This window comes from Butyrivibrio sp. DSM 10294, assembly GCF_028539135.1.
GTDB lineage: Bacteria > Bacillota > Clostridia > Lachnospirales > Lachnospiraceae > Butyrivibrio.
This window is the reverse complement of record NZ_JANSWL010000082.1, coordinates 1-56736: the sequence shown is the minus strand read 5'-3', so window position 1 is coordinate 56736 and position 56736 is coordinate 1. Positions and strand designations below refer to the sequence as shown.

General features: G+C 45.6%; 49 protein-coding genes. 48 read left to right on the top strand and 1 reads right to left on the bottom strand.

Annotated elements, in window-relative coordinates:
* Nucleotides 1-261 precede the first annotated feature (261 nt).
* From NXH67_RS13530 to NXH67_RS13450, 17 genes are all read left to right on the top strand, one after another.
* Nucleotides 262-1896: a sirohydrochlorin cobaltochelatase gene (locus NXH67_RS13530; RefSeq protein ID WP_330676709.1), complete on the top strand. Its 1635-nt coding sequence runs from the start codon at nucleotides 262-264 to the stop codon at nucleotides 1894-1896.
* A gap of 5 nt (nucleotides 1897-1901) precedes the next feature.
* Entirely contained in the window at nucleotides 1902-3425 is a 1524-nt protein-coding gene (locus NXH67_RS13525) for an ABC transporter substrate-binding protein (protein WP_272797711.1), read from the top strand.
* A gap of 5 nt (nucleotides 3426-3430) precedes the next feature.
* Nucleotides 3431-4897 carry a cobyric acid synthase gene (locus NXH67_RS13520; protein WP_272797710.1) on the top strand — a complete coding sequence of 489 codons (1467 nt, stop codon included), beginning with the start codon at nucleotides 3431-3433 and terminating at the stop codon, nucleotides 4895-4897.
* Between the two features lie 38 nt (nucleotides 4898-4935).
* Nucleotides 4936-5574, top strand: a complete 639-nt coding sequence (locus NXH67_RS13515; RefSeq protein WP_272797709.1) for a precorrin-8X methylmutase — start codon at nucleotides 4936-4938, stop codon at nucleotides 5572-5574.
* 7 nt (nucleotides 5575-5581) lie between these two features.
* The gene (gene cbiD, locus NXH67_RS13510; protein ID WP_272797708.1) at nucleotides 5582-6736 is read left to right on the top strand and encodes a cobalt-precorrin-5B (C(1))-methyltransferase CbiD; all 1155 of its coding nucleotides are present in this window, start codon (nucleotides 5582-5584) and stop codon (nucleotides 6734-6736) included.
* 3 nt (nucleotides 6737-6739) lie between these two features.
* On the top strand, nucleotides 6740-7507 hold the full coding sequence (cobM, locus tag NXH67_RS13505) for a precorrin-4 C(11)-methyltransferase (RefSeq protein ID WP_272797707.1): 768 nt from the start codon (nucleotides 6740-6742) through the stop codon (nucleotides 7505-7507).
* The gene (locus NXH67_RS13500) at nucleotides 7500-8528 is read left to right on the top strand and encodes a FecCD family ABC transporter permease (protein ID WP_272797706.1); all 1029 of its coding nucleotides are present in this window, start codon (nucleotides 7500-7502) and stop codon (nucleotides 8526-8528) included. The genes cobM and NXH67_RS13500 overlap by 8 nt, the downstream gene beginning before the upstream one ends.
* The gene (locus NXH67_RS13495) at nucleotides 8518-9282 is read left to right on the top strand and encodes an ABC transporter ATP-binding protein (RefSeq protein ID WP_272797705.1); all 765 of its coding nucleotides are present in this window, start codon (nucleotides 8518-8520) and stop codon (nucleotides 9280-9282) included. Before NXH67_RS13500 ends, NXH67_RS13495 begins: the two co-directional genes overlap by 11 nt.
* 43 nt (nucleotides 9283-9325) lie before the next feature.
* Nucleotides 9326-10261 carry a cobalt-precorrin 5A hydrolase gene (locus NXH67_RS13490; protein WP_022779143.1) on the top strand — a complete coding sequence of 312 codons (936 nt, stop codon included), beginning with the start codon at nucleotides 9326-9328 and terminating at the stop codon, nucleotides 10259-10261.
* A gap of 77 nt (nucleotides 10262-10338) precedes the next feature.
* The gene (gene cobJ / locus NXH67_RS13485; protein WP_272797704.1) at nucleotides 10339-11097 is read left to right on the top strand and encodes a precorrin-3B C(17)-methyltransferase; all 759 of its coding nucleotides are present in this window, start codon (nucleotides 10339-10341) and stop codon (nucleotides 11095-11097) included.
* Complete coding sequence (cobK, locus tag NXH67_RS13480) at nucleotides 11087-13171, top strand: precorrin-6A reductase (RefSeq protein WP_272797703.1); 2085 nt, start codon at nucleotides 11087-11089, stop codon at nucleotides 13169-13171. Before cobJ ends, cobK begins: the two co-directional genes overlap by 11 nt.
* On the top strand, nucleotides 13158-14519 hold the full coding sequence (locus NXH67_RS13475) for a cobyrinate a,c-diamide synthase (RefSeq protein WP_272797702.1): 1362 nt from the start codon (nucleotides 13158-13160) through the stop codon (nucleotides 14517-14519). The genes cobK and NXH67_RS13475 overlap by 14 nt, the downstream gene beginning before the upstream one ends.
* Complete coding sequence (locus NXH67_RS13470; protein WP_272797701.1) at nucleotides 14513-15604, top strand: nicotinate-nucleotide--dimethylbenzimidazole phosphoribosyltransferase; 1092 nt, start codon at nucleotides 14513-14515, stop codon at nucleotides 15602-15604. Before NXH67_RS13475 ends, NXH67_RS13470 begins: the two co-directional genes overlap by 7 nt.
* Nucleotides 15601-16113, top strand: coding sequence for a bifunctional adenosylcobinamide kinase/adenosylcobinamide-phosphate guanylyltransferase (locus NXH67_RS13465; RefSeq protein ID WP_272797700.1), 513 nt, complete (start codon nucleotides 15601-15603; stop codon nucleotides 16111-16113). The genes NXH67_RS13470 and NXH67_RS13465 overlap by 4 nt, the downstream gene beginning before the upstream one ends.
* Nucleotides 16100-16885 (top strand): adenosylcobinamide-GDP ribazoletransferase, encoded by a 786-nt coding sequence (locus NXH67_RS13460; protein WP_022779137.1) that lies wholly within the window; start codon nucleotides 16100-16102, stop codon nucleotides 16883-16885. Before NXH67_RS13465 ends, NXH67_RS13460 begins: the two co-directional genes overlap by 14 nt.
* A 10-nt stretch (nucleotides 16886-16895) precedes the next feature.
* Nucleotides 16896-17885, top strand: a complete 990-nt coding sequence (cbiB, locus tag NXH67_RS13455; protein ID WP_272797699.1) for an adenosylcobinamide-phosphate synthase CbiB — start codon at nucleotides 16896-16898, stop codon at nucleotides 17883-17885.
* 48 nt (nucleotides 17886-17933) lie between these two features.
* Nucleotides 17934-18965, top strand: coding sequence for a pyridoxal phosphate-dependent aminotransferase (locus tag NXH67_RS13450; RefSeq protein ID WP_272797698.1), 1032 nt, complete (start codon nucleotides 17934-17936; stop codon nucleotides 18963-18965).
* 10 nt (nucleotides 18966-18975) lie between these two features.
* On the opposite strand, the gene NXH67_RS13445 is transcribed toward NXH67_RS13450, so the two are convergent.
* Nucleotides 18976-19986: a tyrosine-type recombinase/integrase gene (locus NXH67_RS13445; RefSeq protein ID WP_272797697.1), complete on the bottom strand. Its 1011-nt coding sequence runs from the start codon at nucleotides 19984-19986 to the stop codon at nucleotides 18976-18978.
* 274 nt (nucleotides 19987-20260) lie between these two features.
* On the opposite strand from NXH67_RS13445, the gene nudC reads away from it, so the two are divergent.
* From nudC to NXH67_RS13290, 31 genes are all read left to right on the top strand, one after another.
* A complete protein-coding gene (gene nudC / locus NXH67_RS13440) occupies nucleotides 20261-21079 on the top strand; it encodes an NAD(+) diphosphatase (RefSeq protein ID WP_272797696.1) in 819 nt (272 codons plus the stop codon).
* Nucleotides 21080-21102: 23 nt separating this feature from the next.
* On the top strand, nucleotides 21103-22572 hold the full coding sequence (locus tag NXH67_RS13435) for a PrsW family glutamic-type intramembrane protease (protein WP_272797695.1): 1470 nt from the start codon (nucleotides 21103-21105) through the stop codon (nucleotides 22570-22572).
* Nucleotides 22573-22663: 91 nt separating this feature from the next.
* On the top strand, nucleotides 22664-24685 hold the full coding sequence (locus NXH67_RS13430; protein WP_272797694.1) for a hypothetical protein: 2022 nt from the start codon (nucleotides 22664-22666) through the stop codon (nucleotides 24683-24685).
* A 125-nt stretch (nucleotides 24686-24810) separates the two neighbouring features.
* Nucleotides 24811-26304 carry a GH39 family glycosyl hydrolase gene (locus NXH67_RS13425; protein WP_272797693.1) on the top strand — a complete coding sequence of 498 codons (1494 nt, stop codon included), beginning with the start codon at nucleotides 24811-24813 and terminating at the stop codon, nucleotides 26302-26304.
* Between the two features lie 60 nt (nucleotides 26305-26364).
* Nucleotides 26365-28515 (top strand): ATP-dependent helicase, encoded by a 2151-nt coding sequence (locus NXH67_RS13420; RefSeq protein ID WP_272797692.1) that lies wholly within the window; start codon nucleotides 26365-26367, stop codon nucleotides 28513-28515.
* Nucleotides 28516-28548: 33 nt separating this feature from the next.
* A complete protein-coding gene (locus tag NXH67_RS13415; RefSeq protein WP_022779127.1) occupies nucleotides 28549-28794 on the top strand; it encodes a hypothetical protein in 246 nt (81 codons plus the stop codon).
* Between the two features lie 117 nt (nucleotides 28795-28911).
* Nucleotides 28912-30252 carry an MATE family efflux transporter gene (locus tag NXH67_RS13410; protein WP_081644346.1) on the top strand — a complete coding sequence of 447 codons (1341 nt, stop codon included), beginning with the start codon at nucleotides 28912-28914 and terminating at the stop codon, nucleotides 30250-30252.
* A gap of 100 nt (nucleotides 30253-30352) precedes the next feature.
* Complete coding sequence (locus NXH67_RS13405; protein ID WP_272797691.1) at nucleotides 30353-31168, top strand: nitroreductase family protein; 816 nt, start codon at nucleotides 30353-30355, stop codon at nucleotides 31166-31168.
* 126 nt (nucleotides 31169-31294) lie between these two features.
* Nucleotides 31295-32299, top strand: coding sequence for a DUF3089 domain-containing protein (locus NXH67_RS13400; protein ID WP_272797690.1), 1005 nt, complete (start codon nucleotides 31295-31297; stop codon nucleotides 32297-32299).
* A 27-nt stretch (nucleotides 32300-32326) separates the two neighbouring features.
* Nucleotides 32327-35314: a glycoside hydrolase family 3 N-terminal domain-containing protein gene (locus NXH67_RS13395; RefSeq protein ID WP_272797689.1), complete on the top strand. Its 2988-nt coding sequence runs from the start codon at nucleotides 32327-32329 to the stop codon at nucleotides 35312-35314.
* 112 nt (nucleotides 35315-35426) lie between these two features.
* Nucleotides 35427-36605, top strand: coding sequence for a MerR family transcriptional regulator (locus NXH67_RS13390; protein WP_272797688.1), 1179 nt, complete (start codon nucleotides 35427-35429; stop codon nucleotides 36603-36605).
* 143 nt (nucleotides 36606-36748) lie between these two features.
* Nucleotides 36749-38347 carry an alpha-L-arabinofuranosidase C-terminal domain-containing protein gene (locus tag NXH67_RS13385; RefSeq protein WP_272797687.1) on the top strand — a complete coding sequence of 533 codons (1599 nt, stop codon included), beginning with the start codon at nucleotides 36749-36751 and terminating at the stop codon, nucleotides 38345-38347.
* Nucleotides 38348-38477: 130 nt separating this feature from the next.
* A complete protein-coding gene (locus tag NXH67_RS13380) occupies nucleotides 38478-39710 on the top strand; it encodes an ATP-binding protein (RefSeq protein ID WP_272797686.1) in 1233 nt (410 codons plus the stop codon).
* Nucleotides 39711-39887: 177 nt separating this feature from the next.
* Complete coding sequence (locus NXH67_RS13375; protein WP_272797685.1) at nucleotides 39888-41657, top strand: glycoside hydrolase family 13 protein; 1770 nt, start codon at nucleotides 39888-39890, stop codon at nucleotides 41655-41657.
* Between the two features lie 88 nt (nucleotides 41658-41745).
* On the top strand, nucleotides 41746-42249 hold the full coding sequence (locus tag NXH67_RS13370) for a GNAT family N-acetyltransferase (RefSeq protein ID WP_272797684.1): 504 nt from the start codon (nucleotides 41746-41748) through the stop codon (nucleotides 42247-42249).
* Nucleotides 42250-42268: 19 nt separating this feature from the next.
* Nucleotides 42269-43036 carry a ZIP family metal transporter gene (locus NXH67_RS13365; protein ID WP_022779117.1) on the top strand — a complete coding sequence of 256 codons (768 nt, stop codon included), beginning with the start codon at nucleotides 42269-42271 and terminating at the stop codon, nucleotides 43034-43036.
* Nucleotides 43037-43135: 99 nt separating this feature from the next.
* Nucleotides 43136-43546 carry a flavodoxin family protein gene (locus NXH67_RS13360; RefSeq protein ID WP_022779116.1) on the top strand — a complete coding sequence of 137 codons (411 nt, stop codon included), beginning with the start codon at nucleotides 43136-43138 and terminating at the stop codon, nucleotides 43544-43546.
* Nucleotides 43547-43680: 134 nt separating this feature from the next.
* On the top strand, nucleotides 43681-44667 hold the full coding sequence (locus tag NXH67_RS13355; RefSeq protein WP_330676705.1) for a radical SAM protein: 987 nt from the start codon (nucleotides 43681-43683) through the stop codon (nucleotides 44665-44667).
* A 194-nt stretch (nucleotides 44668-44861) separates the two neighbouring features.
* Nucleotides 44862-45677: a GNAT family N-acetyltransferase gene (locus NXH67_RS13350; protein ID WP_272797682.1), complete on the top strand. Its 816-nt coding sequence runs from the start codon at nucleotides 44862-44864 to the stop codon at nucleotides 45675-45677.
* A gap of 136 nt (nucleotides 45678-45813) precedes the next feature.
* On the top strand, nucleotides 45814-46551 hold the full coding sequence (locus NXH67_RS13345; RefSeq protein WP_272797681.1) for a NifB/NifX family molybdenum-iron cluster-binding protein: 738 nt from the start codon (nucleotides 45814-45816) through the stop codon (nucleotides 46549-46551).
* On the top strand, nucleotides 46481-47110 hold the full coding sequence (locus tag NXH67_RS13340; protein ID WP_272797680.1) for a chromate transporter: 630 nt from the start codon (nucleotides 46481-46483) through the stop codon (nucleotides 47108-47110). Before NXH67_RS13345 ends, NXH67_RS13340 begins: the two co-directional genes overlap by 71 nt.
* Nucleotides 47107-47664, top strand: coding sequence for a chromate transporter (locus tag NXH67_RS13335; RefSeq protein WP_272797679.1), 558 nt, complete (start codon nucleotides 47107-47109; stop codon nucleotides 47662-47664). The genes NXH67_RS13340 and NXH67_RS13335 overlap by 4 nt, the downstream gene beginning before the upstream one ends.
* 272 nt (nucleotides 47665-47936) lie before the next feature.
* Nucleotides 47937-48551 carry a TetR/AcrR family transcriptional regulator gene (locus NXH67_RS13330; protein WP_272797678.1) on the top strand — a complete coding sequence of 205 codons (615 nt, stop codon included), beginning with the start codon at nucleotides 47937-47939 and terminating at the stop codon, nucleotides 48549-48551.
* A 105-nt stretch (nucleotides 48552-48656) separates the two neighbouring features.
* Nucleotides 48657-50408, top strand: coding sequence for an ABC transporter ATP-binding protein (locus NXH67_RS13325; protein ID WP_272797677.1), 1752 nt, complete (start codon nucleotides 48657-48659; stop codon nucleotides 50406-50408).
* Nucleotides 50408-52144: an ABC transporter ATP-binding protein gene (locus NXH67_RS13320; RefSeq protein WP_272797676.1), complete on the top strand. Its 1737-nt coding sequence runs from the start codon at nucleotides 50408-50410 to the stop codon at nucleotides 52142-52144. The genes NXH67_RS13325 and NXH67_RS13320 overlap by 1 nt, the downstream gene beginning before the upstream one ends.
* A 26-nt stretch (nucleotides 52145-52170) precedes the next feature.
* On the top strand, nucleotides 52171-52677 hold the full coding sequence (locus NXH67_RS13315) for a hypothetical protein (protein WP_272797675.1): 507 nt from the start codon (nucleotides 52171-52173) through the stop codon (nucleotides 52675-52677).
* Nucleotides 52678-53047: 370 nt separating this feature from the next.
* Nucleotides 53048-53734 carry a DUF6796 family protein gene (locus NXH67_RS13310; protein ID WP_026518379.1) on the top strand — a complete coding sequence of 229 codons (687 nt, stop codon included), beginning with the start codon at nucleotides 53048-53050 and terminating at the stop codon, nucleotides 53732-53734.
* 105 nt (nucleotides 53735-53839) lie between these two features.
* Nucleotides 53840-54619, top strand: a complete 780-nt coding sequence (locus tag NXH67_RS13305; RefSeq protein WP_272797674.1) for a class I SAM-dependent methyltransferase — start codon at nucleotides 53840-53842, stop codon at nucleotides 54617-54619.
* A 19-nt stretch (nucleotides 54620-54638) separates the two neighbouring features.
* On the top strand, nucleotides 54639-55358 hold the full coding sequence (locus tag NXH67_RS13300; RefSeq protein ID WP_272797673.1) for a DUF6796 family protein: 720 nt from the start codon (nucleotides 54639-54641) through the stop codon (nucleotides 55356-55358).
* Nucleotides 55355-55684: a hypothetical protein gene (locus NXH67_RS13295; protein ID WP_022779101.1), complete on the top strand. Its 330-nt coding sequence runs from the start codon at nucleotides 55355-55357 to the stop codon at nucleotides 55682-55684. The genes NXH67_RS13300 and NXH67_RS13295 overlap by 4 nt, the downstream gene beginning before the upstream one ends.
* Nucleotides 55685-55696: 12 nt before the next feature.
* The gene (locus NXH67_RS13290) at nucleotides 55697-56446 is read left to right on the top strand and encodes an alpha/beta fold hydrolase (RefSeq protein ID WP_272797672.1); all 750 of its coding nucleotides are present in this window, start codon (nucleotides 55697-55699) and stop codon (nucleotides 56444-56446) included.
* The last annotated feature ends 290 nt before the right edge of the window (nucleotides 56447-56736 follow it).

The following is a 56736-nucleotide window of genomic DNA, read 5'->3' as shown; positions in this document are numbered from 1 at the left end:
CATACCCTATACCTATAGAAGAGGTAAAGAAAGGGTATGATCATATAATACGAGGAAATTCCTCCGAATTTCCTATTAAACAAAAAACGCTCCGCTATGGATGCGCACTCGCGCGTAAGGTATATGTTGCATAAATGCAACATATACCTTACGCGCGAGCATGAAATGCGGAATGTTCGTGGGCGAAATCAAGTAGGAGTCAGCCTACTCGATTATATATATTTCACATATATATTATATAACATTTAAGGAGACATTATTATGAAAAAGAAAATGCTGGCAGTCCTTATGGCTGCGACAATGGTAGCTGCAGTAACAGCAGGCTGCGGAGAAAAGGCAGTTCAGGAAGCTGAACCCCAGGCCACAGAGGCAGTAAGCGAAGAAGTAAAGGAAGAGAACGTTGAGTCAGTCACAGCTGAAAAGGCTGAGGAATCAGCAGAGGACACAGCAGTTCTTGAGGATGGAACCTACACAGCAACTTTCACAACAGATTCAAGCATGTTCCACATCAATGAAGCCTATGGAGATAAGGGAATTCTTAAGGTGCAGAATGGAGAGATGACCATTCATATCACACTTCCTTCCAAGAATATCGTCAATCTTTTCCCGGGAAGTGCCGAGGATGCCCAGAAGGACGGCGCAGTTCTTCTTGAGCCCACAACAGACATAGTTAAATATGAGGATGGAACCACAGAAGAAGTATACGGCTTTGATGTTCCCGTACCTGCCATTGACGCAGGATTCCCGCTGGCTCTTATAGGAACCAAGGGAAAATGGTACGACCATGAAGTAACAGTATCTGATGTTCAGGCATCTAATGGAGAAGAGGACGAGAAATTGGCTAAGGAAGTAGCAGATCTTATTGATGCAATTTATGTTCAGACCTACAACGACAACACCTACGCGGATTGCGAAAAGGCTAAGGCAGCCTGGGATGCTCTTACAGATGATCAGAAGGAACTTGTAGAGGGCGAAGATGCAGATCCTGACTACTTTGGAAGAGATACAGGAGATGCAAGTAAGGATGATCCCCTTAATGGAGATGATATCGGAGAAAATGAGCTTCTTGTTGTAAGTTTCGGAACATCCTTCAATGACAGCAGAGCCAAGGACATCGGCGGTATCGAGAAGGCCCTTGCAGCAGCTTATCCTGACTGGTCAGTTAGACGAGCTTTTACAGCTCAGATCATTATCAACCACGTATACGCAAGGGATGCTGAGAAAATCGACAACGTGGAGCAGGCCCTTCAGAGAGCTGTTGACAACGGCGTTAAGAACCTTGTTATCCAGCCTACACACCTTATGCATGGCGCTGAGTACGATGAGCTGATGGAAGTTGTTGAGAGCTACAAGGACAAGTTCGAGACAGTAGCCATCGCTGAGCCTTTACTTGGAACTGTGGGAAAAGATGCTTCCGAGATCAACGAGGATAAGGAAAAGGTAGCAGTTGCTGTAACAGAGGCAGCAGTAAAAGAGGCCGGTTTTGCCGATCTTGCAGCAGCAAAGGATGAAGGAGTAGCCTTCGTATTCATGGGCCACGGAACTTCACATACAGCAAAGGTTACCTACAGTCAGATGCAGACTCAGATGCAGAAGCTTGGTTATGAGAACGTATTTATCGGAACCGTTGAGGGCGAGCCCGAGGAGACCGAGCTGACAAATGTTATTGCAGCAGTAAAAGAGGCAGGCTACAAGAAGGTTGTGTTAAGACCCCTCATGGTTGTTGCAGGAGACCACGCCAACAACGATATGGCAGGAGATGATGAGGATTCCTGGAAGAGCGGCTTTGAAGCAGACGGAAGCTTCGAGAGCGTAGACTGCCAGATCTCAGGTCTTGGCGGAATTGAAGCAGTTCAGGATATCTATGTTAAGCACACAGGTGATATGATCAAATAATAGGTATGGAGCAAAAAAGAGAGGTTGTTCAGTATATAAAAAGCCTTATTCTTCTGCTTACAATATTCTTATGTATTACGGGATGCGGCGGTGTTTCCGATGGGGAATACACCGCATCCGTGGTGCTTAAGGGAGGAAGCGGTAAGGCATATCTAGAGAGCCCATGCCGCGTCACCGTAAGGGACGGGAAGGCTGTGGCAACACTGATATGGAGCAGCTCCAATTATGATTATATGGTGGTTGACGGACAGACTTTTTACCCTGTCAGCACCGAGGGCGGCTCTGTATTTGAAGTTCCTGTTGTTCTGGGAAAAGAGTTCGTAGTTCAGGCGGATACCACTGCCATGAGCAAGCCTCACCTTATTGAATATACGCTGCTTCTTACTATTGGAGGCGGTGACGGTGCCGAAGAGACTGCAGCTGCTGATAATCAGGCAGAGAGTAGTGATGTTACTAAGAATCCATCAAATGGGGCTGCGCTACAGCCGCCTGCAATATCGGGCCTTACCTATATTTCTACAGACGAAAATGCCTATGCGCAGTGTTACCGCATTCACCGTTACAGCGATGAATACGTTGTAATAAGCGTGGATGATGGCAGTAACTACCTTCTCATTCCGGAAGGAGGAGAAATTCCACAGGTTTCATCCGATATCACTGTACTTATGAGACCGCTGGACTCAGTATATATGGCGGCTTCAAGTGTCATGTGCCATTTCGACAGCCTTGGAAGCGTTGGAGACATCGCTTTATCAGGCACCATGCAGGATGACTGGTACATTGATTCGGCAAAAGAGGCCATGGAGAGTGGAACCCTTGCCTATGGCGGTAAATACAGCGCTCCCGACTATGAGCAGATAGTCATGAAGGACGTGGATCTTGCCATTGAAAACACTATGATCCTGCATGTTCCCAAGGTTCGGGAGAAATTGGAACAGCTGGGAATTCCGGTTTTTATCGACAGGTCAAGCTATGAGCAAGAACCCCTTGGAAGATGCGAATGGGTTAAAGTATACGGCGTTATAGCCGGCAAAGAAGAGGCTGCCAGTGAGATTTTTTCTGAGCAGGAGCAGCATGTTGAGTCGCTGGATTTAAGTGATGTTTCAGGCAAAAACGTTGTGATCTTTTCCATTAATTCCAATCATCAGATAGTTACCAGAAGAAGCGGAGACTATTTTGCCAAGATGGTGGGGATGGCAGGAGGAACGTATCTGGCGCCAACAGGAGATGATGACAGCGTAGCATCCCAGGTAACTATCAGTGTTGAGGCGTTCTATGACTACGCACAGAATGCCGACATACTTATCTATAATGCAACTATTCAGGATGCGCCGGAGACTCTTACGCAGCTCGTTGAGGAGGACGCCGTGTTTGGCGACTTCGGGGCTGTTTTATCGGGAAATGTCTGGTATACGGATAAGTCCCTGTATCAGCTCTCTGACAGCACGGGAACCATAATCAGGGACCTTTACAGCGTAATAAATGAGGAAAAAGAGGAAACGGAGTTTTTCCATAAACTTAAGAGGTAAAATATTTGGCCAAAAATCTAATGATCCAGGGCACCATGTCCGGAGTTGGAAAAAGCATACTGACAGCGGGGATACTAAGAGTTCTTATGCAGGACGGCTATAGAGTTGCGCCCTTTAAATCCCAGAACATGGCCCTTAATTCCTTCGTAACCCCTGACAACAGGGAAATAGGGAGAGCCCAGGCCCTTCAGGCTGTGGCGGCGGGAAGACAGCCCTCTTCGGACATGAATCCGATACTTCTGAAGCCTATGGGGGATACCACCTCGCAGGTCATTGTTAACGGGCTTCCCATAGGAAACATGCCGGCCAGGGAGTATTTCAGGATGAAGAGGAGCCTTATTCCTGATATCAGGGCTGCCTATGACAGATTGGCCAAGGATTCCGATATCATCGTGATCGAAGGCGCCGGAAGCCCTGTGGAGATCAACCTCAGGGAAAATGACATAGTAAATATGGGCCTTGCGGAGATCCTTGATGCACCGGTAATTCTTGCCGGAGATATTGATCCCGGTGGAGTGTTCGCACAACTCCTGGGTACCATCAGCCTTTTTTCCCGGGAAGAACGAGATAGGGTAAAGGGTCTGATAATCAATAAATTCAGAGGAGATGTGACGCTTCTGGAGCCGGGACTTGAGATGTTTGGGGCTTATAGTGACATCCCCTTTGCAGGGATCGTGCCCTATGTGAAGCTGGATCTTGATGAAGAGGACAGTGTGTCCGAGAGGTTAAGGCGAGGCAGCGAGACGGCAGCAGACGCCAAGGTCAGGATAGCTGTTGTAAGGCTTCCTTTTATCAGCAATTATACGGATTTTACCATCTTTGAAAATATACCGGGGGTGAGTCTGTTCTATGCGACTTCACCGGAGGAACTGGAAGATATTGATATTGTTATATTGCCCGGCACCAAGAACACTCTTGGTGATCTTACGTGGCTTTATAAAGAGGGGTTCGCCGCAAAAATAGGTGAACTTGCCGGTAACGGGGGGCTTGTTATCGGCATATGCGGCGGTTTTCAGATGCTGGGGAGATGCATCACAGATCCGGAGTGCAGTGAGACGGGAGGAGAAGCAAAAGGCCTGTCTCTACTGCATGTGGATACGGTCTTCGAAAAGACCAAGAACCTGCGTCAGGTCAGCGGGACAATCGGTAATCTGACCGGAGTCTATGCGCCGCTTTCCGGAATGGAGGTTACGGGCTATGAGATTCATATGGGAGAAAGTACTGCAGACACTGATACTTTTCCCGTAATTGCCAATGAGAATGTGCTGGGGACCTATATCCACGGCATTTTTGATTCAGCGGACCTGACACAGGCCCTGCTTAAGCTGGTTTATGACAAAAAGGGCATAACGGAGCCTGTTCCTGAGATTGAGGGAGCCTTCGTTCATCAGGAAAAAGAGCTGAACAGACTGGCGGATGTTCTGAGGCAGAGCCTTGACTGGGAAATGATCTACAGGATCATCGGAATATGATCATACTGATCAAATTCATTATTGTGTGAGGAATGTGAATGAATCTTGAACATATCAAGCCTTCTGATATAGAGAAGGAGAGCTTTAGAATAATAGGACAGGAATTAAAAGAGTTGGGAAAAGACATTGACGAAGAGCTTCTTCCCACAGTAATGAGGGTTATTCATACCACGGCAGATTTCGAGTACGCAGATACCCTTGTGTTTTCAGCAGATGTGATTGCCAAAGCCAGGAAGGCCATACAGGCGGGGGCTCATATAGTTACCGACACAAATATGGCTCTTTCAGGCATCAGCAAGAAGACCCTGGCTAAGTTCGGGGGCGAGGTTCACTGCTTTATGGCAGATGAGGACGTGGCAAAAGAGGCTAAAGAAAGAGAAGTTACCAGAGCCATAGTCAGCATGGAGAAGGCTGCAAAGCTGGAAGTACCGCTGATCTTCGCAATAGGCAATGCTCCCACGGCGCTGGTTAGGATCAAGGAGCTGATGGAGGAAGGGGCTCTTAAGCCGGAGCTGGTTATAGGCGTACCGGTGGGCTTTGTAAACGTGGTTGAGGCCAAGGAGCTTATAATAGATAGTGGCGTCCCCTATATTGTGAACAGAGGCAGAAAGGGCGGAAGCACAGTGGCTGCGGCAATCTGTAATTCTATTCTGTACAGCCTTACGAAGCGGTGTTAAGTAGTTTATGGAGATCAGTGAAGAAGGATTATTCATCGTAAAGGGTGATAAGAGGTTAAGATGCGGTTTTACTACAGGGAGCTGCGCTGCGGCTGCCTCTAAAGCTGCGCTTATCATGCTGATAACGGGAAGCGATATTCATAATGTCAGTATTATGACTCCCAAGGGGATTGCCTATAATGCTGAGATTACGGATATCGAAAGAGATGAAGCTAAGAAGACGGTGAGCTGCGCCGTTATCAAGGATGGAGGAGATGATCCTGATGTAACCGCAGGTTCCAAGGTCTTTGCAACGGTAGAGCTGGTGCAGGAGCCGAAAATCAATATAGACGGCGGAGAAGGCGTGGGAAGGGTTACCAAACCCGGAATGGATCAGCCTGTGGGCAATGCGGCCATTAACTCTGTTCCGAGAAAAATGATCAGGGAGAGCCTTGAGGCAGTTCTTGAAAAGTACGATATGACAGACCGGGGAGTGAGAGCTACCATCAGCGTTCCCGGAGGAAAAGAGCTGGCGGAGAAGACCTTTAATCCTAAGCTTGGCATTGTTGGAGGCATATCGATTCTTGGAACCACCGGAATCGTGGAACCCATGAGTGATACGGCGCTTCTTGATACCATTCGCACGGAAATAAGTGTTAGAAGAGCCGAGGGCAGGGATATGCTGATGGCGGCGCCGGGTAATTACGGCTTAACTTTCCTGCAGGAGGTCTACGGCATCGATGAAAATGACGTGGTCATGAGTTCAAATTTTATCTGTGATACCGTGAAAATGGCTGCAGAAGCAGGTTTATCAAGGCTACTCTTTGCAGGGCATATAGGTAAGCTCGTTAAAGTGGCAGGGGGAATCAAGAACACCCACTCCATGTACGGAGACCACAGAATGGAGATTCTGGCGCAGTTGTCTAAGGAGTGCCTTGACGAAGATAAATATTTAGCTGTAAAAGACCGCATTCTTAACTGCGTAATGACGGACGAAGCGGTGGGAATAATTAACGAGACAGGCCGGGGAGAGGCTGTTTTCCGGCTCATGGCTGAGAAAATAAGGGAATATCTTGAGACCTGGTCTGAGAGCAGAGTAAAGGCTGAGGTAATCGTTTTTTCCAAGGAAAATACTGAGCTTGTGGCAACGGCTGGGGCTCATGAGTGGATAAAGGAAGTATAGCTTATGGTACATTTTGTAGGTGCGGGCCCCGGAGCCAAGGATCTGATAACTCTAAGGGGCAAGGAACTGATAGAGAAGGCGGATGTGATAATCTATGCGGGATCTCTGGTTAATCCGGGGCTCCTGGACTATGCGAAAGAGGGCTGCAGCATCCACGACAGCAGCAAGCTGGACATAGATGAAGTGCTGGAAATAATTAAAAATGCGGAAAAAGAGGGACTGACGACGGTAAGACTTCACACGGGAGACCCCAGTATCTACGGCGCCATCAGAGAACAGATGGACCTTCTTGATAAGGACGGCATCAGCTACGACGTTACGCCGGGTGTGAGCTCTTTTTGCGGGGCAGCAGCCAGTCTGAATCTGGAGTATACCCTTCCGGGGATAAGCCAGAGCGTCATAATAACAAGGATGGAAGGAAGAACCAAGGTCCCGGAAAAAGAGTCGGTGGAGGCCCTGGCGGCCCATGAAGCCACGATGGTCTTTTTCCTGTCAGCGGGAGATTCGAAGAGGCTGTCTGAGAGGCTCATTGCTGCGGGACTGACCGAGGATACTCCCTGCGCCATAGTCTACAAGGCCACCTGGCCCGATGAAAAGAAGGTCATCTGCAGTCTTAAGACTCTTCCGGAGGCAGCAAGCAAAGAGGGCATAACCAAAACAGCCCTTATCATAGTGGGAAAAGCCGTAGCCCAGAGCGGTTATGAGATGTCGAGGCTCTATGCTCCGGAATTTACCACAGAATATCGCAAAGGAAAAAATAAGGATGCATGACCGCGGCAGACGCCGCATTGTGTGCGTGTTCGTAATTCTGATGATCCTGGCGATCACGGCAATACTGCTTAATCTCCTTGTGGGCAACGTAAGGATTGATCTGCGGAGCTTTTGGGAAATACTGACAGGCGCAGCGGCGGATGAGAAGAAGAGAAATATCATAATGAATATCAGGCTTCCAAGGACAATTATGGCATTTGTGCTGGGAGGCACACTTGCTGTGTCCGGATTTCTGCTGCAGACGTTCTTTTCCAATCCCATTGCGGGACCTTATATTCTGGGCGTTTCCTCAGGAGCTAAGATGACGGTGGCACTTCTCCTTATTCTGGCGGCAGGAAGGAGTTTTACCGGCGGCGTATCAGGGATAATGCTGATAGCTGCGGCTTTTGTGGGTTCGCTACTGGCCACGGGATTCATAATACTAATATCCAAGAGCGTCAAGAATATGGCGGCTCTTCTGGCGGCGGGAATTATGATAGGCTACATTTGCAGCGCTATCACGGAATTCCTGATTGCCTTCGCAGATGATTCGGATATTGTTAACCTTCACAGCTGGTCCCAGGGAAGCTTCTCCGGGGCAAATATTGAAGGAGCCATATACTGTGTAGTTACAGTGGTAGTGGGGATGCTGGGAGTACTGCTCCTGTCAAGGAGTCTCGATGCCTTCAGGCTTGGTGAGTCCTATGCCAGAAGCGTCGGTGTTAATGTAAAGCTCTGCAGAGTGCTGATAATACTGTTGTCCAGCCTTTTGTCAGCCTGTGTCACAGCCTTCGCAGGACCTGTTTCCTTCATCGGAATCGCGGTGCCCTTCCTTATGAGGGGGTCTCTTAAATCCTCCAAGCCCGTGGTGCTGATTCCGGCGTCCTTTATTTCAGGCGCAATTTTCTGCCTTTTCAGCGATCTTCTTGCCAGGATGATGTTCGCACCTATGGAATTAAATGTTTCGGCGGTTACATCCCTTTTTGGTGCACCTATAGTGATATTTATGATAATCAGGAGGCACAAGAGACATGAGAATTAAGGATCTAAGGGCAGGTTATCATAAAAAAACGGTACTTACCGGAGTTAATCTTCAGGTGGAAAAGGGAGAGATAATCTCTCTAATCGGGCCAAATGGCGGCGGAAAATCAACGCTTCTAAGGAGTATCTCCGGAGAGCTTAGGGCAATGGGCGGAGCGGTGCTTTTAGAGGATCAGGAAATAGGAAAGATTCCCCTTAAGGAGCTGGCCAGGCGCATGGCCATTGTCAATACCGACAGGGTAAAGCCTGAGCATATGAGCGCCTATGACGTGGTACTGTCGGGAAGACTTCCCTACAGCGATGGTTTCGGACTTTTTGGAAAAGAGGATCATCAGGCAGCAAAGGAAGCCTGCGAACTTATGGCTATCGGTGACATCAGTGACAGAGCATTTCTTGCCATGAGCGACGGACAGAAGCAGAGAACGCTGATAGCAAGGGCAATCTGCCAGGATCCGGAATATCTTGTAATGGATGAACCCACATCGTATCTGGATATCAGACACAGACTGGAGCTGATGGAGGTAATAAAGGGGCTCTCAGCCCGGGGAGTGACCATAATAATGTCACTTCATGAGCTGGAACTTGCACTTGAGATTTCGGCCAGATGTCTTTTGGTAAAAGATGACGGAACTACACTGTGTATGACACCGAAAGAAATAGTGGACAGCGGCGTTATACAGCCTTTATATGGGCTTTCTCTCGATATGTACAGAAAAGTAAGAAAACAACTGTTATCTGTAATAACGAGCAAATAAATTATTTTTAAAAAAATATTTTGAATATATACGGCAGGGGAAAATGGAAAAAACCGAGTGCGGAAGATATAAATTCATATGCTTTACAGAGGCCGGAAGAGAGCTGATGCTCAGGATCAAAAAGGGCATTTCCGGGGAAACGTCGGAAGAGTCAGATTATGAGAAGGCAAGCGGCCTGTCTGAATGGACAAGTGAGAACTTCAGGCAGGGAAATATACTTGTTTTTATCGGGGCGACAGGAATCGCTGTTAGAGCAATTGCACCTTTTTGTAAGGATAAGACCACAGACCCCGGAGTTGTGGTGATAGATGAGAAGGGAAGCTTCGTGATACCGCTTCTGTCAGGTCATATCGGCGGCGCAGTTGAGGCTGCGAGGGAGCTGGCGGCTATTATAGCTGCAGTACCGGTAATCACGACGGCGACAGATGTGAATGGTGAGTTTGCTGTGGACGTTTTTGCCAAAAACAATAACATGGTCATAAACGACATGAAGGAAGCCAAGGCTTTTTCCGCAAGATTGCTGGCGGGAGAGGAAGTAGAGTTTACTGTTTCGCCAAAGATGCGGAAAGAGGAGGGGCTGTGCCTTATCCCTAAGAGCACCGTTGTGGGAATGGGCTGCAGACGGGGAAAAAGCTGTGAGGAACTCTATGATTTTCTTACCGGCAAGCTTCGGGAATTGGGAATCGATGCAAAATCCCTCAAGGCACTGGTCTCAATTGATAAAAAGGCGGATGAGCAGGGGCTTATAGAGCTGGCTGAGCGCCTGGGAATACCATTTATGACATACTCGGCAGAGTTTCTGATGGAGCAGGGCGGAGATTTTGCCCACTCTGATCTGGTTATGGAGGCCACAGGCGCTGATAATGTTTGTGAGAGGGCGGTTGCGGCCTATGGCTATGACAAAATGGTCCTTCATAAGACCTCGAAGGATGGAATGACACTGGCGATAGGAATGTTGGATGTGCTGATGAAAGCCTGATCGGAGGCTGGCAGGGATAGATATAAGGCTGATAAAATCAGATAAAAGATAGCGATTAGCGGGTAAAAGGAAGATACATGAATAAAAACGAAAACAAAAACAAAAACAAATTATGGGTAGTGGGAATAGGCCCCGGCGGTAAAGAAGATATGACATTTCGGGCAGCGCAGGTCCTTACGGAGTGCGACGTGATCTACGGATATACGGTTTACTGCGAGCTAATGAAGCCTCTTTTCCCGGACAAGGATTTTATCAGTACTGCCATGACCAGGGAAGAGGACAGAGTCAGAATGGCACTGGAGAAGGCAGCAGAAGGCAGCGAAGTTGCTCTGATCTGCTCCGGAGATGCCGGCGTATATGGCATGGCGGGGCTTGCCTACAAGCTGGGAGGTGACTATCCCAAGGTAGCGGTGGAGGTTGTGCCGGGAGTGACGGCAGCTCTGTCAGGAGCCGCAATGCTGGGAGCGCCGCTTATTCACGACTTCTGTCTGATAAGCATGAGCGACAGGCTGACACCAATGGAGCTGATCGAAAAAAGGCTGCGGGCAGCGGCATCAGCGGACCTTGCCATAGTCATCTACAATCCTGAGAGTAAGGGCAGAGCCGGCTATCTGGCCCATGCCTGCGACATATTGATGGAAACACTTCCGGGCAGCAGAGTCTGCGGAATAGCAAGAAATATCGGCCGCGAAGGTGTAAGCTGCGAAGTTATGAGCCTGCAGGAACTCAAAAATGCCAAGGCAGATATGTTCTGCACTGTTTTTATAGGTAATTCATCCACGGAGAATATCGGTGATTATATGGTTACCGCAAGAGGATACAGAAGTGAAGGGTAAAGTGCTTGTTTTTGGCGGAACCACAGAGGGAAGAATACTCTCGGATTATCTGAGGGACTATTGTATTCCCCATGAGGTCAGCGTTGCAACTGAATACGGAAGAGACATCCTGGCGGAAAAGGGCGAGGACAAGCTTCTTGTGGGCAGAAAAGACCGCGGGGAGATAGAGAAAGTCATTAAAGACGGCTCCTTTACCATAGTTGTGGATGCCACACATCCCTTTGCCACTGTGGTTTCGGAGGAAATAAAAGGAGCCTGTGACAGTGCGAAGGTGCGATATTTAAGGCTCAAGAGGGACACCGGCAAAGAACTTACGGGCAGAGATGACATTATTTACGCAGACACGCTAAAAGAAGCAGTATCTGCGCTTGCTGCAATAAGCGGAAACATCCTTCTTCTCACAGGTAGTAAGGATCTTCAGGACATAAGTGATTCTTTCCCTGATGTTTCAAGGCTCTATGCCAGGGTACTGCCCAACGAGGAGAGCATAGGCAAATGCGCCAAGGCGGGCCTGTCGGGAAAGCAGATATTCGCCATGCAGGGACCATTTTCCAGGCAAATGAACGTGGCTACCATTAAAGAGATCAATGCTTCTGCCATATTTACGAAGGAAAGCGGAAGGACAGGCGGACTGTCGGAGAAACTTGAGGCAGCGCTGGAGTGCGGCATTAAAGCCGTTGTGCTCAAAAATCCCGAGAACAAGAGCGAGAATAGCGAGGGCTACAGTCTCGAGAAGGTATTGCAGCTTCTGGCTGAGCACTGTGAGATTGAAATAGTACTTCAAAAAAATATTACACTTGCAGGAATCGGTCCGGGCGGAGAGGAATATTTTACAAGAGAGCTGACAAAAGAATTTGAAGTAGCAGATGTTATCTTTGGAGCCCAGGCGGTTGTCAGGAATTTAGGCAATGGTTTTATTAAAAAATCCCATAAAGAAATTCCAATTATTCCTGAATACAGCGGGGAAAAAATATATAAATATCTGGAGGAAAACAGTGAATTTAAGCACCCTCTGGTGTTGTTTTCCGGGGATATAAGCCTATGCAGTGGTGCCAAAAAGGCTTCTGAATATTTCAGGGACAGGAATTATAAGATTAAGCGTATATGTGGCATCTCTTCAGTGACATTTTTTGCAGAGAGACTTGGACTATCTCTTGAAAAAGTGCGGATTGTCAGTGCACATGGAAGGCAGTGCAATGTAAGAGGATATGTGGCTCAAAATGAAGAAGTAATAATACTTCCCTCAGATGCAGACAACGCAAGGGAAATCTGCAGTTTAACGGCAGGCAGCAGTCAGATCATTGGTATGTCAGAATCTGTAACAGCTAAGGCCCAAAATACTGGGGAGAATATGGTCGTGACAGTTGGCTGTGATCTGGGAACCACTGATGAGAAGATTCTCAAAATCTCCGAAAAGCCGGAACTTGCAGCAGATATAAGCGGCAAATGCCTTATCTATGTCAAAAATCCCGCAGCTGTGCATCAGCCTGCTGCGCATGGATTATCCGACGATGAGATAATCCGCGGAAAAGCTCCTATGACCAAAGAGGAGATACGGGCACTTTCCATGAGAAAGCTTGCTCTTACCGGGAATGCCGTATTCTACGATATCGGAGCGGGAACGGGCTCTGTTTCTCTCGAGGCAGCCTTACTATCGCCGGATATTAATGTATATGCAATTGAAAAAAAAGACGAGGCTGTAGCTCTTTTGCAGCAGAATAAGGAAAAATTCGGGGCCGATAATATCGAGATCATTCATGGAGAGGCTCCGGAGGCGCTTGATCTTCCCGCTCCCACCCATGTATTTATTGGCGGCAGCGGCGGAAATATGGGCAAGATACTAGCTACAGTATTTACAAGTAACGAGAGCGCCAGGATCGTGATAAATGCGGTAACTGCCGAGACCTTCGCGGAGATTATGGAGTGCCTGCGGGATTACCCCAATATTGAGCCGGACATAATTCAGGTCTTTGCCTGCAGATACAAAAAGGCCGGGAGGTATCACCTTGCGGATGCTCTGAATCCGGTATATATCATTACTCTTCAAAAGGGGGAGAAGCATGACAGAGACTAAGTCTTTTCCCAGAATCATGATATGTGCGCCCGGAAGCGGTAGCGGCAAGACGCTGATCACCTGCGGACTTCTGCGGATCCTTGAAAGGCGGGGATTCCTGCCGGGAGCCTTCAAATGCGGCCCGGATTATATAGATCCTATGTTTCACAGGAAGGTGTTGGGGATTCCCTCAAGGAACCTTGACGTCTTTTTAATGGGGAACGTTGGTGTAAAAGAGGCTCTGGCAAGAGGCGCTGATGGCCGCTCCTTCGGAGTGTTGGAAGGAGTCATGGGACTATTTGACGGACTAAGAGCTGATTCTACGGAAGGTTCGTCATATGATATTGCAAGCATTACAGGCACTCCGGCTATTCTTGTGGTAAACTGCAAGGGTATGAGCAGATCGGTGGTACCACTTGTTAAGGGATTCTGTGATTATGACAGGGAGAAGCTCATACAAGGAGTTATCCTCAACAACATTTCCTCAATGGTTTCTGAAGATATCAAAAAAGGAATAGAGGAAGAGACAGGTATTCCTGTGATCGCTACTCTCCCTAAGCTGTCCGAAGTTAATCTGGAGAGCCGCCATCTGGGACTTGTGATGCCCGGAGAGGTTCAGGGGCTTCTAAAAATGATAGACAAGGTGGCGGATGCCCTTTCCGAGAGCCTTAATTTCGAGAAATTTGTGGAAATAGCTCAGAATGCAAAAAAGATAACGGCGCCGGTGGAATTTCACATCCCGGAGTCCTTAAAAACGAATACAGAGAAGATTAAGGTTGGAGTGGCACTTGATGAGGCTTTTTGCTTTTATTATGAGGACAATCTCGATCTTCTGAGGCAGATGGGGGCGGAGCTTGTTTTCTTTTCCCCGATTCATGACAAAAAGGTCCCTCAGGTATCAAGACTTATTATCGGCGGGGGCTATCCTGAGCTTCATGCGAAGGAACTGTCGGAAAATGTATCGATGAAAGAGGAGATTCGCAGGGCTGCAAAGGCAGGAATGCCCATTCTGGCTGAGTGCGGCGGCTTTTTGTACCTACAGGAGAGCCTCACTGACCCGGAGGGTCAAAGCTATGAAATGGTGGGGGCAATTTCCGGTCGGGGACATATGACAAACCGTCTTGGACATTTTGGTTACGTCACAGTGACATGTGCCTTGGAATCCCCATATCTCAAGGCTTCTGAGGATATCAGAGCTCATGAATTTCATTATTATGACACAGATGACAACGGGGAGTTTTGCTACCTGACAAAGCCGTCAGGAAAGTCCTGGATGGGCTACAGAGCTGAGGAAAACGTGTTTGCGGGCTTTGCTCATCTGTATTATCCTTCAAGACCTGAATTAATTGCGAGGTTTTTGGAATGTTAGACCATACAATCCTGAAAGAATTAAATGAGATTAAAATAGATAAGCCGGACAGCGCGATATACAGCCATATCAAAAGCTGTTGGGACGGCATTTCCAAGCCTATAGACGGGCTTGGTGACTTTGAGGAGCTGATCTGCAGGATCGGAGCCATTCAGAGAAACAAGGATCCTCAGACTTCTAAAAGAGCAGCCATAATATTCTGCGCTGATAACGGTATTGTGGAAGAGGGAGTATCCCAGAGCGGCAAGGATATTACTTTATCCGTCGCTAAGGCTCTTGGTAGCGGTATCAGCAGCGCCTGCAGCCTTGGAAGATACGCCAAAACAGATATTGTTCCCGTGGATATTGGAATTGATTCAGACGAGGAAATCCCCGGAGTAAGAGACATGAAGGTCTCAAGGGGGACCTGCAATTTTACCAAAGAACCAGCCATGACCTATGAACAGACCTTAAACGCTATTGAAAAGGGCAGAAACCTAGTCAAAGAGCTCTCTGACAGCGGCTATGGCATAATAGCCACAGGCGAGATGGGGATAGGTAATACCACAACCTCCGCAGCGGTTCTGACAGCGCTTCTTGGGTTTACAGGGGGCAATCTGGCAGGGCGCGGAGCAGGGCTCTCCGACAGTGGGCTTGACCGTAAGAGACAGGTTATCGGACAGGCCATAGTCCGGTATTCTTTTGACAGAATTACAGATGAGAGAGTGCGGGCTTTTGAGATACTAAGTACCCTTGGAGGTCTTGATATTGCGGGACTTACGGGAGCCTTCATAGGCGGTGCTCAGTGCCATATTCCGATGGTTACAGACGGAGTTATCAGCAATACAGCGGCTCTCGTGGCAGATATTCTGGTGCCGGGGATCAGGGACTATCTTATTCCTTCCCACAGAGGCCGTGAAGCGGGCAATAGTCTTGCGCTTGAGAAACTGGGACTTACGCCCTACATCAACGGAAATATGGCTCTGGGAGAGGGCACAGGAGCGCTTATGCTTTTTCCTCTTCTGGACATGGTTATGGATTATTATCTGAACGGCGCCAAGTTCGCTGATTACAGCATCGATGAATATAAGAGGTTTGATACATGATATATCTGGTACTGGGAACTCCCGACAGCGGCAAATCCCGTAGAGCTGAAGATCTTGTTGCTGAGATTGCCGGGAATGGACCTAAATACTATATCGCAACCATGATCCCCTTCGGGGAATCGGGAAAAGAGCGTGTGAAAAAACATCGCAAAATGAGAGAAGGGAAGGGCTTTGAGACAATAGAGAAGACTATTAAGGTCCACGAACTCATAGATGAACTTGGTAATCTCCCAAAGGCAACCTGCCTTCTGGAGTGCATGTCCAATCTCGTCGGAAATGAGATGCATGAGGAGCAGAACCTTCCTAAGAGCTGCGAGGAGATTGCGGACTACATCACGGAGTCGGTGATGAGCCTTGCGCAGCAAGCTGAGAATATGGTTATTGTAGCCAACTCTTTTCCCCTTGAAGGAGAGGGCTACGATGAAGATACGAAAAAATATGTCCGCATAGTGGATATGGTCAATAAAAATCTAAAAAGCAGGGTGGACAAGACCTATGAACTTATTTAAGAGTATGGCAATCTCTTTTTCAATGTATTCGAAGATTCCCATGCCGAATTTTGAATGGGATGAAGATAATTACAAGCATGCTATAGCTTTCTTACCGCTGGTTGGGATGGTGATCGGCGGTATAGCCCTTATGGCTGCAAGACTCCTGGATCTGTTGGAGCTTCCAGCACTGGTGGTTGCCATATCTACGGCGCTGGTTCCGCTGGTGATCACAGGGGGATTTCACGTGGACGGATTCATGGACGTTAAGGATGCACTTAGCTCCTATCAATCCAAGGAAAAGAAACTGGAGATCATGAAGGATCCCCACATCGGAGCCTTTGCCGTAATCGGAGCAGGAGTAGAGCTTCTGATATGGCTCGGAGCGGCGTATGTGTTGGTGTACAGGGCCTTTGACAGCAACATGACAGATATTCTCCGGGGCTTTTATGGCAGTTTCCCTCTTGTCAGGGCAGTCTGCGGCATTACCAGTATTGTTTTTCCGAGGGCCAAAAAGGACGGAATGCTGGCTATGGAGACAGGTAAGAGCGGAGTGCCTGATATCTGCATTCTGACATTTTGGGGGATTTTGTCACTGGTATATATTTTTATGACTAATTTCTTTGCGGGAATCTGTGCAGTGGCGGCACTTGTAGTCTATACGCCTCTGTACGGATATAAATGCAACAGGAATTTTGGCGGCGTCACCGGGGATACCGCAGGATATTATGTAGTTACGGGTGAGACGGTTATTTTAGTTGTAATGGCTGTTTTCAGCGCCCTTTGGGTATGAGGAGAAAAAGGTGGAGAAATACCATATTATCGCATTTATCATAGGTTTTTTCCTGGATCAGATCATAGGAGATCCCTACAATATTCCTCATCCCATCAGGGCAATTGGGAGTTTCATCGGATTTTTGGATAAAAAGCTCTTAGGTGATGTGGAAAACAAAGACAGGGACTACAAAAGTGAGCAAAGAAGAGGAATTCTGTTGTGTATATTGGTTATAGCTGTAACGGTGGCTGTGACCGGAGCCCTGATGTTTGGGGCCTATTTTCTTCATCCGTATCTGGGAATGGCAGTTGAGGCAATGCTTACCTGTTACATTCTGGCGGCCAAGAGCCTTCATGTGGAGAGTATGAAGGTGTACGATGCGCTTAGAAACGGCACCATCGAGGATGCAAGGAAGGCTGTATCCATGATCGTGGGCAGAGATACCGAATGTCTGGACGAAGCAGGAGTCACAAGGGCAGTGGTGGAGACAATTGCAGAAAATACTTCAGACGGAGTCATTGCACCACTAATCTTTACCTTTATTGGCGGCCCGGTATTAGGGCTGTTATATAAGGCAATAAATACCATGGATTCCATGGTTGGATATCATAACACACGTTACGAATATTTCGGGAAAGCCGCAGCAAAGCTGGATGATGTGGCAAATTATATCCCCTCAAGACTAAGTGCCTTGTTTATGATTCTGGCAACCTTATTCGGTGGTAAGAATTATTCTTTTAAGGGCGCTGCGAAGATTTTCAAAAGAGACAGATACAATCACAAGAGTCCCAATTCCGCCCAGACAGAGAGCGTCTGCGCCGGGGCTCTGTCCCTGCGACTGGCGGGAGATGCCAGCTATTTTGGCAAAGTGGTCAAAAAGCCCTATATCGGCGACCCGGTAAGGGAAATTGAAATAGATGATATTAAGAGAGCGAGCCTGCTTATGTACCTGACAGAATACCTCTGCGGGGGCTGTATGGTGATTCTGTGGGTAATCGCATATTGTGCCCTGAGATGAGGGCCGGTATATTTGCAAATAAAGTAATTAGTACCATAGGGAGATATAGTGATACACGGCGGAGATATATACGGAAAGACAATTGAATACGACCTCTCGGTCAACCTCAATCCCAATCCCTGTCCTAAGGAGATAAGGGCTTCTTTGGAGCGGGCGATAGGCGATGTGGGAAAATATCCTGACATCGCCCAGAGGGATTTCAGGTGCGCGGTGGCAGAGGCGGAAAATAAGCTTGTTAAGTGCTCATTTTTGACCGCAGATAACATTCTTGGAGGAAATGGTGCTTCGGAGCTTATCTTCGCCATAATAAGGCTTATAACCCCCAAAAACGTGGTGCTTCCCGTGCCGGGATTCTATGGCTACAGACACGGACTTAAGGCTCTGGAGGGCGTTAATATCAGGGAATACAGGCTGAGGGAAGAGGAGGACTATGCCCTTACAGATGATTTTGCCCGGGAGATAAAGGAAGATACTGATCTTGTGATCCTGACCAATCCCAACAATCCCACGGGAAGGGCAATTCCGGGGCAGGTACTTGATACAGTCCTGCAAAAATGTGCATCGGTGGGCGCAGCGGTTCTTATTGATGAGTGTTTCCTTCATCTTAGCGATGGAGCAGAGAGTGCTGTAAGATACCTTAAGGACATTCCGAATCTGTTCATCGTAAATGCCTATACCAAGCTCTTTGGCATTCCCGGAGTGAGGATCGGCTATTGTATGGGTGCTTGCGAGAATATCGACAGACTTAAGGCCTGTGTTCCCGAGTGGAACATGTCAGTTTTTGCGCTGGAGGCGGGCCGGGCCTGTGCAAAATATATCGTTGACACTGATTATGTCGCATTATCCAAGGAGATTATAGCTGACCGCAGACAGGAGCTGGCAAAGTTTCTGGAAAGCAGAAAAATAAAGGTCTATCCTTCCGATACCTGCTATGTTTTAGTCAGGACAGAGGACGACCTTTACAATAATCTTTTTGATAAAAAAGTTCTGATAAGGGACTGCTCTAATTTTGAAGGGCTGTCCAAGGGCTATTATCGCATATCCGTGGCGGGAAGTAGGATTCTGCCTGATATATTCTGATCGGATAACATTATTTTACAGTCTCCATTTTGTCACAGGCCGTTGCCCTGAGGACTCTTGGATCTACGTGAACGTCACTGCCAAGGGCTTCGCTTCCGTATTTTTTGACCATGAGCTCCACGGATCTTGGGGTAATACGTCTGTGGATGGAGCTAAGGAACAGGGCGTCAAAATTGTCTTCGTTGGCGCCGATATTGTCTCTGGCATCGTACATGTAGTGCTTGAGAATATCCATGACCCGGAGAGAGGGGTAGACTCTGTCCGAGGTTCTTATCACATCACCGTCTCCCTGTCTTATCACATCGATATATCCCGGATTAAAGGAAATATTGCCGCAGTTGATGGCGCAGAGCTCCGAAACCCTAAGGCCCGTGTCCAGGATCAGAAGGACTATTGCTTTGTCACGTATTCCTAAGTGGGGACGCATGAGATCCTTGGGAGTCTGCTTTACTGTGGAGGTCTGGGATATCTTGTTTTTAGCCTTGGTAATATCTGCGTCAATGACCTTGAGGAGTTTGTCACACTGATCTGTGGTCAGAATAGCGATGGCTTCCTTGGGCTTTTTGGCTATCTTGGGAATAGTGACTTCCAGTGAAGGATTGGCATAAATATAGCCTTTGGAGCTCAGGAAACTGTACAGTGACTTGATGGACATTATTTTTCTCTTCTTGGAGGCGGGACTGTTGGTCTTGGCCTTCTCGTTGTCATCCTTATCATCAAATTTGTAGTCGGAGAGCCAGCTCAGATAGTTGTCAAAATCAGAGACATTAAGGTTTTCCAGGACTTTGGGCGTAACATCGCTTACGGTCTTGACTTCAGGGAGTTTTTTGACCAGATATTTGAAAAAGTTGTAGATGTCGAAGACATATTCCATACGGGTCTTGAGGGAATTCCTGTCCCTTACGAAGACTTCGTATTCTCGGCAGTAGGAAGGGAGCTCGGTCAGCAGGGTATCCATGCGCTGATTATACTGAATTTCAAGCTTTTCTTTGTATTCTATGGTGTTATTATTGATAATCATTTTTTCACCCCATCTTTCGCATAACTAATAACCAATATACCACAAAAAACCCTCAAAAACATGAATTTTTTAATTATGATTTTTTCATTTAAAAAACCTTCTGCCAAACAGCTTTCCTACAATCAGGACATTCAGTCAGATGCTCTGAGGGCTGTCAGAAAGGGCGCTTTTTAAAACAAAAAAATAAGCAAATTGTGACTATTGATTTACTACCTAAAACATATTAAATTTAGGTAGTAAATTTTTTTGGAATAAAAAATTCGGAGGCAAAAACATGATCCAGGATATATTTCCCAGTAGGCTTAGAAATGAATATATCGACTGTGAAATGGGAGATATGGACTATGCTGTTGCCTTTAACCGCGATGGTAAGATTCTTCTTTATACCGGCCGGGAGGAAAGTTTGTTTCCGTTAGGGAAGGACTGTGAGGCAGCAGAGGGAATATACCTGTTTTCGTTGGATGACAGGCGGTTCTTCCTGGTTCGGGAGGACTCTTTTTCAGAAAAAGAGGGTTGTGAATATTACTCAATACGTGATGCCAGAGATAGGTTCGAGGGCAAGGATGTATTTGCGATATTTACGGCTTATCATCTCTGGAGATGGTACGAAGATAACCATTTTTGCGGAAAATGCGGACAAAAGCTCATACACAGCAGGACGGAAAGGGCGCTTACGTGTCCTGAATGCGGCAATATTATCTATCCCAGGATCAATCCCGCAGTGATTGTGGGAGTAACCAAGGGAGACAGCCTTCTGATAACGAGATACAACAGAGGCTATGCTCACAATGCACTTGTGGCAGGATTCACCGAGATTGGGGAGACTCTCGAGGAGACCGTTGCAAGGGAAGTTATGGAAGAGACAGGGATCCGTGTAAAAAACATCCGTTATTATAAATCTCAGCCCTGGGGCATGGCTCAGGACATTCTTACAGGATTTTTCTGCGAGGCCGATGGGGACGATGAGATACACAGGGATGAAAATGAGCTGAAATACGCTGAATGGGTTAAGAGAGAGGATATAGTGCTCCAGCCCAATAATTTAAGTCTTACTAACGAAATGATGGGGATTTTTAAAGAGGGGAAAAGATAATTGTTGTCAGGGAGGAATGAAAATTGATTTGTTCTAATTGTGGAAGTGAGATCACTCCGGGTTCACCCTACTGCTCAACCTGCGGTGCCAAGGCACCTGAGCAGATGAATGCCGGTGCAGGTCAGATGAATACCGCTACGCCGCAGACTAATACCTATGCGGCAACAGCACAGGCTCAGTGGCAGAATCCGTATACTGCAGCAAATAATGCCCAGACTCAGGGGCAGAGCAGTTATGGCGCGCCCCAGAGCGGTTATGGAGCAGCTCAGAATAGCTATGGCACAGCTCAGAATGGCTATGGAGCAGCCCGGAATAATTACGGAGCAGCTCAGAATAGCTACGGAGCAGCCCGGAATATTTATGGCACAGCTCAGAATGGTTACGGAGCAGCCCAGAATAGCTATGGCACAGCTCAGAATAGTTATGGTGCTTCTCAGTATAGTTATGGAACCGCTCAGAATAATTATGGAGCAGCTCAGAGTAGTTACGGTGCGGCTCAGAGTAGTTACGGTGCGGCTCAGAATTACGGTAACGCAACTTCAGCGCAGTACAATACGGTTCAAAATAACTATCAGATGCCCGGCAATAGTTATGCGGCGCAGAATACGGGCTATACGGCTCAGAACAATAACTATGCAGCCCAGAACTATGGCTATTCCACACAGACTTACGATTATGCAGGGCAGAAGGACACTTTCTATGTCCGCAAGCTCCCTATGGTTGTGATTGCGATACTTACAGTTGGTATGCTGCTCTCCGCATATTTTGTTCATGGAGGTAACGTAGCGCTTGCCTGCATTATTCCGATAATTCAGGGTATTACTCTTCTGGTACTGATCTATAGGCTTGACAAGATCGAGCCTGAGCCGATCCCGCTGCTGGTAGGTCTGTTTTTTGCCGGTGGTCTGGCGGTCCCTGTTGTTGTAATAATGATCGGTTCGGTGCTTGACATTGTGCTGGACTTTATTGCAGTCCGAGGGTCCATTATTTTCACTGTAATGGATGCCTTCATAGTGGCGGCGTTGACTGAGGAATGTTGTAAATATGCTGCGCTGCGGCTTATTACCTGGAAACATCCGGCGTTCAATTACCGCTTTGACGGAGTTGTTTATTCCACCACTGTTGCGCTTGGCTTTGAGCTGAGTGAGAACTTGCTGTATATGATAGGTTCCGATGCGGGCCTTGCGTTTACAAGATCTGCTTTCCCCGGACACTGCATTTTTGGAATATATATGGGATATTATTACGGACAGGCCAAGGCTCTGGAGAACAGGGGAGATAAAATCGGCGCAGGCAAGTTGAGGCGCAGGGGTATTGCAATAGCTGTTTTATTCCATGGCTTCTACGATGCGGCTCTTATGCTGGCATCCAAGATTCCAAACACCATTTTCATTATTCTTTTCCTTTTTGCCGAGGCAGGAATCATGTGCGTTATGAATGTCAGTGCCTATAAGAGTATCAAGGAATTTGCCCATGAGGACAAGCCGGTATAATAGTATGTCAAGACTTGTGAAATAAGCAGAATAAAGTTAAAATATCGCTTATTGTGTTAATAAAAAACAGATGAAACAGAGGATTTAATTAATGATTTGCCCTAATTGCGGATATGACAATGAAGAAGGGAATTTTTTCTGCGTAAAGTGCGGAACACGCCTTCTTGAAGCGGCAGCTCCGATTGCAGAGCCTGTAGCTACTGATGCACCTACTGACGCACCTGCTGACGTACAGGCAACGGAAGTTCCTGATGTGGAAGTACCTAATATGGATGCGCCCGGTATGGAAACACCTGACATGGAACCCCCTATCATGGATGCGCCCAATATGGAAGTACCCGGTATGGAAATACCCGGCACTGAAGTACCAGATATGGATACAGCAAGTACGGACGCACCAGGTATGGAGACCCCTAACGTGGAAACACCATACAGTGAAGGTCCTTACGTGCAGCCAATGAACAATGAGGCTCCGGCCATGGAAATGCCGGGAGCCGGAGTGCAGGGCGCAGAAATATATGGCCAGGGAATGCAGGGCTATAACGGCTCGATGAATTATGGCGCCATGGATAGTGGTAGTATGAATAATGGTCCCATGAATAATGGCCCCATGAACAATGATCCTATGAACAACGGTCCTGTGAATAACACCTGGATGAACGATACGCCATATGGAAACGGTGCTATCGGCAATGACCCCATGATGGGTAACAGCTTAGGTCAGAGTGGTCAGATGGAAGATCCTACCTTCAATATGCCTGTGAACCCGCCGTCAACAGCCATGGAAGCTATGATGAATGGTAAGGGGCAGAAGAAAAATACCGGTCTTATTGCAGGTATTGTCGTAGTAGCGCTTATCGCTGCAGCAGGTATTGGTTTCTACGTGTATTCAGGCCTTCCTTCAACCAAGTACGGCAAAGGTGAAGCTGCTTTTAAAGAGGGCAATTACGAACAGGCGGTGGAATACTTTGAGGCTGCCGGTGATTATGAAGATGCCCCTGAGAAGATGAAGGAGGCTGAGGTTTGTATCCATTATGAGGAGGCTCAAAAGGCTATGGCTGAATCAGATTACGATACAGCACTCAAGGAACTGGAACAGACCGGCAGTTACTCCGATTCCAAGGAACTTGCCAGGGAATGTCACTATGAGAAGGGCATGAAATATAAGAAGTCCGGTGACTACACGGCTGCCAAGGAAGAATTTGTCAAGGCTGACGGCTATAAGGATTCCACAGACCAGATCATTGCCATGGGAGAAGAACTTACCCAAAATGGCGAATATGCCGATGCTGCAGAAATCTTCAGCGGTGTGGAAGATGCTGAGCGCAATCAGTACAAAGCTTATGCCGAAGGAATGGTGTGCTACGAAGCAAAAGATTACGATGATGCTTCCACGTACTTCAAGGCAGCAGGGGATACTCTTGATGCTGATGAAAAGTACAAGGAATGTAAATATGAAGCCGGAACTCAGATGTTTGCCGCAAGGCAGTATGATTCCGCAAGGGGACTTTTTGCCAGCGCAGGTGATTACAAGGATTCCGAGAACATGGCCAATGCATGTTCGATGATGAAGGCCAAGGAGAAGATGGACGAGGGCTATCTTAATGCCGCACTTGAGGCGTTGAAGGCACTTCCCGAGGACACAGCCTATAACGATATTTCTGTATCCGGTCTTATCTCCAAGCTTGAGTCCAATCAGAAATGGCTGGATATATGCGGAGTCTGGACTTCTACCAAGGGCCAGATGAGAAGTACCGAGTCAACCTCCACCTATGATTCCTGGTGGTACCACGACTTTGGTGACGGTGATGTTTCCATTGACGTACAGTGCAGGCTCAATGACGACGGTACCTGCAATGTTACTGTTACAGGTTTCATCAATGTATTTACCAATTACGCCGAGAACAAAGAGGATATTAAGAAGAAACTTGTCACCATCATGCACACTGAGACCATGAAGGATCTCGGCAAAATAACAATAGACGATAATACCTCCGTTACCTTGAAGAAGGGCACTGTTACAGCCAACTACAAGGCCAGTGAGAGGAAAAACGGAAGAAGTTATACCTACAAGACAGATATAACCTTCGGAAACAGGCTTCTTGATTACTAAAAAGTAATTATTGTCCCCTCGGGACCTGGGTGGTGGTTCGTTTGCATGTATCGCCGCCTACGTTTCGAGGGGCATGTTATAGTTAAGACACATAAAAATATCGGGGGAATTGCAGAAAAATGAGTATGGAAAAGATTATTGTTGATCCTGACAACAGGGCCACCTTTCGCAACAACGTGGATTACTGCGTGGGAACGGGACGTCTGGGACTGGCCCTTACCGAGGAATACTTAAAGGAGCTTGAATTCGTTCAGAAAATGATCGGATTTTCCTATATAAGAGGTCACGGCCTTTTTTCAGATGATGTTTCAATCTATCATGAGTATGAAGAAGATGGCGAGACTAAGGTTGAGTACAACTATACTTATATAGACAGGATATTTGACAGCTACCTCAAGCTGGGAATCCGCCCTTACCTTGAGCTTGGCTTCATGCCGGGGCAGCTGGCCAGCGGAACCCAGACAATCTTTTACTGGAAGGGAAACACCACTCCGCCCAAGGATTACAAGAAGTGGACGGATATGGTCATTGCTCTTTTGCAGCATCTTAAGAAACGCTACGGCGAAGAGACCGTGACCTGGCCCATCGAGGTGTGGAACGAGCCCAATCTTCCGGGATTCTGGTACAAGGCGGACATGGAGGAGTACTTCAAACTCTTCAAGGAGACCTTTTTGGCCATCAAAGCCTATGACAGCCGCTATATGGTGGGAGGACCTGCTATCTGCGGAGTTAAGGACGCTGAGTGGATAGAGAGCTTCCTTAAGTTCTGTCAAAAAGAGGGAATCCGCCCCGACAGGATCACAAGGCATCACTACTGCGTGGAATTTCCTGAGAGAATAGGGCATTACGATTATTCCAAATTGGAAGATTCAGAGATGAGATTTGCAAACCTTCAGTCCACAAGGGATATTGTGGACTCTTTCGAGGAGTTTAAGAATACGCCGATCCATCTGACTGAGTTCAGTACTTCTTACACTCCCAAGGGTGTCATTCACGACACCAATATCAACGCAGCGTACCTTGCAAGACAGCTGTCAAGGCTTGGAGATGTGAACGAAGCCTATTCCTACTGGACCTTCGGAGATGTGTTCGAGGAGCAGGGAGTTCCGGATTCGCTGTTCCACGGCGGTTTTGGAATGGTGGCAGCAGGAAATATTCCTAAGCCGAGCTTCTGGACCTTCTATTTCTATAAGCAGCTTAAGGTTTTTGGCAGCGAATGTGTCCACAGGGATGATAACTGCGTTATTGTCAAAAATGAGAACGGCTATGCTGGAATTGTGTGGAACATAGGCGAGACAGAGATTAAGCGTGAATATTTGTTGGGCGGAGCTGAGGGTGAATATGCTCTTGTCACCAAAACAGTTGATGAGACCTGCTGCAATCCTCTGAAAGTATGGCACGATATAGGAGAGCCTGCTTATCCGACCACTGAAGAGACTCAGCTAATTAAGAGCGCAGCTTATCCGGCTGTTGGAAGTGATGTGATCAAGGCAGATAATGGCCATGTGACTGTTACCGCATGCGTTAAAAAGCACGGAGTAGTGTATTTTACACTCAATAAGAGAAATTACACTCCGGACCGTGGCTATGACTATGACAAGGTAATCTCATTTTTCTGAGAGAATAGCGTAGTAGCGGGAACAAATGAAGTAATTACGAAGGAATAACGATAGTTATTGATGATAGAACAGGATTTTTTTGACAAATACGGCTCCGGGCTGAATGACAGTCAGCTCGAAGCAGTTAAGACCGTGGAGGGACCGGTTCTGTTATTGGCGGTACCGGGAAGCGGCAAGACGACGGTTCTTGTGAACAGGCTGGGGTATATGCTGTATTGCAAGGAAATTGCTCCGGAGCATATATTGACGCTGACCTATACAATTTCCGCCACCAGGGACATGGCCGAGAGGTTTCAGAAGCTTTTTGGCTCCGAGATGGCAGGAAGGCTGGAGTTTAGGACCATCAACGGAATCTGCGCCAAGGTCATAGCCCATTACGGCAGGATCATCGGCAAGAGCTCCTTTGAACTTGTTACAGATGAGAAGCTGACAGGTAAGCTCCTTAGCGATATATATGTCAGAGTGATGAAGGATTATCCTACAGAGAGTGATATCAAGACGCTTCGTACACTTATCACATATTGCAAAAATATGTGCCTTACGAAGGATGAAATCAATAAGCTGGGTAAAGATCAGGGGATTGAACTTCAGCCCATATATGAGGCTTATAACAGCGAATTGAAGGCACGTAGTCTAATGGACTACGACGATCAGATGATATATGCCTACAGGATGCTCAAGGGTTCCAAAGATCTGCTTGAATTTTACCGCAACAAATATCGATATATCTGTGTCGATGAGGCCCAGGATACCTCCAAGATTCAGCATATGATAATATCTCTTTTATCGGGAGAAAAGGGGAATCTCTTCATGGTGGGCGATGAGGACCAGAGTATCTATGGTTTCCGCGCTGCATATCCCGATGCTCTTCTTAATTTCGAGAAGGAGCACCCCGGGGCAAAGGTGCTTGTTATGGACAGAAACTACAGGTCCAATGCCAATATCGTGATGGCTGCTGACTATTTTATCCAGAGCAACAAGAGCCGCCATGAGAAGCATATGTGTGCTGACAAGGCATCAGGAAGTGATATTAGTCTCCTTGGTCTTGAGAGCCGTGAGGGCCAGTACAAGTATCTGCTTAAGGTGGCCAGGGAAACAGACAGGCAGACGGCGGTGCTGTACAGAGACAACGAGAGTATTCTGCCGCTTGTGGATATTCTGGAGAGGGAGCAGGTTCCCTACAGGATCAAGAGCGCAGACATGGCCTTTTTTACCCACAGAGTTGTGGTGGATGTGACAAATATGCTGAAGTTTGCGCTATCTCCTGCAGATCCGGAGCTGTTTATGAAGATATACTTCAAGTTCCAGGCATATCTGCGAAAGCCCGACGCTGAGGCTATGTGCCTTATCGCCGACAGGGATCATTCGGGAATTCTGGATGCGGCGGAGAGTATTGATATACACAAGAGGGTTCTTGCTAACTGCAGGTCGCTGCGAACCCATTTCAGGAACATGGCTTCCGAGAGCCCCTATAAGGCAATCAACAGGCTTGAGAACTACATGGGCTACGGAGAATACCTGGATTCCAACAACATGGACAGCAACAAGCTTTTTATCCTGAAAATGCTGGCAAAGAACGAGAAGACTATCCCTTCCTTCCTGGAGAGGCTTGAGGAATTAAGGTTCATTATCACGGAAAAAGAGCCTGATTACAGCTCTAAGTTCATTCTTTCAACAATCCATTCCAGTAAGGGGCTTGAGTACGATTCGGTTATCCTTATGGATGTGGTAAACGGTGTTTTCCCAAGTAAGGTGGTAAAAAAGCTTGAGAAGGCCACGCCGCAGGAGATTCGGGACTTCGAGGAGGAGAGAAGGATCTTCTACGTTGGAATGACCAGGGCTAAGGAGAAGCTGTCCATATTTAAGTATGATGACAAGTCTTCCGTGTTCCTCAAGGAGCTGACCCATAAGGACAAGAAGAAAGCGGCAGCAGAGCCAAGACCGAGGAAAGGTGCTAAGCAGACGATGGTGACACCTCTTCTGAAGAAAAAGAACGCAGCTACTGTGGTGAATGAAGAGGATCTGGCACAACAGCTTATCATCGGCGAGAGGATCAAACAGGAGAAATACGGCTCCGGAACTATCGTCGACGTTAATTATGACGATGACGAGATCCCGACGAAGTTCATAGTGAGGTTTGACGACGGCGAAGAGAGGATATTTGTGTTCCCCGTTGCTTTCGCCATGGGAATGAGGATTGCCTCCGAGTGAGGTTATATAGCCAAAAGGCAGGTGAGGTAAGGTATGAAAAAAACAAGAAAAGAAGTAATGATCATCTTTGCGGTACGTGTATGTCTGTGGATCACAGCACTTGCTTCGACGATTTACTGGATCTATTATTCTGTGAAGCTCCACAGGGAGGGGATTTTTGATCCGAGTTTGTATGCAACGCTTCTTAGGCCGGTGCTGTATACCTGCCTTGTTATCGCAGTAGCGGCGGTGTGCATAAGCTTTGCCCTGCGGGCCTACAGCAAGAAGAAATTCGGCTGAGAATAATGACAAAAAATGATGCTTCAGGCGACAGAAAATGAATTTCTATTATTGACATGCAGGGTTAAAATCGTATAAGTGTTTTGATGGATTTTAAGAAATATAAGGATAATGGAAATGAATGAACAAAAGTCTGCAGTACTGAATATGACTGAGGGAAGCCCACTTTCCCTGATAATACGCTTTTCAATCCCCATGCTTATCGGCAATCTTTTTCAGCAGCTGTATAACCTGGTGGATTCTGTTATAGTGGGACAGTTTGTGGGAGCTGATGCCCTGGCGGCTATTGGAGCAACAGGCTCGGTGACCTTTTTGTTTTTTGCCCTGTGTAACGGTATTGGAAGCGGCGGAGGAATCATAACCTCCCAGTTCTTCGGCAAAGGAAATGACAAAGAGATAAGGAGCTGTATTTCCAATACCGGATATATAATGCTGGTGTTCCCCTTAGTGGTGGGAGCGCTGGCTTTTCTGCTTACCGCGCCTATTCTGGCTCTTCTTGATACTCCCGCGGAGATCATGAGGGATGCGGTTATTTACATGCGCATTATGTGCGTAAGTCTTGTGTTTGTCTCACTGTATAACTACGCTTCTTCAATGCTGAGGGCTCTTGGAGACTCCAAGACACCTCTTTATTTTCTTATTTTTTCCTGTATTCTCAATACGGCGCTGGATGTGCTGTTTGTATGCGGTCTCCACACAGGTGTTGCGGGAGCCGGCATAGCTACGGCTATATCACAGCTGGTATCCGGCATCAGCTGCATGCTTTATGCCATAAGGAAAAATGAATATTTCAAAATGTCCAGGGAGGACCTTAAGTTCAATTCCTGTATATCCCTTAAGGTTCTAAGGCTGGGAATCCCGCTGTCTCTGCAGTTTTCACTGATAGCGATATCCTGTATGGCGCTTCAGAAGGTTGTTAACTCCTTCGGAAAAGTGGCAGTTGCCGCATTTACCGCCACCAGCAGGATCGAGCAGATCATTCATCAGCCCTATCAGACCCTTGGCGCAGCCCTGTCCACATATACCGGGCAGAATTACGGAGCTAACAAGAAGGACAGGATCTTTGCGGGGTATAGGACGAGCCTTGTGCTCATGGCGGTCTTTTCCGTGCTTATGCTGCCTGTCATGCAGCTGTTTGGTGAGCTGATAATCCGCATTTTTGTTGAGGATGAAGCTGTTATTGTGATGGGAGCCAAGGCACTTAGAATAACAAGCGTTTTCTATGCAATGCTGGGACTTATCTATGTTATTAGAGGTGTCCTCAACGGGCTTGGCGACTCTTTCTTCGCACTTTTGAACGGTATAGTGGAGGTTATCGGAAGATTTTTTGTTCCTGTGATGCTGACAGGGATCGCTGCCATAGGCCTTTGGGGAATCTGGTGGTCCGTTGGTATTGTCTGGTCTATAAGCGGCCTCACGGCATGGCTAAGGTACTTGAGCTATAAGAGAAAATTGTGAACAGTTTTTGAAATTGCGAACAATGTAATTGAATAAAATATAAATGATGTTATAATCATATCCGACTGTTGTTTTTGCTTTTTGAAGAAAGAGGTTTAAAATGAAAAGCTTTGTTGAACTGGCTAAAACCAGAAGAAGTGTAAGATCATTTGATGGAAATTCGCTCCCCGAGGAGACTCTTAAGGAGCTTAAACAGTACGCCGAAGAGGCATCCAATCCCTTCGGTATCAAGGTCAGATTCGAATTCCTTGATGCAGATGACCACAAGCTCTCAAGTCCTGTTCTCACAGGAGAGAAGTGCTATGTCAGCGGCGTTGTTGCCAGGGGTGAGCACGCTGAGGAAGCTTACGGTTACAGCTTTGAGAAGCTCCTTATGAAGGCCCATGAGATGGGACTTGGTACAGTATGGATCGGCGGAACAATGCCAAGAGAGAAGTTCGAGCAGGCTACAGGCCTTGCAGAGGGCGAGATAATGCCCTGTATGAGTCCTCTGGGCAAGACTGCCAGGAAGATGTCTGTAAAAGAGGCAGTTATGAGAAAGGGTGTCAAGGCGGATTCAAGACTTAAGTTCGAAGAGCTGTTTTATGTAGGCAATTTTGAGACTCCAATGACTGAGCAGTATGCCAAGGAACATGGCCTTTTCGATGATCTCGAGGCGGTAAGAGTAGCTCCTTCTGCTGTAAACAAGCAGCCCTGGAGAGTAGTAGTAGAGGGCCAAAAGGCTCATTTCTATGAGAAGCATGACAAGGGCTATATGACACCTGATTACGATCTTCAGAAGATCGATCTTGGAATTGCCCTGTATCATTTTGAGAGCCAGCTTGTTTCAGAGATGAGAAAGCCTGTGCTTTCCTTTGAAGCTCCGGCTGTAAAGGCCCCTGAGGGTGTGGACTATGTGGCTACATATTCATTTTAAGTCCCTCTTTTTATACTAATTTAAGAAATTTGCATATCGGCAGATGGTAAAATTGTAGAGTATATAACGTTTAAGGAGATTAAATGTATGAAGAGAAAACTCACTTTTTTACTATCTGCCGTTATTATGTTTATTATGATTATGTCCGGTCCCATGAGTATTGAGTCCAAGGCTGCACGGGTGCTTCCTTTTACAAGTCCTCTGGACTATTCGCTCGCTGATAACTGGTTGTATGACGGGGCATATCCTGAGAATGAGGTGGACGTATTTATGGTGGCACCTTCAGTGGATACGCGAAGCGAGGGCAATTGCGCCATAACCCCGGAATACAAGAAAATATTCAGATATGCTATGAATCAGCAGCAGGCTATCTATGCCGAGACTGCCAGAATCTATGCTCCTTACTACAGGCAGGCAGCGCTTAAGGCCTATTCCATGGAGGATACGGCCGCCAAAGAGCAGGTTTTTGCCAATGCCTATAAGGATGTGTCCGCTGCTTTCAAATATTACCTTGAACACAAAAATAATGGCAGACCATTGATCCTTGCCGGTTTTTCACAGGGCGCAGATATGTGCTACAGACTCCTGGAGGAATACTATGGAGGTGATAGTGAGAGGGCAGTGAGCCTTCGAGCCAATCTTATAGCCGTTTATGCGATCGGCTGGAGAATGACGGAGGATATGGTCAGCAAATATCCTCAGATTGTTCCCGCCAAGGGTGAGACTGACACCGGAGTTGTGATAAGCTACGAGTGTGAGGATGGAAATGTACAGGAGTCCATAACCATCAGCAGTAAGGACAAAGCCCTGTCTATTAATCCGCTGAACTGGAGAACTGACAGCCGGGTGGCAGACAAGTCCCTGAACAAAGGCTCTGTAGGACAGGACTCCAAGACCGGTGCCATAACCAAGGTGGAAGTTGGCAAATACGGTGCTTATATAGACCCTGCCAAGGGTTCTCTTATAGTGACCGGAATTGATACAAAGGATTATCCGGCAGGACTGTCCCTATTCCCTGAGGGAAGCCTTCATCTCTACGACAACTTCCTTTTCTTTGTTAATCTTCAGGAAAATGTAAAAAAGCGCACAGCGAGCTTTATAAAGAGTAAGAATGCTAGTAATGCGGCCTGATCTGCCTTAAGTTTGGAGGGGGAAAAGATGAAAAAACGTGTGATTTCTTTTTTGATGGCTATTGTTCTGATGACTACGGTCGTATCCTGCGGAAAAAAGGATAGTGGCACAGTATCGGATGGTACTGCGTCCCGGAATAATACCGCAGCACAGGATAATACCAAGACACAGGGAGCTTTCGGTGCTCAGGGTAATGAACAGGTCCTTATAAACGAGGGAGAAGATACAGAGACCAAAGTAGAATACAGAGACTATGAAGGTGAGAACAGCAGCATTTTCCTTGAAAAAGGGGATAAAATTGCTGTGATCTCACCTTCTGCGCTTCCAAGCAGGGAACAGACAGATTCCACAATTCAGGGACTGAAGGACTGGGGGTACGAACCTGTTGAAGGTAAGCACGTATGCGATGAGACCAGGAGCCTTGATGATGTTATGGAAGATCTGACCTGGGCTCTGGAGGATCCGGAAATAAAGGCAATTTTCTGCGTCCGTGGAGGGTACGGTGCCTCAGAGGTGGCAGATGCGCTGCCTAAGGAGAAGATTAAGGATGCTCAGAAGCTTATAATCGGCTACAGTGATATTACAGTCTACCATTCTGCCTGGACTACAGCAGGCATTCCTTCAATTCATTCCTGCATGAGCGGAACCTTTAACGGGCTTCCCGATAGCTGTTTCGAAGCGACAGAGAAGATATTGGAAGGGGAAATGCCTTCCTATACCTGTGAAAAGGATGAACTTGGCATAGAGGGAACGGCTAAGGGAGTTCTGATCGGAGGAAATCTGGCCACTTTAACCGCTGTGTTGGATTCAGCCTATGACTGCACCAGGACAGGGAAGCCCTATATTCTGTTCCTGGAGGATGTGGGGGAGAATGTTCAGCATATTCACAGATATCTTACGGTGCTGAAGCACAACGGAGTACTTGATAACGCAGCCGGCATCGTATTTGGAGAGTGGGCGGAGCTTCCAACGGACCTTGGTGATTACAGTGGCAGCAGCCGAGGCGGCAAGTTCGAATCCGTTGCGGATATGATAACAAGGCAGTTTTTGGCTGATATCAATGTTCCCGTGGCCTTTGGATTTCCTGCGGGACACGGCGACATCAACTATCCGCTTCTTATGGGAGAGATGGCAGAGCTTAATGTTAACGCTGATAATTTCACACTTACCTGTGGAGTGCAGGATGATGTCGAAAGGCTCCTTGGTCAGTGGACACTAGATGAAAAGATAGAGCAGATGATGCTGGTTTCCTTCCGTAAAATGGAGGATACTTCGGCAGAAAACGGCGAAGAAGCAAGCACAGAGGCCATCAATGTGACCTCTGTAAATCAGACCATGGCGGAGTATTTTAAGCAATATGGCTATGGCGGAGTACTGCTTTTCGGAGAAAACTTCGTAGACGCAGAGCAGACAATGAATCTGATCTCAGATATGCAGGCTGCTTCAAGGTTGCCCTTATTCATAGCAGTTGATCAGGAGGGCGGAAGTGTAGCTCGTGTGAGCTTTGGAACCACAGGAGTTGGAAATATGGCCCTTGCAGCCACCGGAGATCCGGAAAATGCCGGGAAAATGGCGGGGATCTACGGCAAGGAGCTGGCTCTTCTTGGAATAAATATGGATTTTGCTCCCGTTGTGGATATCAATAATAATCCCAACAACCCCGTTATTGGAGTGCGCTCTTTTTCCGATTCACCGGAGGTTGTTTCTGAGTATGCTGTTTCGTATATGAAAGGTCTTCATGAAAACGGTGTTATTTCCTCCCTTAAGCATTTCCCCGGGCATGGAAATACAGATACCGACTCGCATACAGGTTTTCCCAGAATTGATCTTAGTTTGGATCAGCTAAAAGAAAATGAGCTTATACCTTTCAAGAGTGCCATTGATGCCGGGGCGGACATGGTCATGACTGCCCATATCCAGTATCCGGAGATTGAGACGCAGACCTACACATCGATTTCCACAGGCGAAGAGGTATACATTCCTGCCACCATGAGTCACAGGATACTTACGGACATTCTGAAGGGTGAAATGGGCTTCAAGGGGGTCATTGTTACTGATGCCCTGGATATGAAGGCAATATCGGACAATTTTGCACCGGAAGATGTTATGCTCATGACAATTAATGCCGGAGCGGACCTTATTATGCTTCCGCCCATACATAATATGGCGGAATTTGAGCAGGTTCATGAAATGATCGAGACAGCCAAGAAACTTGCTAAGGAGGGCAGGATCTCCGAAGATACCATCGATGATTCTGTAAGAAGGATACTGACGCTGAAGCAAAAGTATGGACTTCTTGGAGATTATGCAGATAATGCATCGGAGGAGCGTCTTGCCACTGCTAAGGCAGGCGTAGGTAGCAGTGAGAACCGTCAGGTGGCCTGGGATATGGCTAAGAAGGCTCTTACACTCCTTAAGAATGAGAATGACGCTTTTCCCGTAAAAATTTCAGAGGGAGAGTCCACACTGATACTCTTCTCCGACAGCTGCGCAAGCCGCATAGGTACCGGCGAACTGGTGAAGCAGATGCTGAAGGAGCAGGAAGTCTATGGGGACGATTCTCAGATAGTTGTAATGAAAAATGACGCTGAGAATGCAGCAGCCTGCATCGATGCCGCCAAGGCAGCAGATCACTGCATTCTTGTTCACAGAATGTATCAGAAAGAAAACCTTGATCCAACGAATGAAGAGGGCATATCCTCCGGCGTTTTTGACAATATTATCGACAGTCTCCATGAAGACGGCAAAAAGGTTATCCTTATCTCCTGTCAGCTTCCCTACGATGCGGCGAGGTTTACTGACGCAGACGCTATTTTGCTGTCCTACAATTCAGGTGCAATGACGCAGATTCCGCCTGAGTCCGGGGCAGGCAGTGCCTATGCCCCCAACCTTGCGGTAGCGCTGATGGCCTGCTTTGGCGACGGCAACGTGACGGGAACTCTTCCTGTTAACCTTCCCGAGCTTGACGATTCCTACCGTTTTACCGAAAATATACTCTATAAGAGCGGCAACTGAGGTAAAGAAAATTTAAAAAACTTAAGACCGGGGTATTGACTCGGCCCTTGGGGCAGCCTTTAACATCAGGTTATGACAACAGATAACCTATACAGAGAAGGCAGGAGGACCTATGAAAGAAAAGATGACATCAGGGGAGATAGCCAAGCAGGCAGGGGTTTCAGCCAAGGCACTGAGGGTATACGATGAAAAAGGGCTTCTTAAGCCCGTGGGGTATTCCGAAGGAAATTACAAGCTCTACGACAAGAGCTCACTTATGATACTGGAGAAGATCATCGCACTTAAGCATGTGGGCTTTAGTCTTGAAGAGATCAAGAGCAGTCTGGAAAACGATGAGCAGGAGTCCATTGAGGCGACTTTAAGAAAGCAGCTGCAGCTCATGGAGGACAGAATCTATCAGCTGCAGAAGTCCGCAGGCTGCATCAAGGCAGCGCTGGCACGAATCGATGAGAATCCCGACTGGGACGATGTGGCGGACATTATCAGGAAGATGGAGTTTAGCCAGGGACAGGACGAGAGAAGATGGTATGCGGCAAGTCACGCTGCTGACGGTATAGAGTGGTACGTCAAGATCTATGATTCCCTGAATTTTGAAGAGGGTGACAGAGTGTTGGATCTGGGGTGCAGCTTCGGATTGTTATGGAGAGAGAACTGGGACCGAATCCCCGTGAATTTTCAGGTGGATGGCTATGATATTCATGGTAACTGGGCCGACGATCTCTATGAGTATCTTAAGGGGAACAGGAGCACTTTGCCCAAGGACAGCGATATTCAGGTCATCTTCAGTAATCTTGAGCTGGATGAGACCTGGGACAGGATCAGGGAAAAGAGGTACACCAAGGCTGTTGCTCATTACCTCTTGAACTATATTGAGGGCAGAGAGAAGTTTGTAAGAAACGTCTCAAAATCCCTTGTGAGTGGCGGATTGTTCTCCGTTAACACCTATGGCATTAGCAAGATGGACAGCTTCTGGGAGAAGATGATAGCCGATATGGGGCTTGATAACTCTTTTGTCATCGCAAGAAGAGATGAGTTGAAGGCCAATGAGGATGCTTTCAAGGAAGAACTCTCCGGATATTTCAAAAGAGTAGATCTGGTGGCGCTTCCCTGCCCGATAATCTATGATGATGCGGAGCTTTTATTCCAGAGACTAACCAAAAGGTACGCCGGAGGCATCAGATATATTGAGCAGAACAAGGAGAAGATCCTGGCTTTCCTTGATAAAAAGATACAGGAAGAGGGCTCCATTGTGATGGATAATGACAGCGGCTTCTTCCACTGCTACAAATGAAGTCAGATGCCGGAAACTAAGCAATAATTGAGATAATCACAACAAGATTGTTTTGGAAGATTAAGGGCCTTGTATGCTACATTAAGAGATGTGGTATACAAGGTTTTTTATGGGAAAAATAATGTATCGGAGGATATAGATTAATGGCACAGAATGCAAAGATTACCGTTCATCCTGCCTACAAGATCGGCGAGATCTCAAACAGGCTTTTTTCGGCCTTTTTGGAGCCAATAGGCACCATGGTGAACGGAACAATGTTTAATCCCAAACATCCTACAGCGGATGAGCAGGGATTTAGAAAAGACTGGATCGAGGCACTTAAAGAAACGGGCCTTCCCGCAGTCAGAATGCCTGGAGGCAACTTCGTATCTGCCTGGGAGTGGAAGAACTCAATAGGACCTAAGTCTGAGCGCAGGGTTGTCCTTGATCCCGCCTGGCATCAGTATTACACCAATGAGGTGGGACATGATGAATACCTGCAGTGGGCACAGAAAGTCGGAACAGAGCCTCTTTATACAGTAAACATGGGAACCGGCACCATTCAGGATGCTATGGACCTGGTGGAATATACCAATCATGAGGGCGGCAGTTACTGGTCAGATCTTCGTAAGAAATACGGCCATGAGGATCCCTATAATGTTAAGATGTGGTACCTTGGAAATGAGATGGACGGCCCCTGGCAGCTGGGCTCCTGGAGTAAGAATCCCGATGGCTACGGCTACAAGGTCCTTGAGACCTCCAAGGCCATCAAATGGATTGATGAGACCATTGAGACTGCAGTATGCGGTTCCTCGGCACCCTTTATGGAGGGCTTCCCTGAATGGGATCAGAATGCCCTGGATAAGTGCTATGACGTAGTTGATTATGTGTCAGTTCATCACTATCACAGCGCACCTCCCGGAGATATCAAGGCACTTCTCGGCGGAGCACTGTACTACGAGGACTTCATCAACACTGAGGTTGCCATGATCGACTATGTGGCTTCCAAGCACAGATCTCCCAAGCAGGTCAACATCTCTTTTGACGAGTACGGCGCCATGGTAAGGCCACTGCAGCCTCTTAATCCCGGCTATGGCCGTTACAATATGGCCCGCAACCACTACCGTTTTGATCCGGAGAGAAGATATATCCGTCATGACCCCGACAATATGCCTGAGCGCAGATTCCCCGGAGGAGATATGCTCCACGCACTGTCTATGGCGTCAATTCAGCTGGCACTTCTTCGTCACGCCGACAGAGTTAAGATCGGATGTATGACAGGCGGACTGGGAGCTCTTGCTGCATCAGACCATGATCATATCTGGAAGTCAGGCTCTCACTATGTATTCATGCAGCTGCTGCAGTATGCAAAGGGTGTATCCCTTGATACCAAGGTAGAGTGCGAGACCTACGATATGCCCGGTTACGCCATTGAGGATACCTCACAGTACACAGGAAAAGAGGGTGTTAACTTCATTGATTCTGCCAGCGCCTGGGATGAAGAGAACAAGCGCCTTACGGTGTTTGTGATCAACAGAAATGAAGAGAGCGAATATCCTCTCACAATTGATCTAAAGGGCTTTGAAGGCTACAAGCCGGCAGCAGCTTATCGTATGCACACTGATGACCTGGAGCTTAACAACTCCTTCGAGAACGAGAAGCTTATCGCCCCTAAGGAGGAAGAGAACTACACTTTTGAAAACGGCGAATTCAAGCTTCATGTTAAGCCACTTTCCTGGAATGTGTATGTTTTTGAAGCTTGAGTTAGATATGATATATTGAGAATGGCGACTAATCTAAAACATGACTTTAGATTAGTCGCCATTTTTATATTGAAAAGCTTTCTGATTATGGCTAAAATAAAATTAGACTTTAGATTAGTCGGAGGTGCATATGTCATATATTGAGAGAGCAATTTCAAATGTGGTCTTAACAAGAGCCAAGACCAGCAAATGCCTTTTGCTAACAGGATCCAGGCAGGTAGGAAAGTCAACGCTTCTTAAGCATATATTTGCTGATTATAACAGGGTTACATTTGATGATAAGTTAACCCGTCTTCAGGCAAGAGAAGAACCAAGACTATTTTTCCTAAATAATCCACGACCTCTTTTCATTGATGAGGTTCAAAAGGAAAATGGAATTTTGGAAGAAATAAAGGTAATAGTCGATGAATCAGAGGACAGAGGTCAGTTTATCTTTTCCGGTTCTCAGAAGCTGGAGCTTATGAAGGGAATGAGTGAATCTATGGCAGGAAGAGTGGCGGTAATGGAACTTGGCGGACTGTCCCTGAGAGAAATAAACGGCATCGGATTCAATCAGCATTTTGCACCAACTGATAAATATCTGGCGGATCGTGAAAAAGAATTAAAGTTCTACGACAATATTTGGGAAATAATCCATAAGGGTTCTTACCCTGAACTATATGATGTAGAAAGAGACTGGCAGGACTTCTATTCTTCATATGTGGATACTTATCTGGAGAGGGATATCAATGAGCTGATTACAGCAGATAGTATTACTTTCCTGAAATTCTTGACTGCAGTGGCAGCCAGGACCGGAGAAATCCTTAATTACGCCAACATTGCCGGTGACGTGGGTGTTTCAGAGCCTACGATCAAAAGCTGGATTTCAATATTGGAGCGAACCGGTATTGTATATCTTTTGCAGCCATACAGCTCCAGTGCCCTATCCAGGGCAATTAAATCTCCAAAGATATATTTCAGAGATACAGGCCTTGCATGCTATCTGACCCGTTGGCTTACCGCAGATGCGCTGAAAAACAGTGCTGTAGCCGGAAACATGTTTGAGACTTTTGTAGTTTCAGAAATATTAAAATCTTTTTCAAATGAAGGGATTGATTATAGATTCAGTATTTTTTACTATCGCGGAAAAGATAGGTCTGCATCAGGAGAGAATGAGATAGACCTGATAATTGAAGAAAATGGGATGCTTTATCCGGTTGAAATCAAAATGACCGGTAATCCCAAGGCAAATATGGCAGGAACAAACCAGATTCTTGATAAGATTCCGGATAAGAAAAGAGGCATTGGTGTGATACTTTGCCTGATAGATAAAAAAACTTATCTCAGAGAAAACTTGTTGGCACTGCCGATAAGTTATATTTGATGGGAAGAATAAGTGAAATGTAGCAATCATAATGACCAAAGTAAGTGATTCTATCTCAAGGAGCGTGTGCCTGTCCCCATCTTACATTGGAGACATGCTTTTTTATTGTTGACTAATTCTTTCTTTCGGGTTATAGTGATTTTGTTACGGAAAACGTTTTCCGAAGGAGAGGACACTATGAATTTAAGTGCAATATACCACAGAATGTCAGAGCAGTACTGCTATAGCCTGGATGAGAACCGGCTCATCATCAATATTAAGACCGGCTATGATGTGGATCATGTCTACATCATCTACGGCGATCCTTATGATGCCGGAATAATGGGCGGAAACGAGCGCTGGAACGGCCAGAGAGCAGATATCTGCTATAAAAAGAGACTTAAGAATCATATATGGTGGACCACCACCTTAGAGCCTGAGTATAAGAGATGCAAGTACTACTTCGAGCTTCACAGCGGCGATGAATGTGTATATCTCTTTGAGGACGGCTTTTTGACGCAGGACGAGATGAATATGGAGGGCAAGACCCTTTCCTACTTCATCATGCCCTGGATGAATCCTGCAGATGTCTGCAGAACTCCCGCCTGGGTCAACGATACAGTGTGGTACCAGATTTTTCCCGAGAGATTCTGTAACGGTGACCACAGTATAGATCCTGAAAATGTGATGGAGTGGCAGACCGGCAAGGTGGATTTCCACGATTATTACGGCGGAGATATAAGGGGAATAAGGGACAAGATTCCATATCTCAAGGACCTTGGCATTACCGGAATCTATCTGAATCCTATTTTCGAGTCCAATAGTAATCACAAATACAACACCAGGAACTACAAGAAGGTGGACCCGCACTTTGGAACCAACGAGGATCTTAAACTGCTGGTTAAAGAGGCTCATGAGGCCGGAATCAGAGTTATGTTGGACGCTGTTTTCAACCACACCGGTGCAGATCACCCCATGTGGCTGGACGTTCTGGAGAAGGGACCGAAGTCCAAGTATGCGGACTGGTACATGATCAATAAGTGGCCTGTGGATCTTGAGGGGGATACCAGGGACGGAAGATATTATTCCTTTGCTTTTGCCAGATATATGCCCAAGCTCAACACCAACAATCCTGAGGTTCAGGAGTATCTTCTGGACATTATCAGGTTCTGGATCGAGAGCTTCGACATTGACGGTCTTAGATTTGATGTGGGTAATGAGGTATCCCATTCATTCCTCAAGGCTATCAGATACATGACGAGCCATATTAAGGATGATTTTTATCTGCTGGGCGAGATCTGGCACGATTCCATCAGCTGGCTTTTGGGAGATGAGTATGATTCGGTCATGAATTATCCGCTCACAACAGCCATCGCGGACTTCTGGCTCTACAAGAACCGTGGCAGAGAGACCTTTGAGTACGACATCAACAGATGCTTTACCATGTATTATTCTCAGGTCAACGACGTACTGTTTAACCTGCTGGATTCTCACGATACCAACAGGCTTCTCAACAAATGCGGAGGCAACATAGATATTTTTTACCAGCAACTTGCAGTACTGTTCACTATGCCGGGAAGTCCCTGCATTTACTACGGAACAGAGGCGGCGATGGAGGGTTCCTTCGACCCCGACTGCCGCAGATGCATGCCCTGGGACGATATAGATTCGGGCCAAAAAGATACAGAGATATCTGAGGTGAAGAAGCTCATAGCCATGAGACATTCCCTTCAGTCCTGTAAGAGCAGGAATTTCCACTTCCCCAATGATATACCCCAGGAGAGAGTGGTTTCCTACATGAAGATCGGAGAGAATGAGAGTATACAGATCTACCTTAACTGCGATGAGAAGGATGTAACTATAGATACCAAGAGCTTTTCGGAAGTTATCTATTCCAGAAAATGGACCGAGGGCGATACAGGCAGCGGAGTTCTTGCACCTGACGGAATCCTGATCCTTCGCTACTGATCTGATAAAACGAAAGCTCCCACAGAGGATTACATATCGCCAATCTGCTCTGATACTGGTAAAATAAGGAAACAGGAGGAGCTCTATTATGATAACGGGAGATATGGTAAGATTCAGAGAAATGACAGAAGCTGATAATGCCGCAGTGGCTGCGCTTGTCAGAGATAACCTGAAACAGTTTAAGCTTGATACTCCGGGAACAGTTTATTTTGACTCCGTATTGGATCATTTAAGTGATTATTATGGCAATAATGAGCGAAGGTACTATGTCATTGAGGATGCAAACGGTGAAGTTATTGGAGGAATCGGATATGACAGATTTGAGCCTATGCAAGATACAGCAGAGCTGCAAAAACTCTATCTTACAGATTCTGCAAAAGGGTCAGGGCTTGGCTACCGTATGATAGATTTCATTGAGAATAAGATGCGTGAGGCCGGCTATAAGGCTTCATATCTTGAGACCCATGATAATCTTCAGGCTGCGATCCACATCTACGAAAAGACGGGTTATAAGGAGATTGAGCGCCCCAAAGAGGTGGTGCACAGTACCATGAACAGATTCTTTCATAAGTTCATAGACAGTGAGTCATAAAGAAAAGGAGCTGTAAGATATGTGGAATATAATCATTATTCCGTTCCTGGGTACAGCGCTGGGAGCGGCCAGTGTATTTTTGTTTAAAAAAGAGATGGGGCAGAAAATGCAGCGAGCCCTGACTGGGTTTGCATCAGGAGTGATGGTGTCCGCATCTTTTTTCAGTCTCTTGCTTCCTGCACTTGATCAGACAGCAGAAATGGGAAAACTAGGGTTTATCCCTGTATCAGTCGGATTCGGGATAGGAATGCTTTTCCTTCTGGTAATGGATATGGTAACGCCTCACATGCATCTGGATAAAAACGAGGAAGGCCCAAAGAGCGGGCTTAAGAGAACAACTAAGCTTGTACTGGCTGTCACGCTCCATAATCTTCCTGAAGGAATGGCGGTAGGAATAGTATGTGCCGGCTGGCTCTACGGGAACAGCACAATCTCTTTTACAGGAGCCCTGGCTCTGGCAATAGGTATTGCAATCCAGAACTTCCCTGAAGGTGCAATTGTTTCCATGCCGCTTCTGGGTGAAGGCGTTCCTAAAGGAAAGACGTTCCTTTATGGTGTTCTGTCCGGAATTGTTGAACCTATAGGTGCACTTTTAGTCATTGCCGCATCAGGATTTTTTATTCCGCTGATGCCATATCTTTTGAGTTTTGCGGCTGGAGCCATGATATATGTCGTGGTAGAGGAACTTATCCCGGAGATGTCTGAGGGTGAGCATTCCAATATCGGAACAATTTCTTTTGCTCTGGGATTCATACTCATGATGGCTCTGGATGTAGGATTAGGGTGATAGCTTGATTTTTTTTGTATGAAGGGTTATTATACAGTAAAAGATTTTAGACAATGAAATAGCGCACAATACAAATCATGGAAATTTGGAGGTACTATCATGAAATATGCAGTCAGATATTACACAAAGACAGGAAATACCAAGAGATTGGCCGAAGCAGTTGCCAAGGAATTAGGTGTCGAGGCAATGCCAATCAGTGAAGGTGTGAACGAACCGGTAGACATACTCTTTCTTGGAAATTCTTATTATGCTTTCAATATAGATCCGGAGGTACGTGATTTTATTGGTTCATTGGACAGTAACAACGTAGGAAAAATCGTTAATTTCGGATCTGCAGCAATGCTTAATTCCACATACAAGAAGGTTAAGGCGGAAGCTGACAAGGTCGGTATTCCTATGGATGAGAGGGAATTCCACTGCAAGGGTGAGTTTAAAGGCATCCATAAAGGCAGGCCCAATGCCGATGATATGAAGGATGCTGCTGCATTTGCTAAAAAGTTTGTTGAGTAATTACAGTTTTTAGAAAAGGTATTGGAATTATGAGCAAAGATTTTAACATTCAGGAATATATGACACATGGAGTCGAAAGGGTAGTTTCAGACGCGATAAAAGCTACTCTCAAGAACCCAAAAGAGAGTGCATATATGGCTAAGTTTGCACTGGCAACTAAAGCGGCATCAAAGAAAAGAGCACGGCTGGAAGCAGAGGGTGAGCATATCCCTCCATTTCTCATTGCAAGTATAACCAGCAGCTGTAATCTTCACTGCGCAGGCTGCTATTCAAGATGCAACAATGCTACAAATGATTCTGAGCCGGTCAGACAGCTTACTGATGATGAATGGCTTAAGATCTTCAATGAGGCAGATGACCTTGGAGTAAGCTTTATACTTCTGGCAGGCGGAGAGCCGCTTCTTAGAAAAGGTGTAATAGAAGCTGCGGGCAAGAAACAGAATATTCTGTTTCCTATTTTTACCAACGGTACTCACATGACTGATAAGTATTTTGACATGTTTGATAATAACAGGAATCTTATCCCTATCATGAGCATCGAGGGTGAAAAGGAAGCGACTGACCGCCGTCGTGGTGAGGGTGTTTATGACAAACTTATCTCAAATATGGATGAGCTTAACCGCCGCGGCCTCATTTATGGCGCATCGGTGACAGTTACTACCGATAACCTTAAAGATGTATCCTCTGAGGATTTCATAGGTAAGCTCTCAGATAAGGGCTGTAAAGCAGTGATATTTGTCGAGTTTGTGCCTGTGACAGACGACTCAAAGCACCTGGCTCCCGGAGATGAGGAAAGGGAATATCTTAAAAAAGAGATAATGAGGCTCAGGCAGGAACATCAGGAGATGGTATTTGTATCTTTCCCCGGTGATGAGAAGAGCTCAGGTGGATGTATCGCAGCCGGAAGAGGGTTCTTTCACATCAATTCCCAGGGCGGAGCTGAGCCCTGCCCGTTTTCTCCATATTCAGATATAAATGTAAAGGACACATCCCTCAGGGAAGCCATGAACTCAAGATTATTCAAAGCATTGCAGAAAGAAGGCGTACTTATGGATGATCACGATGGCGGATGTGTTCTCTATGAAAAAAGGCATGAAGTAGAGGCGATTCTTGGAATATAGCCAGAATTTTTTTGCTTTAGATGTGATATGGACCAAATAATGTGAATTGCATCAAAGAATAAAGAGACTTTTGACGATAATAATTCGTGAAAGTCTCTTTTTTTGTTATACTTGAACTATGTTTGTGGAAATATCTATTAAGTATCAGAGAAACTGAAGAAATTGCGATTACAAGAGAGGAAATAAGAACAACCATGCTTGAGAATTTGATAATAAGGGCGGAGACGCCTGCAGATTATAAAAATGTAGAACTAATGGCTATGCGTAGTTTTTGGAATAAGTATTGGCCCGGATGTACCGAACATTTTCTTATTCGCATTATCAGGGAATCAGAGGATTACATTCCCGAGATCAGCCGTATAGCAGAGGTCGACGGCAAAATAGTCGGGGCTGTTTATTATACAAAGGCATGGATCGTCGATGGAGATGCCAGACATGAAATAGCTACTTTCGGTCCATTGGCTGTTGAACCGACTATGGAAGGAAATGACATTGGTGGTGCTCTTATGCGAGAGACCATAAAGCTTGCAAAGGAAGAGGGAATAAAAGCCATTGCACTAATGGGAGAGCCAAACTACTATCCGAGATTTGGGTTTAAGCGCGGCGCAGAATGCGGTATCACGGATGCACAGGGAAATACATTTGATGCCCTTATGTGCCTTCCTCTCATTGAGGACTTTTCACAGATAAAAGGCAAGCTCATAGAGAGTGCAGACTTTGAAAAACTCGAAGATGAAAAGAGGCTTGAGGAGATCAATAAGGAATTCCCTGTATATCGCAAGGTCAAAGTTCAGGAAGGCTTTATGCAGATATTTGAGCAGCATCTTGGCGTAGTAGAAGCTATAGATGGGGATAAATACATGGTTCGATACTGGGAACTCTTGATCCCTGCGACGCTTTCGGATGAATTAACTGAAGCGCCTTCTGTTGGAAGTGATGTGAAGTTTATCTGGAACCATAAAGGCGAATCAAGAATAACACAGGTGTTCAAAAACTTGCTTGAAGATTAAATCTGAAAATATTTTGTGAAAGCGGCCTGGACTGAAATCGTAGTTTGGGCTTCTTTTTTCGTCACTCGAGCACTTGTTGACATATGTCAATATCGCTGATAATATTCATTTTGACATATGTCAGAAAGGGTGGGGTATGCCTAAGTTTACAAAATGCAGAAAAATAGCGGGTCTTCCCGGGCAGTTTGGCTTTTGTCCGTCAGAGACCATCGAAGGAGAAGCCATACAGCTAACTTTTGATGAGTTTGAAACAATCCGTTTGTTGGACAAGGAGGGAATGACTCAGGAACAGTGCGCCAGAGAAATGGGAGTTGCCAGGACAACTGTAACAGCTATGTATGAGAGCGCGCGTAAAAAGATCGCTGAGATGCTGGTAGAAGGACGGAGCCTTACTATCTCGGGTGGCAATGTCAGATTTAATATTATGCAGAGTGAGAATTTTAAGAACCTTAGAGTAAAAGGAGAAAACGATATGAGAATTGCAGTAACATATGATAATGGTGAGATCTTTCAGCATTTTGGTCATACAGAGAAGTTCAAGGTTTATGACGTGGAAGATGGAAAGATTGTAAACGAAGAGATAGTAGATACAAACGGTCAGGGGCATGGTGCTCTTGCAGGATTCCTTATGGGCGGTAAGGTTGACATACTTATCTGTGGAGGAATTGGCGGTGGAGCCCAGGCAGCGCTTGGCGAAGCTGGAATAAAGCTATATGGTGGCGTATCAGGTAGTGCAGATGAGGCAGTAAAGGCATTTCTTGATGGGGCGCTGGATTATAATCCGGACGTTAAGTGCAATCATCATGGAGAAGGACATACATGTGGTAATCACCATGATGAGGATCATCATTGCGGAGGTCATTGTGGTCATTGAGCTGTTTCTGACATTCGCAAAGATAGGTTTATTTACATTTGGCGGCGGATATGCCATGATTTCGCTGATACAGGATATCTGTGTGGAAAAGAAAAAATGGATCAGCCATGATGAGATGATGGATATCACAGTCATTGCTGAATCAACACCTGGTCCGATTGCGATAAACTGTGCTACTTATGTGGGATACAAAAAGCGTGGAATGGTGGGAGCAGTCGCTGCTACAGCAGGAGTGATCCTTCCGTCCTTTATTATCATCTATCTGATTTCGCTGTTCCTTGACAGTTTTCTTGAAATAGCATGGATAGCCAGCGCATTTAAAGGAATAAAGATTGCTGTAGGCATACTGATATTGGATGCGGCGCTTAAGATGATAATAAAGATGCCAAAGAAACCATTTCAGCTGTTTGTGTTAATAACTGTTTTTCTTATTATGATGGCAGTTAATCTCTTTTCAATAAAGATATCATCAATATCTTTATTGATTGCAGCAGGACTATGCAGTCTTGTGACATTTTGGGTCAGGAATAAAATTAACGGGGAGGGACGAAGCATATGATATATTTTGATCTCTTCCTTGGATTTTTGAAAGTCGGACTGTTTTCTTTTGGCGGAGCTTATGCAGCAATACCACTTATAAGGGATGTGGTCCTGCATTATGGATGGCTTGATGATGAGAAACTTGCCTATATGATCGCTGTAAGTGAAAGCACACCCGGACCGATCATGGTCAACATGGCTACATATGTAGGCAGCATGACGGCAGGGATTCCCGGGGCTTTGATTGCAACATTTTCAGTTGTCCTTCCTGCGTTTGTGATTATCGTACTTATAATGATACTGATGAGGGGACTGCTAAATAATCCTTATGTAAAAGCAGTGCTCAGAGGACTAAAGCCATGTATCATGGGGATAATACTTGCCATGAGCATTAGCATGATCTTACAGAACACTGTCATTAAGGGAACAATACTTGACCCGGATATAAAAGCTGTCGTAGTGTGCTCTGTTTTGGCTGCTGTTTACTTTGGCTCCAGAAAAATAGTTAAATCAGGGATATCACCGATCTTGCTGATTTGCATTGCTGCAGTAATGGGGATAGTCGTGTATTAAATTCCATCTAATATTGAAGTTCCTTGATGAAGGCGTAAATAATACATCCTTTCAGCAGGGTGATCATAATACTCTCTTAGGCATGAATGGAGTCTACTCGCATATGGTTAAATTGCAGGCTTCATGACAAAACTTGCTTTATCGTGTACAAAAGAAAACTGAGAAAAATATTCATTTAGAACGATTGACGAAGGAAAGCGAACAGTGTACTCTAAAAATACATTAGCGTACACTGTTCGCTTATTCTTTGTTGCATCTAAACGGGAGAGAACATGCCAAGAGATAAGACTGCGAATCATGAGAAAATTGTAGAGGCCGCTTTTGACGAGTTTAAAAAGTATGGTTTTGAAGACGCATCTATGCGCCGCATTGCAACTGCCTGTGGTATGAGCGCATCCGGCCTTTATAAGCATTTCCCCGGGAAGGCAGAGATGTTTACTTCTCTGGTCAAGCCGGCTTTGGATGGACTCATGAATCTGTATCATCAAATTGAAGATGAATACTTTGATGATCTTTCAAAGAACAAAATAGCAGATGTAAGCGATTCAAAGGGCGAGCTGGTAAGGGCTATGGAGTTTATCTACGACCACTATGATGAGTTTGAGCTTATTATTTGCAAGTCCAAGGGCTCAATTTATGAGAACTTCAAGCATGATATAGCAAATCTTGAGGAAAAAGTGACGCTACGGTACATGGATGAGATCAGGAAAAACGGAATTCATGTGAAAGATATTAATCAAAAAGAATTCCATCTTCTGGTGACCGCGTGCATCGAAGCACTTTTTCAAACAGTGACACATGGATTCTCCAGAGAAGAAGCGGTTCACTTTGCCGGAACAGTACAGAATTTCTATGGACCGGCATGGAAGGCATTTTTTGAATTATAGGTAATAGATTCCCGTATAATGCGGGGATTTATAAAGGATATGTGTTAGTTATCGCTAACAAAGGGTAAAGTACATGTCGAAAGAAAGGGAGGGAAAGAAGAGAATATGGACAGTACTAAAAAGAGATCCACACTCAGCTGGGTGCTTGAATTTGCCGGCATGAATAAAAGCTCATACATCCTGAGTATTATATTTGCCACAATAAGCGTCCTGGCAGGCTTTGTGCCTTATTTTTACGTGGCAAAGATTGTAAGAGCACTTATTGATGGTGAGAGGGATATGAGTTTTTTCCTGACACAATGCGTTATCATTTCATGTTGCTGGCTGGTAAATAAGGCTTTTCACAGCATATCCACAACCCTGTCCCACAGGGCAACATTTGGAGTTCTTGCGGAAATCAGAAGAAGACTTACCAAAAAACTAAGTCTTATGCCGTTGGGAGATGTTTTGGAGGATTCATCCGGCTCCTACAAGAACATAATTGTTGAGCGAGTAGATTCCATAGAAACAACACTTGCACATATCATTCCTGAGATGATTTCAAATGCGGTGGTACCTATCGGCATTCTTGTGATTATGTTCACTATCAACTGGAAGCTTACGCTGCTTTCACTTATCAGTGTTCCACTGGGATTGATATTTTACAGCCTGATGATGGTGGGCTCAGAGGAGAGCTTTAACAATACCATTGTTAAGACCAAAGCCCTTAATGACACAGCTGTAGAGTATATTAATGGCATTGAGGTAATAAAGGCGTTTGGCAAGACCAAGACCTCATACGAGAAGTTTATAGTCGCTGCAAAAGAAGGAGCAGACTGTTTCATCGAATGGATGAGAAGGTGCAATTTATGGCAGAATCTTGCGCTCACTCTCTTACCTGCGCAGCTTTTAACGCTCTTGCCATTTGCAGGACTCTTTTACATGCAGGGAAAAATTGACGGTACGGATGCCATGCTTCTTATCATTCTTACGCTGGGACTGGTATCACCGTTCATGGTAGTTGCAGGACACATGGATAATCTAAAGAAAACAGGGTCCATTATTGCTGAAGCTACGTCAATTCTTGGGAAAAGAGAATTGATCCGCCCGAGAAGTATGAATAAAATGCCTGTGGATAACACTATAGAGTTTAATGACGTTCACTTTGGATACAACGAGAACGAGGTGCTCCATGGTGTTAACCTGACAATAAAAGAAGGAACTGTCAATGCACTTGTTGGGCCTTCAGGATCCGGCAAATCTACGATTGCCAAGCTTATAGCTTCTTTCTGGGATCCGGACAGTGGGGTGATCACGTATGGTGGAGTGGATATAAGGGATATTCCGCTGGCAGATTATAACAAGAATATTGCATACGTTTCACAGGACAACTATTTGTTTGATGAAACTGTCATGGAAAACATAAGAATGGGAAATCCAAATGCCAGCGATGAAGAGGTTATCAGAGCCGCAAAGGCCTGCGGATGTCATGATTTTATCATGAATCTTGAAAAGGGATATGATACAAAAACCGGTGGTGCAGGCGGACATCTTTCAGGGGGAGAAAGACAGAGAATCAGCATTGCAAGGGCGATGCTTAAGAATGCACCTGTTGTCATACTTGATGAAGCTACAGCTTATACTGATCCGGAGAATGAGGCTCTTGTTCAGAGAAGTGTTGCAAAGCTTATCGCAGGAAGAACACTTATCGTTATTGCTCACAGACTTTCTACCATAGCCTCCGCAGATCAGATTTTTGTGATAGATGACGGAAATGTAGTGGCTAAGGGAACTCAGGAGGAGCTTCTAAAAGAATCACCACTATATAGGGAAATGTGGGAAGCCCACATATCTTCCAAAGATTCGGAGGTGGCATAATGTTTCGTACTTTAAAAATGTATTTCGATTTTGCTAATAAAGTAAATAGAAAAAAGCTCCTGTCCGCTATGCTTTTAGGAGTGCTAAAGGCAATGTTTGCCATGATCAAGATTCCGGCCATAGCAACAATCATTCAGGGTATCTTGGAAGAGAATATGAGCTATACCACCATTTGGACTGCATTTGGCTTAATGTGCGTCTCTATTGCGGGGCAGGTGATTGTAGGACTAAAGACAACTATGCTTCAGACTGAGGCAGGATATAATACTTGCTCGGGAAAAAGGATTGAGATTGCAGAGCATCTTAGGTATCTTCCAATGGGCTTTTTTAACGCAAACAGTCTTGGAAGAATAACCAATATTACTACCAATACTATGGAACAACTGGCGGATGTGGCTACACTGGTGGTAATGATCACGACTCAGGGCCTGGTAACAACTGCTGTGATATTCGCGTTCCTTGCAGTATTTGATATACGTATTGCGCTTATTCTTTTAGCAGGCATACTTGTTTTCTCGTTTTTCAATACTATGATGCAGCGCGCAACACGCCCGGCTGCGCCAAGAGTAGCTAAGGCAGGGGAAACACTTGTTAGCGCAGTAATTGAGTACATACAGGGTATCGCTGAAGTAAAGAATTACAATTTGACAGAGAAGACCGCAAGAAAACTGGAGGATGCGATTAAAGAAAAACAGGCAGCGGATACTAAAATGGAATTTACGGTTATACCATACATGTTCCTTCAGGGACTTGCGACCAAGCTGACCGGAGTTTTCATGTGCATTGTTTCCGTGTATTTTTACCTCACAGGTTCAATGCCGCTTTTATATGCGATAATCATGACGATTTCATCGTTTATGATATACGAGAGCCTTGATATGATGGGAGGCTTCTCTGCACTTATGAGAAATGTAAACATCATTGTGGACAAGGCAAATGAAGTTCTTGATATTCCGCCTATGGATATTGATGGGGCGGACATTGTATCTGATTCAATGGATATTGAACTTAGAGATATCTCTTTTGCCTATGAAGATAAGAAGATAATTGATGGAGTATCAGTAAAGATTCCGGCGAATACTACTACCGCAATAGTGGGGCCGTCAGGCGGCGGCAAGACCACTCTTACCAATCTTATGGCAAGATTCTGGGATGTCGGTTCAGGCGAAGTTCTTCTTGGAGGCAGAAATGTTAAGGATTACAGCTTTGACTGCCTTATGAAGAATTTCAGTTTCGTTTTCCAGCGAGTTTACCTTTTTGAAGATACCATTGCCAACAATATAAGGTTTGGAGAGCCGGATGCTCCAATGGAGAAAGTAATTGCAGCTGCAAAAAAAGCCCGCTGTCATGACTTTATTATGAGTCTTCCGGAAGGATACGATACCATTATCGGTGAGGGAGGCGCATCTCTTTCAGGAGGTGAAAAACAGAGAATATCCATTGCCAGAGCCATCATGAAGGATGCGCCTATCATTATCCTCGATGAAGCAACTGCCAATGTCGATCCGGAGAATGAGGCAGAGCTTACCAAAGCAATTGAAGAGCTTACCAGGAACAAGACAATTATCATGATCGCACACAGACTTAAGACCGTAAGACATGCGGACCAGATATTGGTTGTTGCAGATGGTAAGATAGTACAAAAGGGCACCCATGAAGAACTGTTGAACAAGCCTGGAATATATAAGAATTTTGTTAGTGAAAGACAAGAAGCGGTATCCTGGAAAATTGCATGAAATTATGAGGGAGGGAAGCAGGTAACATGGTTTGGTATGTATTGGTAATTGAAGCGATAGTATTTGCAGTATTATTTACAACAATTCTTTTTGTGTCTTTTCATGGGGAAAAAATGTACAGTCCGGCATGTATCCATAATTACCCGCCTGATATTCAAGAAGAATACTTCAAAACACATGAAAGAGTGGATGTTTCATATAAATCAAAAAAGGTAGTACTGGCGAAGTCCTGTGGAATAATCTTGTTTACAGTTATTCTTACCATATGCGCGAAGCTTGCCGGGGCAGTTACATTTTGGCAGGGATTCGCGATCGCTTTTGGACTCATGGTATGGATTGGAGCCTATGACACACTCTTTCTGGACTGGGTGCTATTTGCAAATATGAAAATGTTCAGGCTGGAAGGAACAGAGCACATGGACAAGGCTTACCATCAGAAGTGGTTCCATTTAAAAGGGGCTATATTCCCGGGGCTGTTGTTTGCACTGATTCCTGCAGCTCTTGTAGGACTGTTCATAAGTTTGATGAGGTGAATAAGAAAAGAGGTAAAATTGACAGAAGCGGAAATGAGAGAGTTTGCGGAGGTGTTTGCGTACTATGACTATGATGATAAATTTTTGAGAAAAGTTAGCAATGACTAACAATAAGTAGTATCATGAAGTATAGTAAGTAACAGATTGGGGATGAAGAAGCAACGGAGAGCAGTCTGTATGAGCAATACTCTTAAAAAATCTTCTATATTTAAGCGTTTTTATTCGGAATTGGCTGAAAAATACGGAAAAGCTAAGGCAAAAGATATATGAACGGCTTCAGGGGAGTTGATTATAAACGGACTAAATCAGTGGCTGAAGGTGATGACTGTTGTGACTACAGGCTCACAAAGTCGTTGTAAGGGGGGAGAAAATGAAGAATCTTACATCAAGACAGAAGATCATGTTCGGGGTATATTCGATGATATTGGCGATTATAGGAGATTATCTCCTTGGCTACGGTACATTTAGTACGTCCAGTTCACCGGATGCCTATATGGGAGTTGAATGGAGCGTAGCTCCTGACTGGAGATATGCAGTATCGTCCATTCTCGGATTTGCTTGCGCAACCCTGTTTGCTGTGGCTGCTGTTGAACTTCTTAGGGTTATGGAAAAGAAATATCACCTTAATGATTCTAAGCTGTTTGGCCTTTTCAAGATTGCAAACTGGAGCGGAATACTTTATTTTGCTTTCATCCACATAGGTATATGCATGCTCCCTGTTGTGTTTAATGCAGGAATGGCTGCTACAGGCGATGTGAAAACTTCTGCTGATATGGTGTTCAGAGTATTGAAAAGTATTGCAGTTCCCATGGGCATCGGATTTGTAGTATGCGATGTTTTCGTTACAATTGCCTGGATCGGAATGGTATTTAAGAAAATGATTCCTGTGAAAAAGGCTGCATTTATTTGTTGCCCGGTGATTACCTCAATATTAGGGCAGCTCATGAATTACATTTCTGAAGGTCTAGATTCCGGTTTCGAGTCTTTTGGATGGCTGCTCATGTATCTGGTCTGTGCGTTAAGCCTGGTAGACAAGGATGAGAGGGAATGGATATAAGAAGTAACGGCAGAAACTAAAGGACATGCCCTATAGACAGAAGGTGAAGAGAATATTATAATTTTAAGTTAGCATAGGCTAACATATATAAAGGAGGAGTGGACAATGGAACTTACTTTTGGTGATGTACAGGAAACAGCGCTTATCCCGCTTGCAATAAAGGCAAGTGAGACAGCAAGGTCTAATGCCAGGATTATCGACCTTAAGGCAAAAGAGATAATTGATGCTCTTGGAGTTGATGTTAGTAAATACGATCCCTTTTTATCACATGAGGGTGTAGTGGCTAGAACAATACTATACAGAAATGAGTTGAAGCGGCTTATCAGTAAATATCCGGATGCACTCTGCATAAATCTTGGGTGTGGTTTTGATGATAAGTTCTCTCAGGTAGACAATGGCAAGATCACGTGGTTTGATGTGGATCTTCCGGATCAGATAGAGAAGAGACGTAAAGTGTACTCTGACAGGGACAGGTGCACAATGCTCGATGGGAGTGCGCTTGACGGAGAATGGACAAGGAAACTTCCTAAGCGAGACATGACCATCGTGGTTATGGAAGGAGTCCTTGAATACTTTTCCAAAGACCAGGTAAAGATATGCATCAACATGCTCTGTGACAGTTTCGAACATGGATATCTTCTTGCGGAGCTTCATTCACCGTTCCTTGAAAAGAATGGTAGCCATCACGATGCTGTGAAACATACTAATGCTTCTTTCGGATGGGGAACAAAGTCAGGCCGTGAATATCTGGATCTTGAACCAAGGATGAGCCTTGTGTCTGAAACGAGCTATAACGAAGAAATGAAGAAGTATTCATTGCGCGGAAAACTCTTTGCTATCGTTGGAAAGAACATCAACAACAGGCTTGCTGTATTTAAATGGTAAAGCATTAAGGGCGGAATGTATGGATAAGTTTAATGACATCGGAATTGATGACAAGTTAGACTGGAACAGGATAGAGAAGCTTATGCGGATAGGCATATTTGCCGCATGCATGGTGCTTGTGGGAGATGTGCTTATAGGCTATGGGATGCATGATTCTTCTAAAACAGGTATGGAATGGTTCTTGTCAGCATATTTGCAATTATCAGATACCAGAATGTTTTGGTCAGCATTTCTGGGATTTATAGGTATTCCACTTGAGGCACTTTGTTACTTTGGTGTATATAGACTGATTGTTCCTAAATCACAGAAATACGCTCATTTGTACAGGACAGGAATACTTGGTGTGTTGGCCTATGCGGGGTGTGGAGTGCACGTTCCTTGTTTATCCACATGCTTCTTTTACAAGTATATGAACGATGTTGCCCCGGAGATTGCAGTGGATGCAGCAGTGAAATTTGGTAAATACTTTCTTTTGCCGGGAATGATAGTGTTCTTTCTATTCTGGATCATCCAACATGTGGCACATATTGAAGCATTCAGAAAAGGGCTGACGCCTTATCCTAAATGGTGCTGGATATTCTGCCCTGCAGTAGGCATGGCTGCAGTAATGCTGTTGAAGTTCCTTCCTGAAACGGCAATTCGCAATGCGATTACTGCTGCTTGGATCAGTCTTGGGAATTTGTGGATGTTCGTCGGGCTTTTGATTATGGCGAAAAAAGTTAAGGTTGGTGACAGATGATTATTCTGATACAGATGGTTTTATTCTGCCTGCTTTTTACTGCGATGGTAATGTACGCGGTAAGAGGGGGCGCTATTGATGGATTGTATTTCTATCCGAAAGCAGTACAGGAAAGGGCTATAGATATAGGTCTTATAACAAAAGAAACTATGCAGAAAAAGCGCAAGGTCTTCATGACAGAGTTTTACATAGTAATGCTGACAGCGCTTATACTCATTATCGGATTATGGAACAGAGTCTCTGATTTCAAAACGGCATATTTACAGGCTCTGCTATTTCTTGAAGTAATGAATATCTATGATGGTATTGTGGTGTTTTTGTTTTGAAGGGGAAATGATATGTATATCAACGAATATGGAAATCCGGATAATCCAAAGCTCATATTGCTGGCACCGATGATGATATCCGGAGCAAATCTGCATGATCTGATGAGTCCGTATCTTAAGGGAGATTACTTTATCATCGCTCCCGATCAGGGAGGTCATGGTAAAGCCGGGGCATATATCAGCGCCGATGAAGAGTACAGGCAGCTTAAGGACTATCTTATAGAAAAAGGGTACAAGGATATCAAGCTTGTATACGGAGCTTCGCTTGGCGTAGCAGTTGCGTGGCGGCTATTCCGGGATTCCGATTTTAATTTAGAACGTGCCTGGTTTGACGGTGTTGCACTCAATAAGAGTTCCAAGATGGCAGAAGTGCTTGTGTGTAATCTGTTCAGAAAGAGAAAGAAACAGCTGGATAAGACTCATGTGGAAGCATCAAAATCCCTAGTGGATTGGTATGGCTATGACTTCGCAAAGATGATGACCAAGAATTTTGAAAGGATAACTCTGAGTGATATCGATGCAATATGCCATGCTTGTTGTACCTACGATATGAAGCCATTGTCAAAAGAGCAGCAGGCAAAACTCCATCTTGAATATGGCGAGAAGGATTTTGACCTGAAGCTTTCTATAAAATCTTTTGCCAAGTACATGCCGGATGTGAAGGTGGTTATTAGAAAAGGATACCCGCATTGTGGATACATGGCAGCACATACAAGAGAGTATGTGGAAGAGATTGAAGATTTCATAAATAGAGGAAAATGAAAAAGGGGAAAGTGTGGCAATACACACAATATCTAATCTGACATAAGAAGTTTGAAATGATTTTTCCTATACTCGATCAGCCCTTCATCTTGCATGTGTGAGAGCTCTTTTGAAGAAAGGGAAGCTCCTGCTTGATATAATGAGTTTATCACTCGTGGAGCGGATTTGTGATAGTATGAGTGTTTGCTGGAACAACTCATTTACAGAAAGACACTTGTTACAGCAATGGTTTATTGTAGGAGTGCCTGAGAAAAGAGGCATGTACACTTGGAAATAGATTGGATTACTGT

What these genes read in the sequence shown, in the direction of transcription:
- NXH67_RS13530 (WP_330676709.1), top strand. Translation starts at nt 262, where the DNA reads ATGAAAAAGAAAATGCTGGCAGTCCTTATGGCTGCGACAATGGTAGCT.
- NXH67_RS13525 (WP_272797711.1), top strand. Translation starts at nt 1,902, where the DNA reads ATGGAGCAAAAAAGAGAGGTTGTTCAGTATATAAAAAGCCTTATTCTT.
- NXH67_RS13515 (WP_272797709.1), top strand. Translation starts at nt 4,936, where the DNA reads ATGAATCTTGAACATATCAAGCCTTCTGATATAGAGAAGGAGAGCTTT.
- cbiD (WP_272797708.1), top strand. Translation starts at nt 5,582, where the DNA reads ATGGAGATCAGTGAAGAAGGATTATTCATCGTAAAGGGTGATAAGAGG.
- cobM (WP_272797707.1), top strand. Translation starts at nt 6,740, where the DNA reads ATGGTACATTTTGTAGGTGCGGGCCCCGGAGCCAAGGATCTGATAACT.
- NXH67_RS13500 (WP_272797706.1), top strand. Translation starts at nt 7,500, where the DNA reads ATGCATGACCGCGGCAGACGCCGCATTGTGTGCGTGTTCGTAATTCTG.
- NXH67_RS13495 (WP_272797705.1), top strand. Translation starts at nt 8,518, where the DNA reads ATGAGAATTAAGGATCTAAGGGCAGGTTATCATAAAAAAACGGTACTT.
- NXH67_RS13490 (WP_022779143.1), top strand. Translation starts at nt 9,326, where the DNA reads ATGGAAAAAACCGAGTGCGGAAGATATAAATTCATATGCTTTACAGAG.
- cobJ (WP_272797704.1), top strand. Translation starts at nt 10,339, where the DNA reads ATGAATAAAAACGAAAACAAAAACAAAAACAAATTATGGGTAGTGGGA.
- NXH67_RS13475 (WP_272797702.1), top strand. Translation starts at nt 13,158, where the DNA reads ATGACAGAGACTAAGTCTTTTCCCAGAATCATGATATGTGCGCCCGGA.
- NXH67_RS13470 (WP_272797701.1), top strand. Translation starts at nt 14,513, where the DNA reads ATGTTAGACCATACAATCCTGAAAGAATTAAATGAGATTAAAATAGAT.
- NXH67_RS13465 (WP_272797700.1), top strand. Translation starts at nt 15,601, where the DNA reads ATGATATATCTGGTACTGGGAACTCCCGACAGCGGCAAATCCCGTAGA.
- NXH67_RS13460 (WP_022779137.1), top strand. Translation starts at nt 16,100, where the DNA reads ATGAACTTATTTAAGAGTATGGCAATCTCTTTTTCAATGTATTCGAAG.
- NXH67_RS13445 (WP_272797697.1), bottom strand. Translation starts at nt 19,986, where the DNA reads ATGATTATCAATAATAACACCATAGAATACAAAGAAAAGCTTGAAATT.
- nudC (WP_272797696.1), top strand. Translation starts at nt 20,261, where the DNA reads ATGATCCAGGATATATTTCCCAGTAGGCTTAGAAATGAATATATCGAC.
- NXH67_RS13430 (WP_272797694.1), top strand. Translation starts at nt 22,664, where the DNA reads ATGATTTGCCCTAATTGCGGATATGACAATGAAGAAGGGAATTTTTTC.
- NXH67_RS13425 (WP_272797693.1), top strand. Translation starts at nt 24,811, where the DNA reads ATGGAAAAGATTATTGTTGATCCTGACAACAGGGCCACCTTTCGCAAC.
- NXH67_RS13420 (WP_272797692.1), top strand. Translation starts at nt 26,365, where the DNA reads ATGATAGAACAGGATTTTTTTGACAAATACGGCTCCGGGCTGAATGAC.
- NXH67_RS13415 (WP_022779127.1), top strand. Translation starts at nt 28,549, where the DNA reads ATGAAAAAAACAAGAAAAGAAGTAATGATCATCTTTGCGGTACGTGTA.
- NXH67_RS13410 (WP_081644346.1), top strand. Translation starts at nt 28,912, where the DNA reads ATGAATGAACAAAAGTCTGCAGTACTGAATATGACTGAGGGAAGCCCA.
- NXH67_RS13405 (WP_272797691.1), top strand. Translation starts at nt 30,353, where the DNA reads ATGAAAAGCTTTGTTGAACTGGCTAAAACCAGAAGAAGTGTAAGATCA.
- NXH67_RS13400 (WP_272797690.1), top strand. Translation starts at nt 31,295, where the DNA reads ATGTTTATTATGATTATGTCCGGTCCCATGAGTATTGAGTCCAAGGCT.
- NXH67_RS13395 (WP_272797689.1), top strand. Translation starts at nt 32,327, where the DNA reads ATGAAAAAACGTGTGATTTCTTTTTTGATGGCTATTGTTCTGATGACT.
- NXH67_RS13390 (WP_272797688.1), top strand. Translation starts at nt 35,427, where the DNA reads ATGAAAGAAAAGATGACATCAGGGGAGATAGCCAAGCAGGCAGGGGTT.
- NXH67_RS13385 (WP_272797687.1), top strand. Translation starts at nt 36,749, where the DNA reads ATGGCACAGAATGCAAAGATTACCGTTCATCCTGCCTACAAGATCGGC.
- NXH67_RS13380 (WP_272797686.1), top strand. Translation starts at nt 38,478, where the DNA reads ATGTCATATATTGAGAGAGCAATTTCAAATGTGGTCTTAACAAGAGCC.
- NXH67_RS13375 (WP_272797685.1), top strand. Translation starts at nt 39,888, where the DNA reads ATGAATTTAAGTGCAATATACCACAGAATGTCAGAGCAGTACTGCTAT.
- NXH67_RS13370 (WP_272797684.1), top strand. Translation starts at nt 41,746, where the DNA reads ATGATAACGGGAGATATGGTAAGATTCAGAGAAATGACAGAAGCTGAT.
- NXH67_RS13365 (WP_022779117.1), top strand. Translation starts at nt 42,269, where the DNA reads ATGTGGAATATAATCATTATTCCGTTCCTGGGTACAGCGCTGGGAGCG.
- NXH67_RS13360 (WP_022779116.1), top strand. Translation starts at nt 43,136, where the DNA reads ATGAAATATGCAGTCAGATATTACACAAAGACAGGAAATACCAAGAGA.
- NXH67_RS13355 (WP_330676705.1), top strand. Translation starts at nt 43,681, where the DNA reads ATGGCTAAGTTTGCACTGGCAACTAAAGCGGCATCAAAGAAAAGAGCA.
- NXH67_RS13350 (WP_272797682.1), top strand. Translation starts at nt 44,862, where the DNA reads ATGCTTGAGAATTTGATAATAAGGGCGGAGACGCCTGCAGATTATAAA.
- NXH67_RS13345 (WP_272797681.1), top strand. Translation starts at nt 45,814, where the DNA reads ATGCCTAAGTTTACAAAATGCAGAAAAATAGCGGGTCTTCCCGGGCAG.
- NXH67_RS13340 (WP_272797680.1), top strand. Translation starts at nt 46,481, where the DNA reads ATGGAGAAGGACATACATGTGGTAATCACCATGATGAGGATCATCATT.
- NXH67_RS13335 (WP_272797679.1), top strand. Translation starts at nt 47,107, where the DNA reads ATGATATATTTTGATCTCTTCCTTGGATTTTTGAAAGTCGGACTGTTT.
- NXH67_RS13330 (WP_272797678.1), top strand. Translation starts at nt 47,937, where the DNA reads ATGCCAAGAGATAAGACTGCGAATCATGAGAAAATTGTAGAGGCCGCT.
- NXH67_RS13325 (WP_272797677.1), top strand. Translation starts at nt 48,657, where the DNA reads ATGGACAGTACTAAAAAGAGATCCACACTCAGCTGGGTGCTTGAATTT.
- NXH67_RS13320 (WP_272797676.1), top strand. Translation starts at nt 50,408, where the DNA reads ATGTTTCGTACTTTAAAAATGTATTTCGATTTTGCTAATAAAGTAAAT.
- NXH67_RS13315 (WP_272797675.1), top strand. Translation starts at nt 52,171, where the DNA reads ATGGTTTGGTATGTATTGGTAATTGAAGCGATAGTATTTGCAGTATTA.
- NXH67_RS13310 (WP_026518379.1), top strand. Translation starts at nt 53,048, where the DNA reads ATGAAGAATCTTACATCAAGACAGAAGATCATGTTCGGGGTATATTCG.
- NXH67_RS13305 (WP_272797674.1), top strand. Translation starts at nt 53,840, where the DNA reads ATGGAACTTACTTTTGGTGATGTACAGGAAACAGCGCTTATCCCGCTT.
- NXH67_RS13300 (WP_272797673.1), top strand. Translation starts at nt 54,639, where the DNA reads ATGGATAAGTTTAATGACATCGGAATTGATGACAAGTTAGACTGGAAC.
- NXH67_RS13295 (WP_022779101.1), top strand. Translation starts at nt 55,355, where the DNA reads ATGATTATTCTGATACAGATGGTTTTATTCTGCCTGCTTTTTACTGCG.
- NXH67_RS13290 (WP_272797672.1), top strand. Translation starts at nt 55,697, where the DNA reads ATGTATATCAACGAATATGGAAATCCGGATAATCCAAAGCTCATATTG.